Annotated in this window: 54 protein-coding genes, 1 tRNA gene and 1 riboswitch (1 of these 56 only partly in view); of the genes, 36 read left to right on the top strand and 19 right to left on the bottom strand. The window is 62.8% G+C overall.

Annotated elements, in window-relative coordinates; translation table 11 throughout:
- The 3 genes in view from NEZ08_RS05410 to NEZ08_RS05400 are tightly spaced (at most 2 nt apart) and all read left to right on the top strand, a layout consistent with a single transcriptional unit that may run on beyond the window.
- On the top strand, positions 1–629 hold the 3' portion of the coding sequence (locus NEZ08_RS05410; protein ID WP_298104607.1) for an AtzE family amidohydrolase. Its footprint begins 748 nt before the window's first position; 629 of the gene's 1,377 nt are visible here — the last part of the coding sequence; its start codon lies beyond the left edge, outside the window; it ends in the stop codon at positions 627–629.
- 2 nt (positions 630–631) lie between these two features.
- On the top strand, positions 632–1,030 hold the full coding sequence (gene hpxZ, locus NEZ08_RS05405; RefSeq protein WP_298104604.1) for an oxalurate catabolism protein HpxZ: 399 nt from the start codon (positions 632–634) through the stop codon (positions 1,028–1,030).
- Complete coding sequence (locus NEZ08_RS05400; RefSeq protein ID WP_298104601.1) at positions 1,027–1,761, top strand: GntR family transcriptional regulator; 735 nt, start codon at positions 1,027–1,029, stop codon at positions 1,759–1,761. The genes hpxZ and NEZ08_RS05400 overlap by 4 nt, the downstream gene beginning before the upstream one ends.
- Before the next feature lie 116 nt (positions 1,762–1,877).
- Here NEZ08_RS05400 and atzF read toward each other — a convergent pair whose 3' ends face one another.
- Both atzF and NEZ08_RS05390 read right to left on the bottom strand, forming a co-directional pair.
- Complete coding sequence (gene atzF / locus NEZ08_RS05395; protein WP_298104598.1) at positions 1,878–3,701, bottom strand: allophanate hydrolase; 1,824 nt, start codon at positions 3,699–3,701, stop codon at positions 1,878–1,880.
- Positions 3,702–3,942: 241 nt separating this feature from the next.
- Positions 3,943–5,226, bottom strand: a complete 1,284-nt coding sequence (locus NEZ08_RS05390) for an NAD(P)/FAD-dependent oxidoreductase (RefSeq protein ID WP_298104595.1) — start codon at positions 5,224–5,226, stop codon at positions 3,943–3,945.
- A 325-nt stretch (positions 5,227–5,551) separates the two neighbouring features.
- Here NEZ08_RS05390 and NEZ08_RS05385 point away from each other — a divergent pair, with 325 nt between their 5' ends.
- The 5 genes from NEZ08_RS05385 (at position 5,552) to NEZ08_RS05365 (ending at position 10,164) form a co-directional block, all read left to right on the top strand.
- Positions 5,552–6,724 carry an ABC transporter substrate-binding protein gene (locus NEZ08_RS05385; protein WP_298104592.1) on the top strand — a complete coding sequence of 391 codons (1,173 nt, stop codon included), beginning with the start codon at positions 5,552–5,554 and terminating at the stop codon, positions 6,722–6,724.
- A 103-nt stretch (positions 6,725–6,827) separates the two neighbouring features.
- On the top strand, positions 6,828–7,745 hold the full coding sequence (locus tag NEZ08_RS05380; protein ID WP_298104589.1) for a branched-chain amino acid ABC transporter permease: 918 nt from the start codon (positions 6,828–6,830) through the stop codon (positions 7,743–7,745).
- On the top strand, positions 7,742–8,692 hold the full coding sequence (locus tag NEZ08_RS05375) for a branched-chain amino acid ABC transporter permease (protein ID WP_298104586.1): 951 nt from the start codon (positions 7,742–7,744) through the stop codon (positions 8,690–8,692). Before NEZ08_RS05380 ends, NEZ08_RS05375 begins: the two co-directional genes overlap by 4 nt.
- Positions 8,685–9,452, top strand: a complete 768-nt coding sequence (locus NEZ08_RS05370; protein ID WP_298104583.1) for an ABC transporter ATP-binding protein — start codon at positions 8,685–8,687, stop codon at positions 9,450–9,452. Before NEZ08_RS05375 ends, NEZ08_RS05370 begins: the two co-directional genes overlap by 8 nt.
- Positions 9,445–10,164: an ABC transporter ATP-binding protein gene (locus tag NEZ08_RS05365; protein WP_298104580.1), complete on the top strand. Its 720-nt coding sequence runs from the start codon at positions 9,445–9,447 to the stop codon at positions 10,162–10,164. The genes NEZ08_RS05370 and NEZ08_RS05365 overlap by 8 nt, the downstream gene beginning before the upstream one ends.
- Positions 10,165–10,166: 2 nt before the next feature.
- On the opposite strand, the gene NEZ08_RS05360 is transcribed toward NEZ08_RS05365, so the two are convergent.
- Positions 10,167–11,603, bottom strand: a complete 1,437-nt coding sequence (locus NEZ08_RS05360) for a glutamine synthetase family protein (protein ID WP_298104577.1) — start codon at positions 11,601–11,603, stop codon at positions 10,167–10,169.
- 163 nt (positions 11,604–11,766) lie between these two features.
- Complete coding sequence (locus NEZ08_RS05355) at positions 11,767–13,122, bottom strand: aromatic ring-hydroxylating dioxygenase subunit alpha (protein WP_298104574.1); 1,356 nt, start codon at positions 13,120–13,122, stop codon at positions 11,767–11,769.
- A gap of 119 nt (positions 13,123–13,241) precedes the next feature.
- On the opposite strand from NEZ08_RS05355, the gene NEZ08_RS05350 reads away from it, so the two are divergent.
- Complete coding sequence (locus NEZ08_RS05350; protein ID WP_298104572.1) at positions 13,242–14,027, top strand: IclR family transcriptional regulator C-terminal domain-containing protein; 786 nt, start codon at positions 13,242–13,244, stop codon at positions 14,025–14,027.
- A gap of 107 nt (positions 14,028–14,134) precedes the next feature.
- Here the strand turns inward: NEZ08_RS05350 and NEZ08_RS05345 are convergent, their stop codons facing one another.
- Entirely contained in the window at positions 14,135–15,046 is a 912-nt protein-coding gene (locus NEZ08_RS05345; protein ID WP_298104570.1) for a helix-turn-helix transcriptional regulator, read from the bottom strand.
- A 241-nt stretch (positions 15,047–15,287) separates the two neighbouring features.
- Here NEZ08_RS05345 and NEZ08_RS05340 point away from each other — a divergent pair, with 241 nt between their 5' ends.
- The 5 genes from NEZ08_RS05340 (at position 15,288) to boxB (ending at position 21,617) form a co-directional block, all read left to right on the top strand.
- Positions 15,288–16,856, top strand: coding sequence for a benzoate-CoA ligase family protein (locus NEZ08_RS05340; protein ID WP_298104566.1), 1,569 nt, complete (start codon positions 15,288–15,290; stop codon positions 16,854–16,856).
- A 29-nt stretch (positions 16,857–16,885) separates the two neighbouring features.
- Complete coding sequence (locus NEZ08_RS05335) at positions 16,886–17,701, top strand: alpha/beta hydrolase (RefSeq protein WP_298104563.1); 816 nt, start codon at positions 16,886–16,888, stop codon at positions 17,699–17,701.
- A gap of 23 nt (positions 17,702–17,724) precedes the next feature.
- Entirely contained in the window at positions 17,725–18,237 is a 513-nt protein-coding gene (locus NEZ08_RS05330; protein ID WP_298104561.1) for a DUF309 domain-containing protein, read from the top strand.
- A 109-nt stretch (positions 18,238–18,346) separates the two neighbouring features.
- Complete coding sequence (boxC, locus tag NEZ08_RS05325; protein WP_298104558.1) at positions 18,347–20,035, top strand: 2,3-epoxybenzoyl-CoA dihydrolase; 1,689 nt, start codon at positions 18,347–18,349, stop codon at positions 20,033–20,035.
- Between the two features lie 130 nt (positions 20,036–20,165).
- Positions 20,166–21,617, top strand: coding sequence for a benzoyl-CoA 2,3-epoxidase subunit BoxB (gene boxB, locus NEZ08_RS05320; RefSeq protein ID WP_298104555.1), 1,452 nt, complete (start codon positions 20,166–20,168; stop codon positions 21,615–21,617).
- Between the two features lie 186 nt (positions 21,618–21,803).
- Here boxB and NEZ08_RS05315 read toward each other — a convergent pair whose 3' ends face one another.
- On the bottom strand, positions 21,804–22,613 hold the full coding sequence (locus NEZ08_RS05315) for an SDR family oxidoreductase (protein ID WP_298104552.1): 810 nt from the start codon (positions 22,611–22,613) through the stop codon (positions 21,804–21,806).
- 190 nt (positions 22,614–22,803) lie between these two features.
- On the bottom strand, positions 22,804–23,862 hold the full coding sequence (locus NEZ08_RS05310) for a polysaccharide deacetylase family protein (protein ID WP_298104549.1): 1,059 nt from the start codon (positions 23,860–23,862) through the stop codon (positions 22,804–22,806).
- A 375-nt stretch (positions 23,863–24,237) separates the two neighbouring features.
- Between NEZ08_RS05310 and NEZ08_RS05305 the strand changes: the two genes are divergently transcribed.
- The 10 genes from NEZ08_RS05305 to phoB all read left to right on the top strand — a co-directional run bounded on the left by NEZ08_RS05305 (position 24,238) and on the right by phoB (position 34,373).
- Complete coding sequence (locus NEZ08_RS05305; protein WP_298104546.1) at positions 24,238–25,641, top strand: OmpA family protein; 1,404 nt, start codon at positions 24,238–24,240, stop codon at positions 25,639–25,641.
- Positions 25,638–25,934, top strand: coding sequence for a hypothetical protein (locus tag NEZ08_RS05300; protein WP_298104544.1), 297 nt, complete (start codon positions 25,638–25,640; stop codon positions 25,932–25,934). Before NEZ08_RS05305 ends, NEZ08_RS05300 begins: the two co-directional genes overlap by 4 nt.
- Positions 25,935–26,397: 463 nt before the next feature.
- Positions 26,398–27,453, top strand: a complete 1,056-nt coding sequence (locus NEZ08_RS05295; RefSeq protein ID WP_298104541.1) for a lysylphosphatidylglycerol synthase domain-containing protein — start codon at positions 26,398–26,400, stop codon at positions 27,451–27,453.
- 35 nt (positions 27,454–27,488) lie between these two features.
- Entirely contained in the window at positions 27,489–28,787 is a 1,299-nt protein-coding gene (locus tag NEZ08_RS05290; protein ID WP_298104538.1) for an ATP-binding protein, read from the top strand.
- 122 nt (positions 28,788–28,909) lie between these two features.
- Positions 28,910–29,920, top strand: a complete 1,011-nt coding sequence (gene pstS, locus NEZ08_RS05285) for a phosphate ABC transporter substrate-binding protein PstS (protein ID WP_298104535.1) — start codon at positions 28,910–28,912, stop codon at positions 29,918–29,920.
- 200 nt (positions 29,921–30,120) lie between these two features.
- Positions 30,121–31,110, top strand: coding sequence for a phosphate ABC transporter permease subunit PstC (pstC, locus tag NEZ08_RS05280; RefSeq protein WP_298104707.1), 990 nt, complete (start codon positions 30,121–30,123; stop codon positions 31,108–31,110).
- 1 nt (position 31,111) lies between these two features.
- Positions 31,112–31,957 carry a phosphate ABC transporter permease PstA gene (gene pstA, locus NEZ08_RS05275; protein WP_298104512.1) on the top strand — a complete coding sequence of 282 codons (846 nt, stop codon included), beginning with the start codon at positions 31,112–31,114 and terminating at the stop codon, positions 31,955–31,957.
- Positions 31,954–32,790 (top strand): phosphate ABC transporter ATP-binding protein PstB, encoded by an 837-nt coding sequence (gene pstB, locus NEZ08_RS05270; protein ID WP_298104510.1) that lies wholly within the window; start codon positions 31,954–31,956, stop codon positions 32,788–32,790. Before pstA ends, pstB begins: the two co-directional genes overlap by 4 nt.
- A 104-nt stretch (positions 32,791–32,894) precedes the next feature.
- Positions 32,895–33,614 carry a phosphate signaling complex protein PhoU gene (phoU, locus tag NEZ08_RS05265; protein ID WP_298104509.1) on the top strand — a complete coding sequence of 240 codons (720 nt, stop codon included), beginning with the start codon at positions 32,895–32,897 and terminating at the stop codon, positions 33,612–33,614.
- Positions 33,615–33,671: 57 nt separating this feature from the next.
- A complete protein-coding gene (gene phoB / locus NEZ08_RS05260; protein ID WP_298104508.1) occupies positions 33,672–34,373 on the top strand; it encodes a phosphate regulon transcriptional regulator PhoB in 702 nt (233 codons plus the stop codon).
- A 169-nt stretch (positions 34,374–34,542) separates the two neighbouring features.
- On the opposite strand, the gene NEZ08_RS05255 is transcribed toward phoB, so the two are convergent.
- On the bottom strand, positions 34,543–35,052 hold the full coding sequence (locus tag NEZ08_RS05255) for a GcrA family cell cycle regulator (RefSeq protein WP_298104507.1): 510 nt from the start codon (positions 35,050–35,052) through the stop codon (positions 34,543–34,545).
- A 451-nt stretch (positions 35,053–35,503) separates the two neighbouring features.
- On the opposite strand from NEZ08_RS05255, the gene NEZ08_RS05250 reads away from it, so the two are divergent.
- From NEZ08_RS05250 to NEZ08_RS05240, 3 genes are all read left to right on the top strand, one after another.
- Entirely contained in the window at positions 35,504–36,712 is a 1,209-nt protein-coding gene (locus NEZ08_RS05250; protein WP_298104506.1) for an aspartate aminotransferase family protein, read from the top strand.
- On the top strand, positions 36,709–37,647 hold the full coding sequence (argF, locus tag NEZ08_RS05245) for an ornithine carbamoyltransferase (protein WP_298104505.1): 939 nt from the start codon (positions 36,709–36,711) through the stop codon (positions 37,645–37,647). Before NEZ08_RS05250 ends, argF begins: the two co-directional genes overlap by 4 nt.
- A gap of 174 nt (positions 37,648–37,821) precedes the next feature.
- Positions 37,822–38,835, top strand: coding sequence for an Hsp33 family molecular chaperone (locus tag NEZ08_RS05240; protein ID WP_298104504.1), 1,014 nt, complete (start codon positions 37,822–37,824; stop codon positions 38,833–38,835).
- Between the two features lie 85 nt (positions 38,836–38,920).
- Here NEZ08_RS05240 and apaG read toward each other — a convergent pair whose 3' ends face one another.
- Positions 38,921–39,313 carry a Co2+/Mg2+ efflux protein ApaG gene (gene apaG, locus NEZ08_RS05235; RefSeq protein WP_298104503.1) on the bottom strand — a complete coding sequence of 131 codons (393 nt, stop codon included), beginning with the start codon at positions 39,311–39,313 and terminating at the stop codon, positions 38,921–38,923.
- 324 nt (positions 39,314–39,637) lie between these two features.
- On the opposite strand from apaG, the gene NEZ08_RS05230 reads away from it, so the two are divergent.
- The 3 genes from NEZ08_RS05230 (at position 39,638) to NEZ08_RS05220 (ending at position 42,684) form a co-directional block, all read left to right on the top strand.
- A complete protein-coding gene (locus tag NEZ08_RS05230) occupies positions 39,638–40,873 on the top strand; it encodes an OpgC family protein (RefSeq protein ID WP_298104502.1) in 1,236 nt (411 codons plus the stop codon).
- Complete coding sequence (locus NEZ08_RS05225) at positions 40,870–41,655, top strand: SGNH/GDSL hydrolase family protein (RefSeq protein WP_298104500.1); 786 nt, start codon at positions 40,870–40,872, stop codon at positions 41,653–41,655. The genes NEZ08_RS05230 and NEZ08_RS05225 overlap by 4 nt, the downstream gene beginning before the upstream one ends.
- 69 nt (positions 41,656–41,724) lie before the next feature.
- The gene (locus NEZ08_RS05220; RefSeq protein WP_298104498.1) at positions 41,725–42,684 is read left to right on the top strand and encodes an SGNH/GDSL hydrolase family protein; all 960 of its coding nucleotides are present in this window, start codon (positions 41,725–41,727) and stop codon (positions 42,682–42,684) included.
- Between the two features lie 46 nt (positions 42,685–42,730).
- Here the strand turns inward: NEZ08_RS05220 and NEZ08_RS05215 are convergent, their stop codons facing one another.
- Positions 42,731–43,936 (bottom strand): O-succinylhomoserine sulfhydrylase, encoded by a 1,206-nt coding sequence (locus NEZ08_RS05215; RefSeq protein WP_298104496.1) that lies wholly within the window; start codon positions 43,934–43,936, stop codon positions 42,731–42,733.
- Positions 43,937–44,008: 72 nt separating this feature from the next.
- Positions 44,009–44,088, bottom strand: a riboswitch (SAM riboswitch).
- Between the two features lie 109 nt (positions 44,089–44,197).
- On the opposite strand from NEZ08_RS05215, the gene NEZ08_RS05210 reads away from it, so the two are divergent.
- The gene (locus NEZ08_RS05210; RefSeq protein WP_298104493.1) at positions 44,198–45,304 is read left to right on the top strand and encodes a 2'-deoxycytidine 5'-triphosphate deaminase; all 1,107 of its coding nucleotides are present in this window, start codon (positions 44,198–44,200) and stop codon (positions 45,302–45,304) included.
- Positions 45,305–45,489: 185 nt separating this feature from the next.
- The gene (locus tag NEZ08_RS05205; RefSeq protein ID WP_298104704.1) at positions 45,490–46,512 is read left to right on the top strand and encodes a hypothetical protein; all 1,023 of its coding nucleotides are present in this window, start codon (positions 45,490–45,492) and stop codon (positions 46,510–46,512) included.
- 5 nt (positions 46,513–46,517) lie between these two features.
- On the opposite strand, the gene NEZ08_RS05200 is transcribed toward NEZ08_RS05205, so the two are convergent.
- The 4 genes from NEZ08_RS05200 to NEZ08_RS05185 form a co-directional block, all read right to left on the bottom strand.
- A complete protein-coding gene (locus NEZ08_RS05200; protein ID WP_298104490.1) occupies positions 46,518–46,913 on the bottom strand; it encodes an SRPBCC family protein in 396 nt (131 codons plus the stop codon).
- Between the two features lie 92 nt (positions 46,914–47,005).
- On the bottom strand, positions 47,006–47,365 hold the full coding sequence (locus tag NEZ08_RS05195; protein ID WP_298104487.1) for a VOC family protein: 360 nt from the start codon (positions 47,363–47,365) through the stop codon (positions 47,006–47,008).
- Positions 47,366–47,490: 125 nt separating this feature from the next.
- Positions 47,491–48,330 (bottom strand): AraC family transcriptional regulator, encoded by an 840-nt coding sequence (locus NEZ08_RS05190; protein ID WP_298104484.1) that lies wholly within the window; start codon positions 48,328–48,330, stop codon positions 47,491–47,493.
- 9 nt (positions 48,331–48,339) lie between these two features.
- Positions 48,340–48,918 carry a methylated-DNA--[protein]-cysteine S-methyltransferase gene (locus tag NEZ08_RS05185; RefSeq protein ID WP_298104481.1) on the bottom strand — a complete coding sequence of 193 codons (579 nt, stop codon included), beginning with the start codon at positions 48,916–48,918 and terminating at the stop codon, positions 48,340–48,342.
- 428 nt (positions 48,919–49,346) lie between these two features.
- On the opposite strand from NEZ08_RS05185, the gene NEZ08_RS05180 reads away from it, so the two are divergent.
- Both NEZ08_RS05180 and NEZ08_RS05175 read left to right on the top strand, forming a co-directional pair.
- Positions 49,347–49,420, top strand: a tRNA-Gly gene (locus NEZ08_RS05180).
- A 175-nt stretch (positions 49,421–49,595) separates the two neighbouring features.
- Positions 49,596–49,757 (top strand): hypothetical protein, encoded by a 162-nt coding sequence (locus tag NEZ08_RS05175; RefSeq protein ID WP_298104478.1) that lies wholly within the window; start codon positions 49,596–49,598, stop codon positions 49,755–49,757.
- Positions 49,758–49,815: 58 nt separating this feature from the next.
- Here the strand turns inward: NEZ08_RS05175 and NEZ08_RS05170 are convergent, their stop codons facing one another.
- The 5 genes from NEZ08_RS05170 to NEZ08_RS05150 form a co-directional block, all read right to left on the bottom strand.
- The gene (locus tag NEZ08_RS05170; RefSeq protein ID WP_367278376.1) at positions 49,816–50,148 is read right to left on the bottom strand and encodes a cupredoxin family copper-binding protein; all 333 of its coding nucleotides are present in this window, start codon (positions 50,146–50,148) and stop codon (positions 49,816–49,818) included.
- On the bottom strand, positions 50,145–50,687 hold the full coding sequence (locus NEZ08_RS05165; RefSeq protein WP_298104475.1) for a DUF4142 domain-containing protein: 543 nt from the start codon (positions 50,685–50,687) through the stop codon (positions 50,145–50,147). Before NEZ08_RS05165 ends, NEZ08_RS05170 begins: the two co-directional genes overlap by 4 nt.
- Positions 50,688–50,779: 92 nt before the next feature.
- On the bottom strand, positions 50,780–51,463 hold the full coding sequence (locus NEZ08_RS05160) for an RNA polymerase sigma factor (RefSeq protein WP_298104472.1): 684 nt from the start codon (positions 51,461–51,463) through the stop codon (positions 50,780–50,782).
- A gap of 183 nt (positions 51,464–51,646) precedes the next feature.
- On the bottom strand, positions 51,647–51,997 hold the full coding sequence (locus tag NEZ08_RS05155; protein WP_298104468.1) for a RidA family protein: 351 nt from the start codon (positions 51,995–51,997) through the stop codon (positions 51,647–51,649).
- An 86-nt stretch (positions 51,998–52,083) separates the two neighbouring features.
- The gene (locus NEZ08_RS05150) at positions 52,084–53,742 is read right to left on the bottom strand and encodes an FAD-binding dehydrogenase (RefSeq protein WP_298104465.1); all 1,659 of its coding nucleotides are present in this window, start codon (positions 53,740–53,742) and stop codon (positions 52,084–52,086) included.
- 300 nt (positions 53,743–54,042) lie between these two features.
- On the opposite strand from NEZ08_RS05150, the gene NEZ08_RS05145 reads away from it, so the two are divergent.
- Together NEZ08_RS05145 and NEZ08_RS05140 are read left to right on the top strand one after the other, a co-directional pair.
- Positions 54,043–54,501: a hypothetical protein gene (locus tag NEZ08_RS05145; RefSeq protein ID WP_298104462.1), complete on the top strand. Its 459-nt coding sequence runs from the start codon at positions 54,043–54,045 to the stop codon at positions 54,499–54,501.
- 152 nt (positions 54,502–54,653) lie between these two features.
- A complete protein-coding gene (locus NEZ08_RS05140) occupies positions 54,654–55,247 on the top strand; it encodes an SCO family protein (RefSeq protein ID WP_298104459.1) in 594 nt (197 codons plus the stop codon).
- The last annotated feature ends 241 nt before the right edge of the window (positions 55,248–55,488 follow it).

Here is a 55,488-nt window from a genome sequence, read left to right as displayed (position 1 = left end):
AGGACATCGGCGATTTGCGCATCGCAGTGGCCGGCGACTACTTCCAGAAGAATGTTTTTCCGGAAGCGACCGAAGCTGTGGGCCGCGTCGCCAAGGCGCTTGGCGTCAGCCGTACGGTCGAAATCCCTGAAGCGGCGCGTGCCCGTGCCGCCGCTTACGTGATCTCGACCTGCGAGGGCGCCTCGCTCCACCTCGATCGGCTGCGCACGCGGCCTGAGGATTTTGACCCCGCGGTGCGCGACCGCCTGATCGCCGGCGCGATGATCCCGGCGCCTATGGTCGATCGCGCCCAAAAGTTCCGCCGCTGGTACCGCAGCCGGGTGGCGGAATTGTTCAAGTCGGTTGACATCATCCTGGCGCCGGCGACGCCGTGCGTGGCGCCCAGGCTTGGCCAGGTGAATTTCGTGCTCGACGGCGTCGAAATGCCGGTGCGCGCCAACATCGGCCTTCACACCCAGCCGATTTCCTTCATCGGGCTGCCGGTCGTTGCCGTCCCGGTGCCGCTCGAGCCGATGCCGATCGGCGTGCAGATCATCGCCCCGCCCTGGCGGGAAGATATCGCCTTGCGCGTGGCGGCCGCATTGGAGAGGGCAGGGGTCGTGGCGGCGCCACCGCCGAAGGGAATCTGAACATGCAGGTCGATCTGCCCGATGTGCTCGCGGAGGTGACGGCGCAATTTGACCGCTACGAAAAGGCGCTCGTGAGCAACGACGTCGCCGTACTTGATGAGCTGTTTCGCGACGATCCGCGCACCCTGCGCTATGGCGGCGCCGAAAACCTGTATGGTTATCGTGAGATCATGGCGTTTCGCGCCGCGCGCTCGCCGGCCGGTCTGATGCGCCGGCTGGACCGCACGGTGATCACCACGTATGGCCGCGACATGGCGGTGGCCTCGACGCTGTTCTTCCGCGATTCCGCGCCGGGTAAGGTCGGCCGGCAGATGCAGACATGGGTGCGGTTTGCCGAGGGATGGAAGATTGTGGCCGCGCATGTCAGTGTGATCGACGAGCCGCAGGACCGGAAAACATGAGTCTTGACGATCTCCCGAATGCCGCGGCGCAACTCAAGCCTTCGAAGCCTCAGCCGCTGACGCATCCCGCCAATCGGATCGTCCGCCCCGACAAACTCACTCGCGCGGAAGAATTGCACCTGCAACTGGCCGACGAGATCGTGCGCGGCATACTGGCGCCGGGATCGGCGCTGGACGAAACCGAAATCGCGCGGCGTTTCCGCGTGTCGCGCACGCCGGTGCGCGAAGCACTGCGGCAACTGGCGGCGTCGGGCCTGGTGGAGGCGCGCGCCCATCGCGGCGCGGTGGTGGCGCAGCCCTCGATCGAACGGTTGAGCGGAATGTTCGAGGCGATGGCCGAGCTTGAGGCGCTATGCGCCGGCCTGGCGGCGGAGCGGATGGCTCCGGCCGAGCGCTACCGGCTGGAGCAAATCCACGAGCAACTGCGGGTCCTAAGTCACGCCGGCGACCCCGATCGCTTCAACGCGCTCAACGAGCAGTTTCACGCTTTCATCTATTCCGGATCGCAGAACGGCCATATCGCCGAGATCACGCTGGCGACGCGCAAGCGCGTGCAGCCGTTTCGCCGAGCCCAGTTCCGCAACCTCGGCCGGCTCGCGCAATCGCATGCCGAGCACGATCGCGTGGTGGTGGCGATCATGCGCGGCGACCGCAACGGAGCGGCGAACGCGATGCGCGCGCACATCGCACGGGTGCACGGCGAATACGAGATTTACGCGGTATCGGTGTAGATCCTTGCCGTCATTCCGGGGCGCGAGTGAAACGAGCGCACTCTGATGTGCAATTGCACATCAGAGAATCCATTCATCCAGGCGTTTCAGCGGCGGGATTGATTCCGGGCTCGCCACTATCGTGGCGTCCCGGAATGACGAGGTGAAGTTGTTACGCTTCTCGCCGCATAAGCACGCCAGCCGCCGAAAGCCGAAATGTCTTTGGCGCTGCCGATGTCGGCGGCCTCCACGATAAATCCCTTGATCCCGCGCCCATCCTTCAGGCGCACGGTGCCGATCGAGAGCGGCGGCGGGATCGCGGCGACGAATTGGCCGAAGGTGGCCGCCGGCAACGCCCATACCTCCAGCGCAATCGATGTCCCGCTTCCCGCGTCGACGCGCAGCATGCCCGGTTTTGCCGGCGTGGTCGGCAGTGCGTAGAGCCGGTAATCCGGCGCGGTCGAGGTTGCTTCGAGGAGCCTGCCGCCGAGTGCTTGCAATTCACCGTTGAGCACCATCCCGGACAGATGCGCGCCGACCACCGCGACCGGAATTTCGTCGCCGGTCGGGCTCGCGTCGGTATCGGCAAGCGGCGGCATCGCCAGGCGGTTGGCGCCGAGCGGCAGCTTGGTTTTGCTGTGAAAGACGCGTCCGATGCTGGCGAGCAGCGCGTCCCGGTTCGCCGGCGCAAGCAGCGTGATGCCGAACGGAATGCCGTCCGCCCTGATCGCCGCCGGCAGCGCGAGACCGCACAGGTCGAGCAGGTTGACGAAGTTGGTGTAGGTGCCGAGCCTTGAATTGAGCTCGATCGGATTGGCCAGGACCTGCGCCGTCGTATAGGCGGTCGGTGCGGTCGGCAACACCAGCGCATCGAGACCGGCGAAGGCATGCTTGGTGGTATGCCGCAACTCCTGCAAGCGATAGAGCGCAGCGAAGGTGTCGGCGGCCGAAAGCCTTCCGCCTGCAATCGTGATCTCCCGCGTCACCGGGTGAATTGCGTCGGGCTGCGAGGCGAGCAGGTTGCGGATGACGAGATAGCGTTCGGCTACCCACGGCCCCTCGTAGAGGAGACGCGCGGTCTCATAAAACGGTTCGAGGTCGAAACTGACCAGTGTGGCGCCGAGTGCGCGCCACTGTTCCAGCGCGGCCGCATAGGCTGCCTCCTGCGCCTTGTCGCCAAAGAAGATGAGCTGGCCGTCGCGCGGCACTCCTAGACGCAGGCCTGTGGGAAACGAACCCAGTTTTGCGAGGGTCCGGTCGCGCGAGAACGGATCCGACTCGTCCGGACCGCCCATCACGGTCAGCGCCGCTACGGCATCATCAACGGTGAGCGAAAATATCGAGACGCAGTCGAGCGTCCGGCACGCCGGCACGACGCCGGCAGACGAAACCAGGCCGACGCTTGGTTTCAGCCCGACGATGTTGTTGAGCATGGCCGGAACGCGGCCGGAGCCCGCCGTGTCGGTTCCGAGCGCGAGCGGCACGAGGCCGCTGGCGACGGCGACCGCCGATCCCGAACTCGATCCGCCCGGAATAAGGTCGGCGCGCATCGGATTGGTGGGAATGCCGTAAGGCGAGCGCACGCCGACCAGGCCGGTCGCGAACTGATCGAGGTTGGTCTTGCCGATGACGATGGCGCCGGCCTGGCGCAGTCTCGCAACCACGCTGGCATCGCGCGCCGGCAGGTAGGAATAGGCCGGGCAGGCGGCGGTGGTCGGCAGTCCCGCCACATCGATGTTGTCTTTGACTGCGACCGGCACGCCATAGAGCGGCAATGCGCCCGGATCCTTTGACGCAAGCGCTTCGGCCTCCGCCACCAAATCATCTTCCTCGCGCAAGGAGATGAAGATCGCAGGATCGTCGTGCTCGCGGATGCGCCGAAAGCTCCGCGCGACGGTTTGTGCGGGCGACTGGGACCCGGCGCGGTGCGCGGCAACGATGGCGGCAACGGTCTCGGTCACGCGTTAATCCTTGTGGAAGCAGGCGAGGGGGACATGACGGACGTGCTCCAGAAGAGGTTTCGCGTCATTCAAAGCAATCGACGTGCCATTGTGTACAATGGCTACGCGTGGCCCTGCCCTAGAAATGATAAAGATTTATCAATTGTTTGACGGCATGCCGGCGCGGGCCCCAGTCAAGCTGCCATAAGATCTAATGCCCATTTTGTGAGCAGTTTGTCCTGTTTGTCTTCCACGCTTTTCTTCAGCGTCCGACCTTGCTCGACCCCTGCGTGATCAGCCGCGCCGCGCGCTGGTCGCGGGCATGAATCCAGAGCCAGCTGAGAGCAACACTGAGGCGATTGCGTAATCCAATCAGGAAGTAGATGTGGGCGATACCCCAGATCCACCAGGCGATCGTGCCGCGGAGCTTGATCCAACCGAAGTCGATCACCGCTTTGCGTTTGCCGATCTGCGCGAGGCTGCCGGCATGCCGATAGCGAAATGGCGCCAGCTTTTCGCCTGACAACCGCGCCCGAATCAATCTGGCGACGTAACGTCCCTGCTGCTTGGCAGCCGGCGCGATGCCCGGAACGGGATTTCCTTTGCTGTCGGCGATGCTGGCCGTGTCGCCGACGGCAAAGATATCGGGATGGTCCGGCACGGTGAGGTCTGGCCGAACTTGCACCCTTCCGGCGCGATCATGAGGTGCCTGCAGCCATTCGGCGGCGCGCGAGGCGCGAACGCCGGCGGCCCAGATCAGGGTTCTCGCATGCAAAGGCTTTCCGCCGAACACGACACCATCGGCGGAGCATTCGGTGACGGGCTGGCCGAGAATGACCTCGACGCCGATCTCCTCGAGTGAACGTTGCGCATAAGCCGAAAGATCGTCGGGAAAGCCTGCGAGCACGCGCGGGCCGGCTTCGATCAAAACGACCCGCGTCTTGTGCGTATCGATGTTGCGGAAGTCGGGCGGTAGCGTATCGCGGGCGAGTTCGGCGATGGTGCCGGCGAGTTCGACCCCGGTCGGACCGGCGCCAACGATCACGAAGGTCAACAGCGCCGCCCGTCTTTGCGGATCGCTTTCGCGCTCGGCGCGCTCGAAGGCAACGAGAATGCGGCGGCGAAGCGTGGTGGCGTCTTCAAGGGTTTTCAGGCCCGGCGCAAACGGCTCCCATTCGTCATGGCCGAAATAGGCATGGCGGACGCCGGTCGCAAGCACCAGCGTGTCGTAGGGGAGCATGTCGCCGTCTTCGAGCAGCACGCGCTTGTTGGCCGCGTCGACGCCGTTCACATTGGCGAACAGGGTCGTAACGTCAGGCCGGTCGCGCAACAGATAGCGGATCGGCCAGGCGATCTCGGATGTGGCCAGCGATGCGGTCGCCACCTGATAGAGCAGCGGCTGAAACAGATGATGGTTGCGGCGGTCGACCAGCGTGATCCTGACCGGCGCGCCTTTCAGTCCCAGCGCGCATTGGAGCCCGCCAAAGCCGGCGCCCACGATCACCACGCGATGGGCATCTTTCCGATCAGGCGCTGGAGAATTCATGGCGTCCCCCAATTCGAACGGCTCACCCTTTGTGTAAGCGTTCGGGCGCCGCGCTCAAGGCGGCATTTCCGATGAGGCGATAGCGAAAGCCGATATCAACCGGCACTATAATTCTTGCCATCGGCGGCGCCTGCGAATTATGGTGCATGCGGCCGGAACATGGTCCGAAGGTTGAAAGAGGCAGCCGACGGTTCGTGCTTGCTGCTCGCCCGCGATTTCGCGCACAAAACGAGGCATCAACAAGCGTGGAAAGCGCTGGATCAAACGGCGCCATCCGGCCGGCTCAGCCGGCGGCGAGAGAGAAAGAACAGAGGAGGGACACATTATGAGAAGGGCATTTTGGCTCGCGGGCGCAGCGGCTCTGGCGTTGGCCCAGCCTGCGGCGGCCGGGGACACGATCAAGATCGGCTTTGTCTCCACCTTCAGCGGGCCGACGGCGGTCATCGGCAAGGACATGCGCAACTCGTTCGAGCTCGCGCTCGACCATCTCGGCCGCAAGATGGCGGGCAAGCCGGTCGAGGTGATTTACGAGGACGACCAGCAGAAGCCGGACATCGGCAAGCAGAAAACGGAGAAGCTGGTGCAGTCCGACCATGTCGATTTCATCGTCGGCTATATCTGGTCGAACGTGCTGCTCGCTTCGCTCAAGACGGCGGTGGATTCCCAGACCTTCCTGATCTCGGCCAATGCCGGGCCGTCGCAGCTCGCCGGCGAATTGTGCTCCCCTTACGTGTTCTCGACCTCCTGGCAGAACGATCAGACGCCGGCGGCGATGGGCCTTTACATGAACCAGAAGGGCGTCAAGTCGGTATTTCTGATCGGCCCGAATTACGCGGCGGGCAAGGACATGCTCGCCGGCGTGAAGAGCACTTTCAAGGGCCAGGTCCTCGGCGAAGAATATACGGTATGGCCGAGCCAGCTCGATTTCTCGGCCGAACTCACCAAGGCGCGCAATTCAAAAGCCGAATCGATCTTCGTGTTCTATCCGGGCGCAGCCGGCGTGCAGTTCCTCAATCAATATGTTCAGGCCGGCATCAAGCAGCAGATCCCGCTTTATACCGCGTTCACGATCGACGAATTGTCGTTGCCGCTGCAAAAGGACAACGCGCTCGGCGTTCCCGGCGCGCAGGAGTGGGTGCACGACCTGCCGAACGAGCAGAACAAGAAGTTCGTCGAAGACTACCGCAAGAAATATGCGCCGGCGCGTCCCACTTACTACGGCGCACAGGCCTATGACGCCGCGCAGCTGATCAACAGCGCAGTGGTTGCGGTCAAGGGCGATACCTCGAAAAAGGATGCGATGAAGGCCGAAATGGAAAAGGCCGACTTCAAATCACTGCGCGGCTCGTTCAGATATGGCAACAATCACATCCCGATCCAGAACTTCTATTTGCAGGACGTGGTGAAGGACGCCGATGGCCAGCTCTCGCTGAAAACGGTCGCCACCATCGTCAAGGACAATCAGGACAACTTCCACGACAAGTGCCCGATGAAGTGAGCACGGTTTTTGCTAGGAGAGAGCGGCAGCGCCAAACGCTGCCGCTTTTCTTACCCGCTCTCCCCAGGGGATGGTGGGGATCAGGGGATCGTCTCGAACAAAGATGCTGCTTGTCGTCGAACAATTCTTGAACGGGCTGCAATTTGGCCTGCTGCTGTTCCTGCTGGCGGCGGGACTGACGCTCGTTTTCGGCATCATGGACCTCGTCAACCTGGCCCATGGCTCGCTTTACATGATGGGCGCTTATTTCGCCGCGACCTTTGTCGCCTGGAGCGGCAATTTCATCATCGGCATTCTGCTGGCGCTCGGCGCGACGCTGCTGCTCGGCATCGTGCTCGAGGTGGTGGCGCTGCGGCATCTCTACGGGCGCGATCATCTCGACCATGTGCTGGCGACGTTTGGCTTGATCCTGTTCTTCAACGACCTGGTGCGGCTGGTGTGGGGGCCGGCCGGCTTGGCGCTGCCGCTGCCTGGCTGGCTCACTGTGCCGGTGCAGATCATTCCCGGCGTGTTCTATCCCGCCTATCGGCTCGCCATCATTTCCGTCGCGCTGGCGGTTGCCCTGATGCTTTATATCGTGGTGATGCGCACCCGTCTCGGCATGCTGATCCGCGCCGGCGCCTCAAACCGCGAAATGATCGGCGCGCTCGGCATCAACATCAAGCTGCTCTACACGCTGGTGTTCGGGCTGGGCGCGGCACTCGCCGGGCTCGCCGGGCTGATGGAGGCGCCGATCCTCACCGTACAGATCGGCATGGGCGAGAACATCCTCATCCTCGCTTTCGTCATCATCGTCATTGGCGGCATCGGTTCGATCCGCGGCGCCTTCGTCGCCGCCATTTTGGTGGGAATGATCGATACGCTGGGCCGCGCTTTCCTGCCTGATCTGCTGCGGGGCGTCCTGAGTTCGGCGGCGGCATCGACCGCGGCGCCGGCGCTCTCGTCGATGCTGATCTACCTTTTGATGGCGATCGTGCTGGTGGCACGGCCGGAGGGGCTGTTTCCGGCCAGCCGCCGATGAAGCCGTCGTCCGTCGATTACCGCAATGTGGTCGCGGCGCTCGTTGTCGTCGGTCTTCTGGCGCTGCCGCTGTTTTCGCAACTGACCGGCAACTTCTTCGTGCTCACGCTGTTCACGCGCATCGTGATCTTCTCGCTCGCCGCCGTCAGCCTCAACCTCATCATGGGCTATGGCGGCATGATGAGCTTCGGCCACGCCGCCTATCTCGGCATCGGCGGCTATGCGGTCGGCATTCTCGCCGCCGAAGGCATTGGCTCCGGCTTCATCCAGTGGCCGGTGGCGCTCGCCGCTTCCGCGCTGTTTGCGCTGGTGATCGGCGCGCTGTCGCTGCGCACGCGCGGCGTCTATTTCATCATGATCACGCTCGCCTTCGCCCAGATGGCGTATTACGTCGCCTCGGGCCTGTCTCGCTATGGTGGCGACGACGGCCTGACCATCTACAAGCGCTCGGGCTTCGCCGGCCTGATCAACCTGTCGAACCGCGTCGAATTCTACTACCTCTGCCTGTTCTGTCTGTTCGGCGGAGTCTTTCTGGTCTGGCGCATTGTCAATTCGCGCTTCGGGCTGGTCGTGCAGGGCCTGCGCTCGAACGAGCAGCGCATGCAGGCCATCGGTTTTCCGGCAAAGCGATATCAGCTGGTCTGCTTCGTCATATCAGGCACGATGTGCGGCCTTGCCGGCGCGCTGCTCGCCAATAACACCGACTTCATCAGCCCGGCCGTGATGTACTGGACCCGCTCCGGTGATCTCATGGTGATGGTGATCCTGGGCGGCATGGGGTCGCTGTTCGGCCCCGTGGTCGGCGCGATCGTCTATCTGGTGCTCGAGGAATTTTTGTCGCAGGTCACCGAATACTGGGCGATGATCATGGGTCCGCTTTTGCTCCTGATCGTGTTGTTCGGGCGCGGCGGCATTCTCGGCCTGATCGGGAGTTTTTCCCGTGACTGAAGCCCTGCTCCGCATCGAAAACCTGATCAAGCGGTTTGGCGGCATCGTCGCCACCGACAATCTGTCGCTCGACGTCGCGCCGGACGAACTGCACGCCATCATCGGCCCGAACGGCGCCGGCAAGACCACGCTGATCAGCCAGCTGATCGGCCAGCTGCGCCCTTCAGCGGGTACCATCCGCTTTGCCGGTGAGGACATCACCTATCTGCCGGCCTGGAAGCGCAGCCATCTGGGGCTGGCGCGTTCGTTCCAGATCACCTCGCTGCTGCGGGATTTCACCGCGGCGGATAACGTCGCCATGGCGGCGCAGGCCCGCGACGGGCACTCCTTCCGCTTCTTCGGCAATGCCCGCAAGGAGATGGGGCTTCGCGAGGCTGCGCTCGCAGCGCTGGCGCGCGTCGGGCTGGCCGACCGTGCCAATGTCATGGTCTCGAGGTTGAGCCATGGCGAGCAGCGCGAACTCGAATTGGCGGTGGCACTGGCGACAAAGCCGCGATTGCTGCTGCTCGATGAGCCGATGGCCGGCCTGGGCGCGACGGAATCGGCGCGCATGGTCAGACTGCTCGCGGACCTTCGAAAGGAAGTCACGATCGTTCTGGTCGAGCACGACATGAACGCGGTGTTCGCGCTGGCCGACCGTATCACCGTGCTTGTGTATGGCCGCGTGATCGCCTCCGACGTGCCGGCGGCGATCCGGGTCAACGAGGAAGTCAGACGCGCCTATCTCGGCGATCAGCATGTGGTGACGCGCCATGGCTGAACTGGCACCTCTGCTCGAAGTCGAGGGCATCGAGACCTGCTATGGTCTGAGCCAGGTGCTGTTCGGCCTGTCGCTGTCGGTCAAGAGCGGTGAGATGGTTGCGCTGATGGGCCGCAACGGCATGGGAAAGACCACCACCATCCGCTCGATCATGGGACTGACGCCGCCGCGTCAAGGCAGCGTGCGCTTCGGCGGCCGCGAGGTTCGCGGGCTGGCCGCGTTCCGCATCGCGCAGCTCGGAATCGGTCTGGTTCCCGAAGGCCGGCAGATCTTTCCGAATCTGACTGTGCGTGAAAATCTGGTGGCGGCGTCCCGTAATCGTCTCGCCTCCCGCGATCCCTGGACGCTGGAGAAAATCCACGCGCTGTTCCCGCGGCTCGCCGAGCGCGGCAGCAACATGGGAAACCAGCTCTCCGGCGGCGAGCAGCAGATGCTGGCGATCGGGCGCGCACTGATGACCAACCCGCGACTGCTCATTCTCGACGAGGCGACGGAGGGGCTGGCGCCGCTGATCCGCGAAGAGATATGGAATTGCCTGTCGATGCTGAAAGCGGGGGGCCAGTCGGTGCTGGTGATCGACAAGAATGTGGAAAATCTCGCCCGCATCGCCGACCGCCACTACATTATCGAGCGTGGCCGCAGTGTCTGGAGCGGCACATCGGCGGAATTGATTGCGGAGCCCGATCTGCAACACCGCTATCTCGGGATTTGACCTCAAAACATCTCGAAATACTCGCGATGCTCCCAGTCCGAGACTTCGGCCTGAAAGCGCTCGATTTCCGCATTCTTGATGTGGAGATAATAATCGACAAAGCCCGCGCCGAACTTTTCGCGGAAAAATGTATCGGCCTGAAGCGCATCGAGCGCTTCGCGCAAGGTCTTGGGCAAAGCAATCGCCTTGGTTTCATAAGGCGTGTCCGCGGGCGGTGGCGGATCGAGCGCGCGGTCGATGCCGTCGAGACCGGCAAGGACCTGCGATGCCATGTAGAGATAGGGGTTGGCGGCCGGCTCGCCGATGCGGTTTTCCAGCCGGGTCGCCGGATCATTCGCGCCGCCGAGCATGCGTACCATGACGCCGCGGTTGTCGCGGCCCCAGATCGCGCGGTCCGGCGCCAGCGAATAGGAGCGGTAGCGCTTGTAGCCGTTGATCGTCGGCGTGGCGAACACGGCAGACGCGCGAGCATGGTGGAGAAGTCCAGCAAGGTATTGGCGGCCGATCGGGCTCAAGCCCGTATCGCTCTCTTTCGCCATGAAGGCGTTCTCGCCGCCAGCGCGCGAGATCAGCGATTGATGCAGGTGCCAGCCTGATGCGAAAACGTTCGGCAGTTTCGGCCGGCACATGAAGGTCGCGTGGTAGCCGTGCCGGAGCGCGATCTGCTTCGCCGCGCTGCGGAACAGCACCATGGTGTCGGCCGGCTCAAGGCCCTTGCTTGGCCTGAAGGTGAACTCGCACTGGCTCGGGCCGAATTCGACCTCGACCGAGCGCAGCGGCAGGCCCAGCGCAAGGATATCGCGCCGGATCAGGTCCAGCACGGGCGCCATCTGGTCGTAGCGCTGCTCGGTCAGATATTGGTAGCCGTGCGAGAGTAGGCTGACCTCCGGCGGGTGTCCGGGCTGGCCGGCATGTTCCGGCAACATCTTCGCGTCTTCGAGCTTGAAGACATGAAACTCGACTTCGAGCCCGGCGACGAAATCGAAGCCGCGCTGGCCGAGCTGATCGAGAACCTTCCGGAACAGCTGCCGCGTCGCAAATGGCACGGCGCGCCCGTCGGCAAAATATACGTCGCACAACAGCCACCCGGTCGACGGCGACCAGGGCAGCACGCGAAAGCTTGTGGGGTCGGCGACCATCAGCACATCGGCCGCGCCCTCCATCTCCGGCATGCCGAATCCGCCGCCGGAGGTGAACACCGGAAACACCGTGCGATGCGCGGTGTCCTTGGCGAACATCGTGGTCGTGATGCTGCAGCCGCTTTCGAGCGAGGCGAGCGCCTCGCTTGCCACCAGCGTCTTGCCGCGCAGGACGCCGTGCTGATCGGGAAACGAAAGCCGAATGGTTTCGAGCTCTTGTTCCTCGACGATCCGGCGAACGCGGCTCGCCGCCTCCTTCTGTTCGGCAGTCCAGAGGCTGTGACGTTCGACGAAAGTCACGGTGTCGTCCCGTTCGTCATTCCCGGGCAATACGCAGCATCGAGCCGGGAAGCGATGGTGCCGCAATCTGCGGAAAGATGGACTCCGCGCCTGCGCCTGTCGGCGCATCCACGATGTGCAATTGCACATCGGGGAATGGCGACGTAACAGTCAGAGGCCATCATCACACCACCCTCAACTGCGGTACCGTCTCCGCGATCTCTTGCACCGCTGGCGCCGTCCAAGGCGCACCGCGGCGGCGCTTGACGTCGACTTCCATCCAGAACGTCTCCCAGCCCCGCGTCGGCCCGATGCCGTCCATCGTCGCCGGGCCCTGGATGCTTTTTGCACGGCCAGCATCGAGGAACATGAACGGCTTCTCGCCCTTGTTCGCCTTCTCGATCTCCTGACGCAGCAAGCGGCGATATTGCACGATCGCCTTGTCGGCGGCGCCGAGATGCTCGCGGGTGCGGTCCTGGATCGGCCCCATCGATTCCACCGCCCACTGGTCGTGCACGTTGATGTCGTTGCCCATGCCGGTATAGGTCGCGGTCTGCTGCTCGTGCGGATCGAAGCCGTAATCGTTCGCCTTGTTCTTGCGCGATATGTAGTCCGGCAGCTCATAGAGTTCGAGGCGCTGCTCGCGCATCTTCTCCTTGTCGACCGGCGCCGCGTAAGACGTGAAGATCGCATACCAGTAGCAATTCTCGTCATCGACCGGGACGTGCCACTGCGTGATTGTCATCTCGGTGCTCATCGGGATAACGAACGCGTGCGGGAAGAGCTGGTTGGTGACGCGTACATGGGTGCGCTCCTCGTCGATCTCGCGCAGCGCGATCAGCCGCAGCCCGTATTCGGTCTGCTCGACATTGATGATCGGCCGGTCGTATTCGCGCAGGATCCTGGTCATCGGCAGGTCGCTACCGGCCGACGCGCCGCGGAATTGCCGGCCATAGGCCGCCGAAGTGTCTTCGTCCTCGAAGAAGCGGTGCAGGAACGAGGCGTGGGATGGATCGATGCCGACTTCGAGCGCCTGCAGCCAGTTGCAGGCGATGTGGCCCTTGAAGGCGAAGGTGTGGGTGGCGGGCGCGACAAAGCAGTCGATTTCGGGAAAGGCCGGCGGTTCGCCTTCGCCGAGCCAGGCCCAGAGGATGCCGCCTTTCTCGACGACCGGATAAGCGCGCTGCCGGATGCCCTGGCAGAGCTTTGAGCCCTTCGGTTCGGCCGGCGTTTCCAGGCATTGCCCGGATGAATCGAACAGCCAGCCGTGAAAGGCGCAACGCAACCCGCCATGCTCGAGCCGGCCGAACGCAAGATCGGCGCCGCGATGCGCGCAGTGGCGCTCGATCAGGCCGTAGCCGCCTCGCTCGTCACGAAACACCACGAGGTCTTCGCCGAGCAATTTGACGGGACGCACGGGCCGCGGGCCTTCAAGTTCATCCAGGAGCGCCGCCGGCTGCCAGTACATCCGCATCAGTTTGCCGCATGGCGCTTTCGGGCCCGTGCGCGTCATCAGATCGTTCTGTTCCTGGCTCATCATGGCGCGTCACCTCATTCTAAAAAGGCTTGCGATGGACGGTGGGTGGAGCTAGCTAGTTCGCGTATTGAACAAGTGTTCAAATATCGTAACACGAGCATCCGACTTCGCAAGCGACTTTCATGGTCAAGCCGAAGCGCTCCGAAAGCGAGCCCCGTACCACTGACTTTGTCGAAAGCCTCGACCGGGGCTTGCGGCTGCTACAGGTGTTCGGCGAACGTTCGTCGCCGATGAGGCTGAGTGAAATCGCCGCCCTTGCCGGCCTGCCGCGCGCCACGGCGCGGCGCATCCTTTTTACGCTGCAACACGGCGGCTATGTCTCCAGCGACGGAAAGCTGTTCGCGCCGACCCCGCGTGTGCTGACGCTTGCCGTCGCCTATCTTCGCTCGAATCAGATGGTTGCGGTGTTGCAACCGGTACTGGATAAAATCGCGAGCGCCGCGCACGAAATCAGTTCACTCGCCGTGCTCGATGGCGACGAAGTGGTGTTCATCGCGCGCGGCAGCCCGACGCGGATTTTCACGGGCGGCGTCGACATCGGCTATCGCCTGCCGGCGTTTTGCACGGCAGTCGGCCGCGTGCTGCTCGGCCGGCTCGGCGATGCCGAGTTGAAGGCGCGGCTCAGCGCGATCAAACGCGAGGCATTGACGCCGCAGACTGTGACCGATCCGAAGCGCTTGCTTTCCGCGATCACAGCCGATCGCGGGCGCGGCTATTCGCTGGTCGATCGCGAGGCCGAGCCGCATTTCCGTTCCATCGCCGTGCCGGTGAAACGCTACGACGGCATCATTGTGGCCGCGATCAACATCGGCACCCATGTCGACCGCATCTCGACGGACGAGATGCAAGAACGCTTCCTGCCGCTGTTGCGCGAGCAGGCGGGGAAGGTGATGGCGACGTTGCTGTAAACCGCCGATTGGCCTGCCCGTTCGGCGAACGGTCGCATTCCCCCGATACCGGGTCCATTACGCCGGATTTCTCAGGTCGCGGTTCTCCGTCGCGTCACCGGGCGGAATCAAACCGCCACACTCCGCAGACCGAACGCTTTCGCTTCGCTCTGCAATACCGGGCGTACGGTGTCGATCAGCCGCGCGGCAGCGACATCCACCGAAAGACCCGCCGTATCGACGACCGCAGACGCGCGCGCATAGAGCGGCTCGCGACTGGTCAGGATGTTGCGCAATTCCGCCATCGCCGAGCGATCATCGGCCATTGGGCGGAGATCGCCCTGCTTGCGGACCCGCGCCATGTGCTCTTCCGGCTCGGCCTTCAGCCAGACGGTGTAGAACGACGAGAGAATCAGGTCGAAGGTCACGGGCTCCGAGACGATGCCGCCGCCTGTAGCGAGCACGGTCGGCTCGTTGCGCGCCAGGAGTTGTGTCAGCGCGGCTTGTTCGAGCCGGCGAAAACCTTCCTGGCCGTAGAGCGCGATGATCTCGGCGACCGAAAGGCCGTTCTGGGCCTCGATCTCCTTGTTGAGCTCGACGAAATTCCAGCCGATTTTTTTGGCGAGCAGCTTGCCGAGCGTCGATTTGCCGGCGCCGCGCAGGCCGATCAGCGCAATGCCGGCAAACGACGCACCATGCGGTGACGACGCGCCATGCCCCGCGAGAACGTCCTTGGCCTGTGCGATCTGTGCAGGCGTCGCCTTGCGGAGCAGTTCGCGGATCACCGCCCAATCGAGTGACGGCCCCTGGTGCGGAATCAAATCTTCGAGATGCGCACCCATCGCATTCGAGACTCGTCGCAATAACACAATCGAGACGTTGCCGCGGCCGGCCTCAAGCTGGGCGATGTAGCGCTCGGAAATGCCGGAGACTTTTGCCAGCACTTTGCGCGACATGCCGCGCAACGCGCGCATGGTGCGCACCCGTTGGCCTAGCTGTTCAAGGAAGATCGTTTCGGGATCGCTGGTCGAAGCGTCCATGCCAGGAGTCATCCAAAATCTGCGCTCGTACCGCCGATCTGAAGTCCCTGCACCACAAGCGGCGAATTCGATCAGGGACTTGGACTTCTGAATCGCCGTGCCAGGAAACATAATGCCGAAGAGCATTGACAGCAAGCGATCGTAGTGCCTTTCTATGCATTATAATTCTTAAAAAATCGGGCAGGTCGGGCGCGATGAACGACGCCCTGATCCCAGGCGAGGGAGCTTTCGGGGAATCGGCATGATCGAGACATCGGGCGCTTACAATGCAGTGACCTATCTGCTCGACCGCAACATCGACGAGGGGCGCAGCCAGAAGCTTGCCTATACCGACACCGTTTCCGAACTGACCTACGGCCAATTGCAGCAGCAGACCTGCCGGGTTGCCAACCTCTTGCGCCGGCTTGGCGTCCGCCGCGAGGAGCGCGTGGCGATGATCATGCTGGATACGGTGGATTTTCCTTCCGTATTTCTTGGCGCGATGCGCGCCGGCATCGTGCCGGTGCCGCTCAATACGCTTCTGACCGCAGATCAATATGCCTATGTGCTCGCCGATTGCCGCGCGCGGGTCCTGTTCGTTTCCGAAGCGCTCTATCCGTCCGTGAAGGACATCGTCGGGCGAATGAGCGATCTCGAATGCGTCGTCGTTTCCGGGAAGAATGCATTCGGCCACAAACTGCTGTCTGAGGAACTGAAAGGCGAGAGCGACGTGTTCGCGACCGTCGCGACGCATGCCGATGAGCCGGCTTTCTGGCTCTATTCGTCCGGCTCGACCGGTATGCCCAAGGGCGTGCGGCATCTGCATTCCAATCTAGCCGCAACCGCAGAGACCTACGCCAAGCAGGTCCTCGGCATCCGCGAGGACGATGTCTGCCTCTCGGCGGCGAAACTCTTCTTTGCCTATGGCCTCGGCAACGCGCTGACCTTTCCCATGTCAGTCGGCGCGACCACCGTGCTCAACTCCGAACGCCCGACGCCGGCCGTGATGTTTGCCCTGATGAACAGGTATAACCCCAGCATCTTTTACGGCGTGCCGACGCTGTTCGCGGCGATGCTCCATGATGAGGCCTCGAAGGATGAGCGCGCCGGAAAGCGTCTGCGGATCTGCACCTCGGCAGGCGAAGCCTTGCCGGAATCCGTCGGCCACGCCTGGAAGGCCCGCTTCGGCGTCGACATTCTCGATGGCGTCGGCTCGACCGAGTTGTTGCACATCTTCCTGTCGAACGCGCCTGGCGACGTCAAATACGGCTCCTCGGGCCGGCCGGTGCCGGGCTACAAGGTGCGGCTCGTCAACGAAGCCGGCGCCGACGTTGCCGACGGCGAGGTAGGCGAACTGCTGGTGGATGCTCCTTCCGCTGGCGAGGGCTACTGGAATCAGCGCAGCAAGAGCCGCCGCACCTTCGAGGGGCATTGGACGCGCACCGGCGACAAGTATGTCCGCGACGCTGATGGGCGCTTCACTTTCTGCGGCCGCAGTGACGACATGTTCAAGGTGTCCGGCATCTGGGTGTCGCCGTTCGAGGTTGAAAGCGCGCTGATCACCCATCCGGCGGTGCTCGAGGCAGCCGTTGTGCCCGAAGCGGATGGCGAAGGCCTGCTCAAGCCCAAGGCATTTGTCGTGCTGCGTGCCGATGCAGAAAAGCGCGGCCTGGACGAGGCACTGAAGGAATACGTCAAGCAGAAGATCGGCGTCTGGAAATATCCGCGCTGGATCGAGACCGTCGACGCCTTGCCGAAAACCGCAACCGGCAAGATCCAGCGCTTCAAGCTGCGGGACGATGGCGCCGCCACCGGTCATGGCCAGGCTTGACGCGGGCATGATGAAGTCAAGAGCAGCACATGGCGCTTCAACCCTCAGGCTTCCTGCGCATCGGCGATAGCGATCTCGAGTATCGCATGATCGGACCGCTTCCTTCGGAAGCGCCCACCATCGTGATGCTGCATGAAGGTCTCGGCTCTGCGGCTCTGTGGGGCGACTTTCCACGCGCCTTGCAGGCGGCGACCGGCATGGGCGTCTTTGTCTATTCGCGCGCCGGCTATGGAGCGTCTTCGCCGGTCACGCTGCCGCGGCCGCTCGACTACATGAGCCGCGAGGGGCTCGATCTTTTGCCAGCGTTGCTTGATACGATCGGCTTTCAGCGTGGTGCGCTGCTCGGCCATTCCGATGGGGCTTCGATCGCCGCGATCTATGCCGGCGGCACGGGCGATCACCGCGTACGTGGCGTCGTGCTCATCGCGCCGCATTTCTTCGTCGAAGACGTGTCGGTCGCCTCGATTGCCGCGATCCGAAAGACCTATGAAACCACGGAGCTGCGGACGAAGCTCGCACGCTGGCACAGCAACGTCGATAACGCCTTCTACGGCTGGAACGACGCTTGGCTGGATCCCAACTTTCGTCGATGGGACATCAGCGGCTATCTTGCCTATATCAGGGTGCCGATCGCAATCCTGCAGGGCGCGAACGATCAGTATGGGACAATTCGCCAGATCGAGCTCGCGAAAGAGGAATGTTACTGTCCTGTCGATGTGACGCTAATTCCGCAAAGCGGACACTCGCCACATCGCGAGGCGCCTGAACGGACGCTGGCAGCGGTTTCGGAATTTGTGAGGCGTATTTTGATTGTGCATGAAGGTTCGGGAATCCGAGCTGTGTAGTTTTTGAGTCGTGGTTTTTATCGATGAATTTCACCTCTTCTGCCGCCGCGCATTTGCCGCTGCCGGGATGGACCTACGTACCCGGCGAAACGGCGGATGCCGAAGCCGATTACGAAACACTGGGGCACGCCAAGGCGCTGGTGCCGGCGCAGTTCGTCGGCTTCGTGCCGACACGGCACCCGGCCCTGCGCTACGGCATGGCGCTGAACGACGCCGGCTATTTCTGGGAATCCCAGCAGGTGCTGGAAGCCGTCTGGGCGGCGGCGCCACAAGGCGGGCGTGAACGCCTTCTGCTGCGCGCCTGCATCCAGATCGCGGGCGCCAATCTGAAGCTGCGGATGCGGAAGCCGAACGCGACCCTGCGGCTGTGGGGCGAGGCGCTCACCGGAATCAGCGAACTTCTGGCGCGTCGTTCGGCTGCCTCCGGCGGCTTTGCCGACCGCTTCCCGGCGGTCCAACTCGCCAAGGTGTTGCAAACGCGCTTGGCGCAGGAAGGCTTGGCCAAAGCCGACTGGATCGCCTTCGGTTCCCTTTAGTGAAATATGCAAGAAAATGCAGATTTGATGTAGTTTGACGCCTAGACCTGCGCCGTGACATGCATTATTGTGCATATCTTCGATGGAAGAGACGAGCAGGGAAGGGCCGATGGCCGGTGATGAACGCGTTCTCGCTGGGGGAGCGAGCTTTATCGATTTCCAGACCGATCCGTCGCGCTACCGGCATTGGAAGCTGGCTGTCGACGGGGAGGTCGCGACGCTGACGATGGACGTCGATGAGAACGGCGGCCTTTTCGAGGGCTATCAGCTCAAGCTCAATTCTTACGACCTCGGAGTCGACATCGAGCTTGCCGATGCCGTGCAGCGCCTGCGCTTTGAATACCCCGAGGTGAAAGTGGTGATCCTGCGCTCGGGCAAGAATCGCGTGTTCTGCGCCGGCGCCAATATCCGCATGCTGGCCGGCGCGACGCACGCGCACAAGGTCAACTTCTGCAAATTCACCAACGAAACGCGGAACGGCTTCGAGGATTCGTCGGAAAACTCCGGGCAGCGCTTCATCACCGTCGTCAACGGCACCGCGGCCGGCGGCGGCTACGAGCTCGCGCTCGCCACGGACCACATCATTCTCGCCGATGACGGCTCCGCCGCGGTCGCGCTGCCGGAAGTGCCGCTGCTGGCGGTATTGCCCGGCACCGGCGGCCTGACGCGGGTGGTCGACAAGCGCAAGGTGCGCCGCGATCACGCCGATTACTTCTGCACCATCGAGGAAGGCATCAAGGGCAAGCGCGCGGTGCAGTGGCGTCTCGTCGACGAGATCGTGCCCAACAGCAAGTTAGAAGGCAGGATCGCCGAGCGCGCGAGGGAGTTCGCCGCCGCCTCGAAACGCAATGCGAGCGGCCAAGGCATCACCCTGACCGCGCTGTCGCGCACCATGGGCGAGAACACGATCCGCTATGGCAGCGTCAGCGTCGAGATCGACCGCGCCGCGCGCCTCGCCACCATCTCGATTGCGGCGCCCGAGGGGCAGCCGCCTGCCGGGATCGACGGCATGATCGCGCAAGGTGCTTCGTTCTGGCCGCTCCAGGTCGCACGCGAGCTCGATGACGCCATCCTGCATCTGCGCATCAACGAGCTTCAGATCGCCATGCTCGTCTTCAAGTCGCATGGCGAGCCGGCGAACGTAGTCGCTTACGATGAATTTCTCGAGTCCAACAAGGCGCACTGGCTGGTCAACGAGGTCAGGCAATACTGGAAGCGGGTGCTCAAGCGCATCGACGTCACCTCGCGCACGCTGGTTGCGCTGGTCGAGCCCGGCTCCTGCTTTGCCGGCACGCTGGCCGAACTCGTGTTCGCCGCCGACCGCTCCTACATGCTGATCGGTTCTCGGCAAGGCGACAACCGGCCGCCGCCGTCGCTGCAGCTTTCGGCGCTGAATTTCGGCGCCTATCCGATGAGCCATGGACTGACGCGGCTGCAATGCCGTTTCCAGGCAAACCCTTCGGATCTGGAGCGCGCGCGCGCGCGCATCGGCGAAGCGCTCGACGCCGAGCAGGCCGAGGCGCTGGGGCTTGTCACCTTTGCGCTCGACGACATCGACTGGGATGACGAGGTGCGCGTGTTCCTGGAGGAGCGCGCGAGCTTCTCACCCGACGGGCTCACCGGAATGGAAGCGAACCTGCGCTTCGTCGGGCCCGAGACCATGGAATCGAAGATCTTCTCCCGCCTCACTGCCTGGCAGAACTGGATTTTCCAGCGCCCGAACGCGGTCGGCGAGGAGGGCGCGCTGCGCCGGTATGGCACCGGTGAGAGGCCGCAGTTCGACACGACGAGGGTTTGAGTTCGTGGTCCCGGGCGCGGCACAAGGTAATGCGCCGCAGAAGCGGGACTCAAATGGTATTTGAGAGCAGGTCCCGGCTCTGCGACGCCTCGCCATCGCGTCCGGGACACGAGCGAGCAGGGAGCACGCGATGAACGTCAACATCATGAACGTCGACTATTCGACCAAGATTCCCAACAACGTCAATCTGAGCGCAGATCGCCAGGTGCTCAAAGCGCTCGAAGGCTGGCACCCCGGCTATATGAACTGGTGGAGCGACATGGGGCCCGAGGGCTTCCAGCAGGCGCTGGTGTACCTGCGCACGGCGTACTCGGTCGATCCGCGCGGCTGGGCGAAATTCGATTATGTCAAGATGCCCGACTACCGTTGGGGCATTCTTCTGGCTCCGCAGGAAGAGAATCGCGTCGTTCCCTTCGGCGAGCATTACGGCGAGCCTGCCTGGCAGGAAGTGCCCGGCGAATACCGCGCGATGCTGCGGCGGCTGATCGTGATCCAGGGCGATACCGAGCCCGCATCCGTCGAGCAGCAGCGTCATCTCGGCAAGACCGCGCCGTCGCTTTACGATTTGCGCAACCTGTTCCAGGTCAATGTCGAGGAAGGCCGTCACCTCTGGGCGATGGTTTATCTCCTGCAGAAATATTTCGGCCGCGACGGCCGCGAGGAGGCCGACGAGTTGTTGCGCCGCCGCTCCGGTGATGCCGATGCCCCGCGCATGTTGGGGGCCTTCAACGAGGCGACGCCGGACTGGCTGTCATTCTTCATGTTCACCTATTTCACCGATCGCGACGGCAAGATGCAGCTGCACAGCCTCGCGCAGTCCGGGTTCGATCCCCTGTCGCGCACCTGCCGCTTCATGCTGACGGAAGAAGCGCATCACATGTTTGTCGGCGAGACCGGCATCACTCGCGTGGTGCAACGGACCTGCGATGCGATGAAAGAGGCCGGCATCACTGATCCGACCGACATCGCGAAAGTCCGCGCGCTCGGCGTGATCGACCTGCCGACCGTCCAGAAGAAACTGAACCTGCATTATTCGCTGTCGCTCGACCTGTTCGGTTCGGAAGTCTCGACCAATGCGGCGAACGCTTTCAATGCCGGCATCAAGGGCCGCTATCACGAGACCCAGATCAAGGACGATCATCGCCTGACCAACGACACCTATCCGGTGCTGAAGCTGGTGAACGGCGAGATCAAGCGCGTCGACGAGCCGGCGCTGACCGCGCTAAATATGCGCCTGCGCGACGACTATACCCAGGACTGCGTCAAGGGCCTTCTGCGCTGGAACAAGGTGATTTCGACGGCCGGTTACGATTTCAAGCTGGCGCTGCCGAGCGTCGCCTTCCACCGCGCCATCGGCGAGTTCAAGGACGTTCATGCCACGCCCGAGGGCGTGCTGATCGACGATGCCGCATGGAACGCCAGAAAGAGCGCCTGGCTGCCTTCCGCGGAGGATGGCGATTTCATCGCCTCCCTGATGAAGCCGGTGACGGGGGCCGGTGAATTCGCCTCCTGGATTTCCCCGCCCAAGGTCGGCATCGACAACAAGCCGGGCGATTTCGAGTATGTGAAAATCGAGAGCTGAAGGTTGGCAGCCATCACATAGCTCAGCCAGGTTGGCCATAATCCCGGCAGCGCATCAAACGTTGGATGTTACGGCGGCGGCAATTCCGGAACCAACATGGTAATCTGAACAGCGAACACGCCGTCGAGAAATACTCAATCGTTTAGGCGTCGCCTTTCGCAGCATGGTTTGAACCCGGCCGTGGGCTTAGCTGTCCCAGCCGCTGCCCTTGATGCCGGGATTGGCATAGACGATGCCGCCATCGACGGCGATGGTGGCGCCCACGACATAGTCGCCAGCGCGCGAGGCGAGATAGATCGCTGCCCCCGCCATGTCCTCGTCCGTGCCAATGCGGCCCGCCGGCACGCGCGTCGCCACTTCATCGGCGTTGTCGCGCGCGGCGCGGTTCATGTCGGACCTGAACGGCCCCGGCGCGATCGCCGAGACCACGATGTGATCGCCGATCAGCTTTGCGGCCATCCTTCGCGTCAGGTGAATGAGTCCGGATTTGCTCGCCGCATATGAATAGGTCTCCAGCGGGTTGACGAAAATGCCGTCGATCGAGGCAATGTTGATCACTTTTGCCGGCCGCCCCGCGCTGGCGGCGGCGCGCAGGGAGGCAGCCAGCGCCTTGGTCAGGAAGAACGGCGTCTTGAGATTGAGGTTGATCACCTTGTCCCAGCCGCTTTCCGGAAAGTCGTCGAAGTCAGCACCCCAGGCAGCTCCCGCATTGTTGACGAGGATATCGAGCCTGCCTTCGCGTTTATTGATCTCTGCTGCCAGCCTCTCGATTCCAGCCGTGGTCGAGATATCGATCGGCAGCGCGATGCATTCGCCGCGATAGGCCGCGGTCAGTTCGCTGGCGGTGGCTTCGCAGGGCCCGGCCTTTCGCGCTGTGATGTAGACCTTCGCTGCTCCCTGGCTGAGAAATCCCGCGGCGATCATCTTGCCGATGCCGCGCGATCCGCCGGTCACCAGCGCGACGCGGCCGTCAAGCGAGAACAGATCGGTAAACATGGGCATTCTCCGTGTTGCGAAACGGTTTTGAGCGCGGGGCGCAGGTGAGTCAAGGAAGCTGAGCCGCCCGGCGGCGACCCATAACAACAATCCTTGATGACAGCGAAAGTGGTTGTAACGACTATTCGAGGGATACTTTGCGGCATATGGGCCGCCGCGTCCGCGGGGACGACTGCGACCCGGCTGCCCCTCAAGCCGCGTCGATGCGGCGAAAGCCGTTCCGCACCGCGGTAACCGCGCCGGAGGTGAGGACGGGAAGAAACCGTTCGTCCTGAAAATTGCCATTGAGCGACACCCGCGGCAGCGCTGTCGGATATTCCGCGCTCTCTGGGAAGATCATGCCGGGCCGCGTCGTCACCGCGCTCTGAAAGCCGGCTGCCCTGGCGAGTGCGAACTCGCGCCTGCCCGCCGCAACCTTGTCCCCATAGGGATAGGCGAAGTGCACGACAGGACGCTGCAAGGCGTCCTCGATGCGCGCCCGGCTCGTCGCGATCTCGTCGCTTGCGATGTCATCCGTCTCGCGGGCGAGATTGCAATGGGTCACCGTATGCGCTCCGATGGAGACGAGCGCCTCGGCCGCAAACGGCTTCAGTTCGTCCCAGGACAGACAGAGCTCGCGGCAGATCGCTCCCTGATCGATTGCGTGGCGGACACACAGCGCATCGATCTCGCGGGCCACATCGTTGCGGCTCGGCAAGGCGCGCAGCCAGTCGTGCAGGCGCGCAAAGGCCGCGCGCTTGGCTGAAATATCCGAGCTGTCGATCCGCACGGGGGCGCCGTCGATGACAGCTTCGATGCCGGGAGCCTTCGCAACCAACTTCTCCAGCGCGATCCACCACAGCCTGCCGGTGCCTTCGGCAAAATCGCTCGTCACATAAACCGTAAACGGTGCATCAAATTCGCGCATGATGGGAAGCGCGAAATCCCTGTTGTCGCGATAGCCGTCATCGAACGTGAAGCAGGCGAATTGTCGGGAGAAGTCGCGCCCGGCCAGCCGACGCGACAATTCATCCATGCCGATGATGTCGATGTCGCGCGAGCGCAGATGGGCCAGCGTCGCGCGCAGGAAATCCGGCGTGACTTCGAGATGGCTGTTGGGCTGAAAGGCTGCATCGCGCGCAGGACGCACATGATGCAGCATGAAAATGCTGCCGACGCCGGCAAAGATCGGGCGAAACAGGCGGTGCGCGCCGGTGAAATAAATCGCTTCCAGGCCGGCGTGGATGATGTTGCTGCGTAACTGCTTCATCAAGCTGCGCTGTCGGTTTGGAAGGTCTGATCGAATTGGCCGCTCCTGGTGCAGGGACTTCGGATCGGCGGTACGAGGCTATCGGTACACCATTGAAAAAATGGTTAGCCGATGGCCGCCAATACGCTGGACCAGCCGCTGCTATTTCGGGTTTGACAGCTCCGCAAGGGTTTGTTTTCTCTCCAATTCCGTCGCTCCATTGTGGTCGGGCGCTGCCTTCGAAGAATGCGAGAAGGATCTGCGTCAGACCAAAAAGCGATAACGGATCAGAGTGTTGCCGGTCCCCCTGTTTACCGAAATTCGCCCGAGGGGGCAGTTTGCAGAATTTTTGCGAATTTCGGACAAGAGGCGGTGTCGTGCCTCGTGGGATATCCGATGCGTGGACTAGGCAAGTGGAGCAGCAAATGGTGGCCGGGCACGATACCGCTGGCTGTCCTTTGGGCTTTGGCAGCCTGGACCAGCACGTCGCCGTTTGAGACCGAACTCGCCGGTCGTTCGACCGCCGCACTTAAGACTGTTCTGCTCGACAAGAGCCGGGTTGCGGTGAGCGGCCGCGACGTCACGCTCGCCGCCGACGCCTTTTCCGAAGAGGGGCGGCATAGCGCCATTGCCGCGATCGAGGCTGTGCCCGGCGTGCGCCTCGTCAATGACGAAACCCGCCTCATTCCGGAAGCCAGCCCCTTCGTCTGGTCGGCGGAGCGCGACGTGGTCCGGGTCACCTTGACCGGCAGTTCTCCCATGCCGGCAACCAAGGCCAAATTGCTCGATGCGGCCCGCGCCGATCTCGGCGGCGTAGAGGTGGTCGATCAGACCCATCTTGCGCGCGGCGCGCCGCCTGGCTTCGATGAGGCCGCGCTGCTCCTGCTTGCACAGATACCGAAGCTGAAAGACGGCAAGATCACGATCACCGATACCAAGGTCGGTCTCTCCGGCATGGCGCGCGAGCTCGGCGGGCGGGAAACCATTGCCGCCGCCCTGAAGAATCTTCCCGCAGGTTTTTCGGTCGCGGCCAATGACATCAAGGCCCCGCCCTATATTTTCCAGGCCTACAAGGATCCGGTGGCGCTGAAGCTGACCCTGTCAGGCAACGTGCCTGACAATACTGCGCGCGGTGCGATTGTGGCCGCGGCCGGCCGCAAGTTCTTCAACGAAAAGGTCGTCGACAGTCTCAATATCAGCCTGGGGGCGCCTTCCGCCTTCACCAATGCCGTGACGCCGGCGCTGGGGGCACTGTCGCGGCTGTCCACCGGGACACTGGTCGTCACCGATCGCGAGGTCAAGCTCTCGGGCGATGCGCTTTACGACGCAGCACCCGCCCAGCTTCGCGCCAACCTTGTCAAGGATTTGCCGCAAGGCTGGCGGCTCAAGGCGGATGTTTCGGTCAAGCCGGCGGCGGCGCCGGTGGATGCGACCGTTTGCCAGCAGCTGTTCTCGGAACTGCTCGGCAAGGGAACGATCCGCTTCGAATCGGGACGCTCCAGCCTTGATCCGGATTCCGCCGGCCTGCTCGATCATCTGGTCGAGACGGCGCTGCGTTGCCCAACCGCCAACATCGAGGTGGCCGGGTACACCGACAGCGATGGCGACAGTGCTGCGAACCAGGCCTTGTCGGAAAAGCGGGCCCAGGCCGTGGTGGATTATCTGGTGAAGGCAGGTCTTCCGGCGAGCCGGTTCACCGCGGTCGGCTATGGCAGCACCCAGCCGATCGCGGCCAACGACAGCGAAGAAGGCAAGGCGCGCAATCGCCGCATCGAGTTCATTGTCAAGGAGAGGCCATGATCTTTCTGGCCACATTCCACTGGGGCTGGCTTCTGGCGACGCTCCTGCTGGGTTTTGCAATGGGCTGGATTGCGGTGGTTCACCGCGGCCATGGCGTCTCCAAGCCGCTCGCGCGCTGGCTCGCGCTGCTGGTGGCTGCACTCCTGGCGGCCGCACTGACGCGTGCGGTTCCGGGACGGCCGGGCTATTGGCTGGACCTTGGCCTCCTGATGTTTGGGCTTTACCTGATCGGCTGTCTGATCGGATCGTGCCTGCGCAACTGGGTGCTGCCGGGCCCGGCCGATGCAAGCTGAGATCGAGCCTCACATGATCGCCGCGTCGCATCGCCGCAGCAGTCAAGCGGCCCAACGCTGGCGCGCCGTTCATTCCCTGAATCGATCGCCGTTGAGAGGTCCCCGCATTGCGCGTGGTCTCGCAGGCAGAGCGGGGAGCCGGATTTGCCGTTTCCGGCGGCATCGGCCGCAAGGTTGGCGCTTTGCGCCCCTTTTCCCGGCTTGCCAAGCCCCCAATATGTTGAAGGAGCTGGGCTATTACCATTAGGCGAATTCCACTCCGGCGCAAAACAGGCTACCAGATGACGCCGGAGCTGGTGCCGCGCATCTTGAAGTCCCTGCACCGCAAGCGGCGAATTCGCTCAGGGACTTCAGATCGATAAGGCGGTACTAGAATCGATGAGTTTGGCAGTGCCCACGACTTTCCGGAGTTCGTGAGAGGAGGGCACTGAGGCGGAGTACCAACTTCGAAAGTAGGCACTAGATGCTGGAACCGATACGCAGGGCGATTTCGTTTCTGCGCCACCGACAGATCCTGCACAAAATGGGCGTCGCGGTCAGCGTCACCGTCATCGGCATTGCCTGCTACGTGCTCTTTCACGTGCTCCGCAACATCGACACGTTCGAGGTCATCGAAGCGATCAAGAGCACCGAGCCGCGGTCAATCGCGCTGGCAGCATTGTTCGTTGCAGCCGGCTATTTCACCCTGACATTCTATGATCTCTTTGCGGTGCGCGCGATCGGCCGCACCGACATTCCTTACCGTGTCAATGCGCTTGCGGCCTTCACCAGCTATTCGATCGGGCACAATGTCGGTGCCAGTGTCTTCACCGGCGGCGCGGTGCGCTATCGCATCTATTCGGCCTCCGGCCTGAACGCGATTGAGGTCGCCAAGATCTGCTTTATCGCCGGCCTGACATTCTGGCTTGGCAACGCCGCGGTGCTGGGCATCGGGATCGCATCCCACCCGGAGGCGGCCTCCTGGGTCGATCAACTGCCACCTTGGCTCAACCGTGCCATCGCAATCGCCGTCATCGTCGGACTCGTGGCCTATGTGTTCTGGGTCTGGGTGCAGCCGCGCAATGTCGGTCGCGGACCTTGGACAGTGGTGTTGCCGGGCGGGGCGCTGACGCTGTTGCAGATCGTCATCGGCATCTTTGACCTCGGTTTCTGCGCGTTGGCGATGTACACGCTGGTGCCCGACGAGCCCAATCTCGGCTTCGTCGTGGTTGCGGTCATCTTTGTCTCCGCGACGCTACTCGGCTTTGCCAGCCACTCCCCCGGCGGGCTCGGCGTCTTCGACGCCGCCATGCTGGTCGGCTTGTGGCAGATGGACAAAGAGGAGCTGCTCGCCGGAATGCTGCTGTTCCGGCTGCTGTATTATATTGTGCCTTTCCTCATATCTGTAATCATATTGACGTTTCGCGAGGTTATCATCGGCGCCCGGTCGAAGCGCCTGCAGCAGGCCGCCTCGCAGCTTGCTGTCGAGCCGCAGCGCAAAGCCGTCTATATCCGGGAGCGCGGCGAGCCCGGCTCCTGACACGGATCTCAGGGACGAGAGTGTGATTTAGCCAGATGGCGATGGATGATACTCGTTCCTTCTTTTACTCGTCGTGGTCCGACCGGCTGAGGCATTCGGCCATCATCCTTTTGGCTGCGGCGCTGTCGCTTTCGGTCGTGGTGGTGCTGGGCGAATTGGCTGCGGCCCGCGCCGCGGCAATTTTCGCCTGCATCGCCGCCGCCGCGCTGGTGCCGTGGCGCCTGCACAACACGGCCGCTTCGCGTGAGGAAGCCCGGGGCGCGAATCCGGTGGAATCGGCAGCGGTCGCGGCCGTCGTCGCCGGAATGCCCGACCCCGCCGTATTGCTCGACCGTGCCGGTCGGGTCATTCACCTCAATGCCGCCGCCGCACAGCTCGCACCAGCCTTGCGCAAGAACGAACTGGCCCAGTTTGCGCTCCGCTCGCCCGAAATCATCACGGCGCTCCGCGAAGCCATCGCCACCACCGAACCCCGCCGCGCAACCTATCTCGATCACGTTCCGGTCGATCGCTGGATGGAGCTCGAGATCATCCCGGTGCCGGTGCCGACCGCGTTCGGCGGCACCGACAAATGCATGCTGATGACCTTTCACGACCAGACGCCGATGCGCCGGGTCGAGGAAATGCGCGCCGATTTTGTCGCCAATGCCAGCCACGAATTGCGCACGCCGCTCGCAGCTCTGTCGGGCTTTATCGACACCTTGCAGGGGCCGGCGCGAGACGATGCCAGGGCGCGCGAGCGCTTTCTCGGCATCATGCATGCCCAGGCGACCCGCATGGCCAGGCTGATCGACGACCTGCTGTCGCTGTCGCGGGTCGAATTGTCGGCCCATGTCCGCCCGGATACGCTGGTCGACATCGTCCCGATCGTCCGCCAGGTCGTCGACGGGCTCGAGCCGCTGGCGCGCGAACGCCAGGTCGAGGTCGAAGTCGACTTGCCGGAGACGCCGGCCTGGATTGCCGGCGACCGCGAGGAACTGCTCAGGGTGTTCGAGAACCTGGTCGAGAACGCGCTGAAATATGGCGCCTCGGGCGGCAAGGTGATCGTCTCGCTCGCCGCGGCGACCTCAGGTGAAGGGCAGCCGGAGCTGCGGGTTCAGGTCCGCGATTTCGGACCTGGCATCGCCCCCGAACATCTGCCGCGGCTGACCGAGCGCTTTTACCGGGTCGATGTCGGCGATAGCCGCGCGCAGGGTGGAACCGGACTGGGACTCTCGCTGGTGAAACATATTGTCAACCGGCATCGCGGCCGGCTCTTGATTGAAAGTGTGCCCAGAAACGGCGCCGCCTTTACCGCCTGCTTTCCTCAGGCCAAACCGCCGGCGGCAAGCTGAAACAAAGCAATTTCAATAGCTTATTGCTGTCATCCAACTGTCATCAAACCTTCGTAAAAGCAGCATTGACGGCTCCTAAAGGACCCGCGTGAGCGCAATCGCTCACGAGATGGAGACCTGCAATGAATTTCATGAAGACGATCGTCGCTGCCGGCCTGGTCGCCGCATCGACGTCGGCCTTTGCCGCCGACATCACCGGAGCGGGTGCGACGTTTCCGTTCCCGATCTATTCGAAATGGGCTGACGCCTACAAGAAAGAGACCGGCAACGGGCTGAACTATCAGTCGATCGGCTCGGGCGCCGGCATCAAGCAGATTCAGGCCAAGACGGTGACCTTTGGCGCCAGCGACATGCCCCTCAAGGTCGAGCAGCTCAACAAGGACGGCCTCGTTCAGTGGCCCATGGTCATGGGCGCGATCGTGGCGGTCGTGAATATCGACGGCGTGAAGGCCGGCGACCTGACCTTCGACGGCGCCACGCTCGCGGATATCTATCTCGGCAAGATCACCAAGTGGGACGACCCGGCGATCAAAAAGCTCAATCCGAATATCAAGCTGCCGTCGGAAGCGATCGCGGTCGTGCACCGTGCCGATGGTTCCGGCACCACCTTCAACTTCACCAACTATCTCTCCAAGGTCAGCGCAGAATGGAAGAGCAAGGTTGGGGAAGGCACGGCGGTGGAGTGGCCGGCCGGCGTCGGCGCCAAGGGCAATGAAGGCGTGTCCGGCAACATCGGCCAGACCAAGAATTCGATCGGCTATGTCGAGTATGCCTATGCCAAGCAGAACAAGCTCACCTATACGGCGCTGATCAACAAGGCAGGCAAGAAGGTCGAGCCGACGGTCGAGTCCTTCCAGGCGGCCGCGTCCAACGCCGACTGGACCCATGCGCCCGGCTATTACGTCATCCTGACTGATCAGCCTGGCGACAAGTCCTGGCCGATCACGGCTTCGACTTTCATCCTGATGCACAAGGAGCCGACCGACAAGGCCGCCTCCGCCGAAGCGATCAAGTTCTTCAAGTGGGCGTTCGCGAAGGGCGGAAAGATGGCCGAGGAGCTCGACTACATCCCGATGCCGGACAACGTGGTCAAGCTGATCGAGAAGACCATGTCATCCGATATCAAGAGCTGAGGCGTTTCACGCAAGTTTGCCTTCCACCCGGTGCTTCGCCTCCGGGTGGAAGTAACTACCTGCCGCCGGCAGTCCTTCGAGCAGGTCGCTTGGGAACTCGAAACCCCGCTTCAGGACAAGGGCCGCTAACTGCAAGGCGGTCTGCAATGCCGGCGATGAGCGAAACGTTGAACCAGACAGAGGGACTCGGCGTGGCGGAGATGGCGGTTCGAAGCGATGCAATGGAAGTCGCAGGGCCATACGACCGCGCCAAGGCGTTAAGCGCGTTCAAGGCCGGTGACGTCACCTTCTACTGGGTCACACGGGCCTGCGCGATCTCGGTCCTGCTCATTCTCAGTGGTATTATTCTTTCGCTGATCGTCGGCGCCTGGCCGGCGATGAAGGAGTATGGCTTTGCCTTCCTGTGGACGCAGCGCTGGGCGCCATCGGCCGACCCGCCGGTGCTTGGCGCCATGGGTCCGATGTACGGCACCCTCGTTACATCCTTCATCGCGATGCTGATCGCGATTCCCGTCGGCCTTGGCATTGCGATCTTCCTGACCGAACTCTGTCCGCAATGGCTGCGCCGGCCGATCGGCATCGCCATCGAACTGCTCGCCGGCATCCCCTCCATCATCTACGGCATGTGGGGCTTCTTCGTTCTGGGACCGTTTCTGGCCTACACGTTCCAACCGTTGATGATCAGCCTGTTCGACGGCGTCCCGGTGCTGGGCTCGATCTTCGGCGGACCGCCGTCCTATCTCAGCATGTTCAACGCCGCGCTTATTCTCGCGATCATGGTGCTGCCATTCATCACCGCAATCTCCGTCGACGTGTTCAAGACGGTGCCGCCGGTGTTGAAGGAGGCTGCCTACGGCGTCGGCTGCACGACCTGGGAAGTCATTCGCAACGTGGTGATCCCCTACACCCGCGTCGGCGTCATCGGCGGCATCATGCTGGCGCTCGGCCGCGCGCTCGGCGAGACCATGGCGGTGACCTTCATCATCGGGAACTCCTTCCGCATCTCGTCCTCGATCTTTGCGCCCGGTACGACGATCTCAGCCGCGATCGCATCCGAATTTGCCGAAAGCGATGGCCTGCATCAGTCGGCGCTGATGCTGCTCGGTCTGCTCCTGTTCGTGCTGACTTTCCTGGTGTTGTCGGCGGCGCGGCTGATGCTGATGCGGCTTGAACAGAAGGCGGGCAAGTGACATGAACCCGATCTACGCAAGGCGCCGCCGCAAGGACATCGTCGTCCGCTGGCTATGTGTCGGCGCGGCCGGATTCGGTGTCACCTGGCTGGCGCTGATCCTGCTGACGCTGTTGATCAACGGCGTGAAGGGTCTCCACCTCGAGGTGTTCACGCAGAACACGCCGCCGCCGGGCGCGAACGAAGGCGGGCTGTTGAACGCGATCACCGGCTCGATCATCATGACGGCGATCGGGGTCGGCATTGGCGCGCCGCTCGGCCTGTTTGCCGGTACCTATCTCGCCGAGTACGGCAGGAACGACCGCCTGACGTCCGTCATCCGTTTCATCAACGACATTCTTCTGAGCGCGCCATCGATCATCATCGGCTTGTTCATCTACGGCATCGTCGTGGTGCCGATGCGCGGCTTCTCGGCGCTGGCAGGTTCGCTGGCGCTCGCCGTGATCGTGATTCCGGTCGTGCTGCGCACCACCGAAGATATGTTGTTGCTGGTGCCCAATCCGCTGCGCGAGGCCGCGTCCGCACTCGGACTGCCGCGCTCGCTGGTGATCCGGCGCATCGCCTATCGCGCGGCGCGCTCGGGCCTCATCACCGGCGTGCTGCTCGCCACAGCCCGGGTCGCCGGCGAGACCGCACCGCTGCTGTTCACTGCACTGTCCGATCAGTTCTTCAGTTTGAGCCTGACCAAGACGATGGCGAACCTGCCGGTGACCATCAATAATTTCGTGCAGAGCCCGTACGCTTACTGGAAGCAGCTTGCCTGGACCGGCGCGCTCATCATCACCTTCGCCGTGCTCGCTCTCAACATTGGCGCCCGCATTCTCGGCGCCGAGAGGTCCGCAAAATGAACGATGTAACCGCTGCCCCCAGTGTTCCGCCGACGTCGCCACCGTCGACGGCGAGTCATGCCTCCAGCCATGCGGAGCCGCCGGCCAAGGTGACCGTGCGCGGCCTGAACTTCTACTACGGCGAACACCACGCGCTGAAGAACATCAACCTGACGCTCGGCACCAACCGCGTGACCGCCTTCATCGGCCCGTCGGGCTGCGGCAAGTCCACTTTGCTGCGGACGTTCAACCGGATGTACGACCTCTACCCGGGGCAGCGCTGCACCGGCCAATTGATGCTCGATCAGACCAACATCCTCGATCCAAAGCTCGATCTCAACCTGCTGCGAGCGCGCGTCGGAATGGTATTTCAGAAGCCGACGCCGTTCCCGATGACGATCTACGAGAATATCGCGTTCGGCATCCGCCTCTATGAGAAGATCTCCCGCTCGGAGATGGACGACCGCGTCGAAGCGGCGTTGCGCGGCGGTGCGCTCTGGAACGAGGTCAAGGACAAGCTCAATGCTTCGGGACTCAGCCTGTCGGGCGGCCAGCAGCAGCGGCTCTGCATCGCGCGCACCGTCGCGGTACGGCCCGAGGTGATCCTGTTCGACGAGCCGTGTTCGGCGCTCGATCCGATCTCGACCGCCAAGGTCGAGGAATTGATCCAGGAACTGGCTGAGAACTACACGATCGCCATCGTCACCCATAATATGCAGCAGGCCGCGCGCGTCTCCGACAAGACGGCGTTCATGTATCTCGGCGAGTTGATCGAATTCGACGACACAAACAAGATCTTTACCTCGCCAAACGACCGGCGCACCCAGGACTACATTACCGGCCGCTTCGGCTAGTAAAAAGACAGCAATCCGGTTCGAAGTGACGATGGCGCCTAGATCAGAGAATGAGATTGCCTTCCGGCGCATGTCTGGCGGGACGGCGATCTAAGGAGAAGCAGATGGGCTCGGAACATACAGCCAAGGCGTTCGACAGCGACCTTCAGGAATTGACGCGGCTGGTGGCCGAAATGGGCGGTCTTGCCGAGCGCATGATCGTGGATGCCGTTGACGCGCTGGTCCGCCGTGACGTCGCGCTCGGCCACCGGGTGGTCGAAACCGATGCCGAAATCGACAATTTGCAGCGCATCATCGAGGAGCGGGCGGTGCTGACCATTGCGCGGCGTCAACCGATGGCGATCGACCTGCGCGAGATCGTCGGCGCGATGCGCGTCGCGACCGATCTCGAGCGGATCGGTGACCTTGCCAAGAACATCGGCAAGCGGGTCTCGGCGCTGGAGAGCGACTTTCAGCCGCTGAAGCTGATCCGCGGGCTCGAGCACATGACCGATCTCGTGCAGTCGCAGGTCAAGTCCGTGCTCGATGCCTATGCGGCCCACGATCTGCCGGCTGCGATGACCGTGTGGAAGGGCGACGAGGAGGTCGACGCCATCTGCACGTCGCTGTTCCGCGAGCTTCTCACCTACATGATGGAAGATCCGCGCAACATCAGCTTCTGCATCCACCTGATGTTCTGCGCCAAGAACATCGAGCGGATCGGCGACCATGCGACCAACATCGCCGAGACGGTGTTCTACATGATCGAAGGCCAGCAGATTCCCGAGAAACGGCCGAAAGGCGACATGACCACTTTTGCAACGACCGTGCCCGGCAACAGCTGATCGGCGTTTCCGGGCAAACGCATCAGGCAACATCAAGGACGAAAGAAGGCTACGCATATGAGCGCGCGCATTCTGGTGGTGGAAGACGAGGAAGCGCTGACGACGCTGCTGCGCTACAACCTCGACGCCGAGGGGTATGAGGTCGAAACGGTCGGGCGCGGGGACGACGCCGACACGCGCCTGAAAGAGCGGGTTCCAGATCTGATCGTGCTGGACTGGATGCTCCCGGGGCTGTCGGGCATCGAATTGTGCCGCCGCCTGCGCGCCAGGCCGGAGACGAGGCAGCTTCCGATCATCATGCTGACCGCGCGCGGCGAGGAGAGCGAGCGGGTGAGGGGGCTTGCGACCGGCGCCGACGACTACATCGTCAAGCCGTTCTCGGTTCCGGAACTGCTGGCGCGGGTCCGCGGCCTGCTGAGGCGCGCGAGCCCCGAGCGGCTCGCCACCGTGCTCACCTACGGCGATATCGAACTCGACCGCGAGAAGCGCCGCGTCGCCCGTTCCGGGCGTCCGATCGATCTCGGGCCGACCGAGTATCGCCTGCTCGAATTCTTCCTGGAACATCCGGGCCGCGTTTTCTCGCGCGAGCAGCTGCTCGACAGCGTCTGGGGCCGCGACATCTATATCGATGAGCGAACGGTCGACGTGCATATCGGCCGGTTGCGCAAACTGCTCAATCCCGGCCGCGAGCAGGATCCGATCCGCACCGTGCGCGGCGCCGGCTATGCACTCGACGACCGCTTTGCGAAGGTGGAGTAGCGGCTCCAAGCGCCAGCAGAAACCCGCATTCTCGATATCGTCCGGCGAGTCCCGGGGACACATACAGCGGAATCGGTCGCTAATGTCTGCTGCCGAGGGCTTTCGTCAGCGATGAAGGTCCGCGATTATGCGTCCCCGCGTTCGCGGGGACGACAAGCATCAGTCATTATTACCGCGTCGTCTTCGGCTGGTGACGGCGGCGATCGCCGGTCGGCTGATAGGCGATCCGCGAGTGATGCGCGCAGTAAGGCAGACCGGTGAGCGCCTTGCCGCCGCAGAAGAAGAATTCCGTGCTCGCGGGATCGCCGACCGGCCAGTGACAGGTGGCCTCACTCAATTCCAGGAGCGACAGCCGCTGGCTCATCGGCACCACGTTGTCATAGGCAATCGGATCGGGCTCCAACTCGACCTCGAAAGCGTGCGCGAGTGCCGTGTTGCCGCGCGAAACCGGACGCGATACCCGCATCATGTGTTGCGCCGGGCGGGCCTTGCGGGGACGGGGCGCGGCAGAAGACGGGCTCTTGGCGCGGCCGGAAAGGCCGAGCCGGTGGACTTTGCCGATCACTGCGTTGCGCGTCACATTGCCGAGCTCGGCGGCGATCTGGCTCGCCGAAAGGCCTCCCTCCCAGAGCTTCTTCAATTGTTCGACGCGATCGTCAGACCAGGTCAATACCGTCATCGCACTCTTTCCTTCGCGTCGCGCCGGCCTGTTCTCGGGGCGGCGCTGCGATGCCAATCGTCTCAAAAATCCCTTCCGGCAGAATCCCTTAGCCCTCGCCGGGCGCACTAAAACGCCCGAACGTTTACGCAAGACACCAAGGACTTAAAGGAGTAAAAACTACCGCACGAGATGTCGTATCCGACGCCTGAGAAACTACAATATGGCGTGACTCTCGCGCAAGAGTCGACGCACATGCGTCCACATGTTCCGCTATTATTAACCCTTGTGTTGCGCTGGAGCGACCGCAGATTTACGGGCAATCCGTTGACACCGATCGCTACACGCCTAGAATAATGACTGTTACGTGCCGCCCCGCAAAGGCGGCACGTTCCGTTTCGACCTCTGGTCGTGACTTGCGACCGCGCCAATGCGCGCAACGAACGGCTGGCCTTAACGCATAGTGATCACGATGACCGAGAGCGCGACGTCGCATCTGCTTCCCGTATTTGCCAGGGTCGATCTTGGCTTTACGCACGGCGAGGGCTGCTGGCTGTTTGCCACCAATGGCGAGCGCTATCTGGATTTTACGTCCGGTGTCGCGGTGAACGCGCTCGGCCATGCGCATCCCCATCTCGTCAAGGCCTTGCAGGAGCAGGCGACCAAGCTCTGGCACATGTCGAACCTGTTCAGGAGCCCCGATGGCGAGTGTCTCGCCGCGCGGCTCTGCGAGCAGAGCTTTGCCGACTTCGTCTTCTTCTGCAATTCCGGCGCCGAAGCGCTGGAAGGCGTGATCAAGCTCGTGCGCCACCATCACTTCTCCAAGGGCCATGGCGAGCGCTACCGCATCATCACTTTCGAAGGTGCCTTCCACGGCCGCACGCTGGCGACGCTCGCGGCGACGGGCTCGGCAAAATATCTCGAAGGCTACGGGCCGCCGATGGACGGCTTCGACCAAGTGCCGCATGGCGATCTCGAGGCGGTGAAGAAAGCGATCGGGCCACACACTGCCGGTATCCTGATCGAGCCGATACAGGGCGAAGGCGGCGTGCGCGCCACGCTGCCCGCGTTTGCGAAGGCGCTGCGCGCGCTCTGCGATGAACACGGCCTGTTGCTCGCCTTTGACGAGGTGCAGACCGGCATGGGTCGCACCGGCGATCTCTTTGCCTACAAGCGCCTCGGCGTCACGCCGGACGTCATGTCGCTGGCGAAAGCGCTCGGCGGCGGCTTTCCGATCGGCGCGGTGCTAGCGACCGCCGAGGCCGCTGCCGGCATGGGACCTGGCTCGCACGGCTCGACCTTCGGCGGCAACCCGCTGGCGGTCGCCGCGGCTAACGCCGTGCTCGACGTCATGCTCGCACCAGGCTTCTTCGATCACGTGCAGAAGATGTCGCTGCTGCTCAAACAGAAGCTTGCGTCGGTCGTCGACCGCTATCCGGCGATCCTTGCCGAGGTGCGCGGCGAGGGGCTTCTGATCGGCGTCAAGGCGGTGGTGCCGTCGGGCGATCTCGTTACGGCGCTGCGCGAGCAAAAGCTGCTCACGGTCGGCGCCGGCGACAATGTCGTGCGCTTTCTCGCTCCCTTGATCGTCTCGGAGGCAGAGATCGAGCAATCCGTGCAGAGCCTGGAGCGCGCTTGCGCGGCGCTTTCGGCCAAACAACAGAAGGCAGCCGCGCAATGAGCAAGGCGCTCCGTCACTTTCTCGATCTCAACCTCTTGCCGCTGGCGGAGCTGCGCGAGGTGCTGTCCGCCAGCGTCGCCATGAAGGCCAGGCTGAAGGCGCAGAAGAGCGGCGGCCCGCCGGCCGACAAGCCGCTCGACGGCAAGACACTGGCGATGATCTTTGAAAAGCCATCGACGCGGACGCGGGTGTCGTTCGACGTCGGCATGCGTCAGCTCGGCGGCGAGCCGATCATGCTGACGGGCGCGGAAATGCAGCTCGGCCGCGGCGAGACCATCGCCGATACCGCGCGCGTGCTGTCGCGCTATGTCGATGCCATCATGATCCGCATTCTCAACCACGATGCGCTTCTGGAACTCGCCGCGCACGCCACCGTGCCTGTCATCAACGGGTTGACGCGCCGTTCCCATCCCTGCCAGGTGATGGCGGACGTCATGACATTCGAGGAGCATTGCGGATCGATCCAGGGCCGCACCGTGGCCTGGAGCGGCGACGACAATAACGTGCTGGCGTCCTGGGCCCATGCGGCGGAGCGCTTCAAGTTCAAATTGAATGTGGCGACGCCTCCGGAACTCGCACCCGGCAAGCCGATGCGCGACTGGATCAAGGCGACCCAGGCGCCAATCATGCTCGGCAGCGATCCGGAAGTGGCCGTGCGCGACGCCGATTGTGTGGTCACCGATACCTGGTTCTCGATGGGCGACAAGGACGGCGAGCATCGCCACAACCTGCTCCGGCCCTATCAGGTCAACGCGCGGCTGATGGCGCTGGCGAAACCCGACGCAATATTCATGCATTGCTTGCCGGCCCACCGCGGCGACGAGGTCACCGATGAGGTCATCGATGGCCCGCGATCCGTGGTGTTCGACGAGGCGGAAAATCGCCTGCACGTGCAAAAGGGCATTCTGGCCTGGTGCCTTCAGGCGGTGGGATAGGGCTTAGATTTCGTCGCGGGCAGGCGAAGCGCGATTCCATACCGGAATAATTTTCCCGTGCCGGGGAAGTGATAAACGACCGATGGTTCGCGCCGGTGGTTATGGGAGACCGGCTTTCGCAGGGACGGCAGTTGCCCCTTTCGCTTTGCAACATCAGACCCCAGATAGAGCGCCATGACCTCCAATTCCCCCGACATCAAAATCCAGGAAACGCCGGTCCGTGCGCCCTCGCACGTGCCGCTTGATGATGCGGTGCTGCCTTTCGAGGTCGCTTCGCTCGATCTGCGCGGCCGGCTCACGCGCCTTGGCCCCGGTCTCGACGATCTTCTTGCGAAGCACGATTATCCTGCGCCGGTCGCCAAGCTTTTGGGCGAGGCCATTGTGCTGACGACGCTGCTCGGCACGTCGCTGAAATTCAATGGACGTTTCATCCTGCAAACCCAGACCGACGGTCCGGTGTCGTTTCTGATCGTGGATTTTCAGGCGCCCGACCGGTTGCGCGCCTATGCTCGGTTCGATGCCAGCCGGATCGCGGAGGGCCAGAATTCCGGCAGCCTGCTTGGCAAGGGCCACCTGGCGATGACCATCGACCAGGGGCCGGAGATGAGCCGCTATCAGGGCCTGGTGGCGCTGCATGGCGGCAACCTGGAGGACGCCGCACACGAATATTTTCTGCGCTCCGAACAAATTCCGACCCGGGTGCGGCTCGCGGTCGGCGAGGAGTGGCGGGGCGGCGAGGGTGGCGCGCGGCGGCGCTGGCGCGGCGGCGGCATGCTGCTGCAGTTCCTGCCGAAGGCGCCGGAGCGCGCGCGCCAGGCCGATCTCGATCCCGGCGATGCGCCGGAAGGCACGGTGGCGCATACCGTCGCTGAGGATGACGCCTGGGTCGAAGGCCAGTCACTGATCGCAACCGTCGAGGATGTGGAACTGATCGATCCCGACCTGTCGGGCGAGCGGCTGTTGTACCGGCTGTTTCATGAGCGCGGCGTGCGCGTCTTCTCGCCGCTTGTTCTGCAGGCGAAATGCTCCTGCTCGCGCGACGCGGTTTCCGCCATGTTGAAGAGCTTCGAACCGGAAGACCGCGCCCAGATGGTCCAGGACGGCAAGGTCGTCGTGACCTGCGAATTCTGCTCCTCGGTCTATCAGTTCACGCCGCACGAAGCGGGTGTGGAGGAAGAGGCAGGTTAGGGCGGCCCGGATCTTATCTCGCAGCTTCCGATTCAGCCGCTAGTATCAAGGCTTGGGCCGAAAGGCGCAGAGTATGCGCCTTCGGTCAATTCAAAACCCGTTTCGCCTCGGGACTGTCGAGCGAGAAGGTCGGTACGTCGATCTCGAACTTCTCGCCGCTTTCGTTCACCATCTGATAGCGTCCGGTCATGAAGCCGGATGTGGTCGGCAGTGGAACCCCGCTGGTATATTCGAAGCGCTCGCCGGGCGCGAGCACCGGTTGTTCGCCAACCACACCCTCGCCGCGGACTTCCTGCCGCCGGCCGGTCGCGTCGGTGATGATCCAATGCCGCGTGCGCAACTGCACGGTTTCATGACCCGAATTGGTGATCACGATCGTATAGGACCAGAAATACTGCTGTTTCTCCGCGGAGGAACGCTCCGGGAGAAAATTCGGCTCCACGGTCACTTCGATGTCGCGGGTTACGGCGCGGTACATGCAGATCAATTTGACTTTGGAAGTTGTGTTGCATCGTGGCGAGTGGTTCAGAAGTCCGCATCCTTTCTGCCGCGGCCTCGTTATGCGGACTTCTGAACCAGAGCCACACCAGATCAATAATACGAACTTCGGAATCGGGACACTAGCCGATCGTTTCAGCAGAACCAATTGCGGCCACCTGCCCCGGGGAGCTTTATCAGATTAATTCCACCGCTGTTTCACCACAGTTGCCGCTTAAGCGCCGGCTTTGCTTGTTGCCCGGCGGCCTGTAGAATTGACAGAACGCATCGGCGAAGCAGCCTAACCCGTCCGAGACAGTGTGAGATGACCTCGGTTGCCGATCAGATTTCCGCGCCGCTATCGGCTGGTGCGGGCGTTGTTCCACTCGCGAAAGCACCTGCGATCGCGCGTCCGACGGAGCGCGAGCTGCGGCTCGACCTGTTCCGGGGGCTGGCGCTGTGGCTGATCTTCATCGATCACCTGCCGCAAAATCTTCTGACCTGGCTGACCATCCGCAACTACGGATTTTCCGACGCCACCGAAATCTTCATCTTCATTTCCGGTTACACCGCCTCCTTCGTCTACGGCCGCGCGATGCGCGAGGCGGGCTTTGTAGTCGCGACGGCGCGGATCCTGCGACGGGTCTGGCAGATCTATGTCGCCCACGTGTTCCTGTTCACGATCTTCCTGGCCGAGATCTCCTACGTCGCCACCAGCTTCGAGAATCCGCTCTACACCGAAGAAATGGGGATCATGGATTTTCTGAAGGAGCCCGACGTCACCATCGTTCAGGCGCTGCTGCTGCGATTTCGTCCCGTCAACATGGACGTGCTGCCGCTCTATATCGTGCTGATGCTATGGCTGCCGTTCATCCTGTGGCTGATGCGGCGCAGTGCGGACCTGACGCTGGGGCTATCGGTGCTGCTTTACGCGGCGACCTGGCAATTCGATCTGCATTTCTCGGCCTATCCGAACGGCTCCTGGTTTTTCAACCCGTTCGCCTGGCAATTGCTGTTCGTGTTCGGTGCCTGGTGCGCGCAAGGCGGCGCGCAGCGGATGTCGCGTATTATCGCCTCGCCGATCACGCTGTGGATCTGTGGCGCCTACCTGCTGTTCGCCTTCCTGGTGACGCTGACCTGGTATGTGCCGCAGCTCGGCCATCTGATGCCCAAGCGGCTCGAGCAGTGGATGTATCCGATCAGCAAGACCGACCTGGACGTGCTGCGTTTTGCGCACTTCCTCGCGCTGGCCGCTCTGACCGTGCGCTTCCTGCCCAGAGACTGGCCGGGCCTGAAATCGCCGTGGCTGCGACCTTTGATCCTCTGTGGCCAGCATTCCCTTGAGATATTCTGCCTAGGCGTGTTTTTGGCTTTCGCCGGCCATTTCATCCTGGCGGAGTTGTCGGGTGGAACCGGGCTGCATTTTGTTATCAGTATTTCAGGGATACTGATCATGTCCGGCGCGGCCTGGATGTTTTCGTGGTACAAACATTCCGCCGACAAGAGTGGCCGCGCCAAGGCCGCCGCCGGCAACGCCGATCTGGCGGGAGGGGGCGCATGAAGTTGGTCTCAGGGGCATTCCTGAGTGTGAGCCTGCTGGCCGGTTTTCTGGCGGCCGCTTCCGCGCATGCCGATGATGCTGCATCCAACGCGCCCGCCGCGGCGCCCGCCTGCGAAGTTCCCGACTATCTCCTGTCGGGCGATGTGGCGCTGCCGAAGGTTGCGGAGGCCGTCAAGGCCGGCGGCCCGCTGAATATCCTTGTCGTCGGCAGTCGGTCATCGGCGATCAACGCGGGGGCTCCGGAGGCTGCCGCCTATCCCGGCCAGATGCTCACCGCCTTGAAAGAGAAGCTGCCGGCGATCGAGGTCAATCTATCCGTAGAAATACAGGCCAAGAAGACGGCCGAAGAGGTCGCGCCCGGGCTGGCGAAGCTGGTTGAAAGCAAAAAGCCGACCTTGGTGATATGGCAAACCGGAACCGTCGACGCGGTGCGCGCGGTGGATCCGGACGATTTTCGCAATGCGGTGGACGCTGGCGTCGTGGCCTTGCGGGAGGCCGGCGTTGATGCGGTCTTGGTCAATCCGCAATATAGTCCGCGCACGGAATCGATGATTTCGCCTTCGGCCTACCTGGATAACATGCGGGTGGTGGCGCAGGAGCAGGAAGTTCCGCTGTTCGATCGCTTCGCGCTGATGCAGAAATGGTCCGAGGACGGAGCGTTCGATCTATTTGCACCGGTTCATGGTGCGGAGCTCGCAAAGCAGGTTCATGGCTGCCTCGGGCGCGCATTGTCGCAGTTCATTATCGCTTCGGCCCATCCGAAGCCGGCGCAGGAGAATTGAGAAAGTCTGCCTTTGATGATGGTTCGGAGTTATTGCCGCCGTTTTTGCTTCATTGTTTTGGTGCTGCTGATGCCGGCAGTATCCGCCCGCGCGGAGGACCCACAGCAGGCGGCGGTTTCCGATAAGGCCAAGGCAGAGGCGCCGAAGCCGGCCGCGGCGGAAAAATCCACTGAAGTTGGTGATGCAGCGGCCGTCGACCCGGGTGCCGCGCCATCGACGGGCGCGCCGCAGCCGAACGGCCAGTCGGCACCGAAGAGCCTCGCCGAGAAGGCGATCGAAAAGGTCACGCGGGCGGCGAAAGCGGCGGGCGACATTTTCGGCCGCGTGCCGTGCCTGCCGCCGAAGGGCGTCAGGAGGTCGTTCGCGCTGCCGCATCTCGTGCACAAGCTCGCCGCGGGCGAACCGGTGGTGATCGTGGCTTTCGGCTCGTCGTCGACGCAAGGCTATGGCACGTCCGCGCCGGAATTCACCTATCCCAACCGTCTGGCGGCGCAGCTTCACCGGAAATATCCCACCGCCGACATCACGGTGGTCAACCGCGGCCGTGGTGGCGAGACCGCGGCCGAGATGATGAAGCGGCTGCAAGCCGAGGTGACCGACATGAAGCCAGATCTCGTGATCTGGCAGGTCGGCACCAACGCGGTGTTGCGAAATCTCGATCCCGATGCGGTCGCGCAGATGGTCCAGGACGGCGTGACCCGCATCCAGACGGCGGGCGCCGACGTCGTTCTGGTCGATCTGCAATATTCGCCGCGGGTGACCGAGCACCAGGAAGGCGCCAGCAAGATGGTGAGGCTGCTCAGCAGAGTTGCCCAGCTTCGCCATGTCGGCGTGTTCCCTCGCTTCGAGGTGATGCGTCAGTGGCACGAGAACCAGGCGTTGCCGATCGACAGCTTCGTGATTGCCGACGGCCTGCACATGAACGATTGGGGCTATGCCTGCTTCGCCCAGATCCTCGGCGATGACATCATTCGCTCGGTCGGCCGGATCAAGCTCGGCGTCGTTGCTCCGGCCAATCGCGCGATGTAATGGAGTCCCGGACGCGGTGCAGCACACTCGTGCATCCGGATTACCTTCACGCCTTTTCCAGCGCCGCGTGCAAATCCTCGATCAGGTCGTCGGCATGTTCGAGGCCGGCGGAGAAGCGGATGAAGCCGTCGGTGATGCCGAGTTCGGCGCGCGCTTCCGGCGACAATCGCTGATGGGTGGTGGTCGCCGGATGGGTGACAATGCTTTTGGCGTCGCCGAGATTGTTGGAGATGCAGGCGAGCTTCAGCGCATTGAGCGTGCGGAACGCGGCCGGCTTGCCGCCCTTGACCTCGAAGCCGACCAGCGTCGATCCTCCCCGCATCTGCTTCTTCACCAGCGCCGCCTGCGGATGATCCTCGCGGCCGGGATAGATCAGTCGCGAGATTTTCGGGTGCTGCGCCAGCGCATCGGCCACCTTCGCCGCGTTGTCGGTCTGGGCGCGAACGCGCAGCGCCAGCGTCTCCAGTCCCTTGAGCAGCACCCAGGCGTTGAACGGCGATAGCGACGGGCCGGTCTGGCGCATGAAGGTGTGCAGGTGTTCGGCAATGAAGGCCTCAGACGACAGGATCATGCCGCCAAGACAGCGGCCCTGGCCGTCGATGTGTTTGGTCGCGGAATAGACCACGACATCGGCGCCAAGCGCGAGCGGGCTTTGCCAGATCGGCGTCGCGAATACGTTGTCGACGATCAGCCGCGCTCCGCCGGCATGGGCGATCTCGGCTATCGCGGAGATGTCGAGCACGTCGAGCGTTGGATTGGTCGGGCTTTCGAGGAAGAAACTCCTGGTGTTCGGCCGCATCGCGCGCTTCCACTCGTCGAGATCAAGGCCATCGACCAGCGTCGATGCGATGCCGTAGCGCGGCAGCAGGTCTTCCACCACATAGCGGCAGGAGCCGAACATCGCCTTTGCCGCCACCACGTGATCGCCGGCTCTCAATGGCGCGAGAACGGCGGTCGTCACCGCCGCCATCCCGGTTGCGGTGGAGCGGCCAGCCTCGGCGCCCTCGAGTTCGATCATGCGGCGCTCGAACATCGCGATCGTCGGATTGGAGTAGCGCGAATAGATGTAGCCGGGGTCTTCGCCCTTGAAGCGTGCCTCGCATTGCTCGGCCGAGTCGTAGACATAGCCCTGGGTGAGAAACAGCGCTTCGGACGTCTCGCCGAATTCCGAGCGAATGGTTCCGGAATGAACCAGCCGGGTTTCGGGACGGTAGCGGGAAGGGGCGGGTGTAGCAGGCGCAGACTTAGACATGTGACCTCCGTCATGGCCGTTCTCGAAAACGGCCACAAAAAAACCGGCCTGGAGAAACTCCATAAGGCCGGGATCACATTGTCCCCGGCCTGTTTAGCGACTTATTTAACGTGGCTGCAAGCCGGCCGGCTCAAATCACCACGGGATAAGTCATGCTGTATTCCCTCGCACTCTTTCCGTCAAGGCGGCCATCGGATAACCGGTAAAAGCCCTTGTTTTTCGCCATTTGGCGGTTTGGCCGCCGTATAGGGATCGTATTCCGTGAGCTTCACGCTTCCGCCCGGCGCCAATGGAATCCTGCCCGATCGCATGATCGCGGCGATGGCGGATGATGGCCTGATCCAGCCCGCCTACCCCTTTGTCGAGAGCCAGATTCAGCCCGCGAGCCTCGATCTGCGTCTCGGCGACATCGCCTACCGGGTTCGCGCGAGTTTTCTGCCGGGCCCCAGCGCAACGGTTGCCGAGCGCATCGACGAGTTGAAGCTGCACGAGATCAGCCTTTCCGACGGGGCGGTGCTGGAAACCAACTGCGTTTACATCGTGCCGCTCCTGGAGTCTTTGGCGCTGCCGCGTGAGATCGTTGCCGCCGCCAACCCGAAGAGTTCGACCGGCCGGCTCGACGTCTTCACGCGCGTGATCGCCGACGGCACCCGCCGCTTCGACATGATCGGCGCGGGCTATCACGGCCCGCTCTATGCCGAGATCAGCCCCAAAACCTTTCCGGTGCTGCTCCGCGAGGGATCGCGTCTCTCCCAGGTACGCTTTCGAGTTGGCGAAGCGGTCCTCAGCCCCCGCGAGCTCGATGCGCTGCACGATGCGGAAAAGCTGGTCGATGCAGATGATGCCGATCTCACGGGCGGCGTCGCCTTGAGCGTCGATCTCTCCGGCGAAAAGGCCGGCGGCTTCGTCGGCTATCGCGCCAAGCGCCACACCGGCGTGGTCGATGTCGATCGGCGCGGCGGCTATGCGGTCGATGAGTTCTGGGAGCCGATCGCAGCGCGGTCCGACCGCAGCCTCATTCTCGATCCCGGCGAGTTCTACATACTGGCTTCGAAAGAAGCGGTGCAGGTGCCGCCGGATTACGCCGCCGAGATGGTGCCGTTTGATCCCCTGGTCGGCGAGTTTCGCGTGCACTATGCCGGATTCTTTGATCCCGGCTTCGGCTATGCGGGCGCCGGCGGCAAGGGAGCGCGCGCCGTGCTGGAAGTGCGCTCGCGCGAAGTGCCGTTCATTCTCGAGCACGGCCAGATCGTCGGGCGTCTGGTGTATGAGAAGATGCTGTCACGGCCCGACGCGATGTACGGTCAGCGCATCGGCTCCAACTATCAGGCGCAGGGCCTGAAACTCTCCAAGCATTTCAGGGTGTGATGGATATCGCCGCGCAACAGGCGCAGTGGGCTGGTGGTCCGATTCTAACATTCGAATTGCTTCTCAGTGGGCACCTTTTGCGAATGTTAGAATCAAAGGACCACCAGCAAGGACATGTTTGCAGTGGAGTTTAGGATTTGACATTCGCTGAACGAAATCGCGGCCGGACGGGTGGCGAATATCAAATCGACTCCAGTGGATGGCGCAGCATCGCCGATCTCTACCACGCCTGCTTCACGGGGTTGATTCTCACGCTCGTGACGCGCCGCGGCACAGCCGACGCCGCCGAGTTCGTCTTCCGCGTGTTTCGCCGCCAGCAGCAGGAAGGCTTCCTGCCGGGTCTCGACAAACTTGGCCTCAGAGGTCTGCCGCCCGCAGTCGCCGCCGCACAGTATCATTATCTCTCCAACTGGATCGGCGGCGTGCATGTCGAATACATGTTTGAGAGCGATCGCAAGGCCTGGATCCGCTATCCGGTGCCGCGCTGGATCTGGAAGGGTACCGCGATCTGCGGCGTGCCGGGTGAAGTCTCGCGCGCCATGCTGCGCGGCTGGCACGCCAACAACGGTGTCGCGCTGGGAAATCTCAAGCTCGGCTTCGTCTGCACCAAGCAGAGCGTGGACGGTCAGGATGGCCTCGAAGGCTATTATTACGAATATGACCATCCGCTCGAAACAGATCAGCGCCTGGTGTTCGCGCGCCATCTCGAGGCGCCGCCGTTCGATCCCGCGACCGCACCGTCGCTGTCGGTCGGGGATTGGCCAAAGCTGCGGCTGGAAAAGGCCTATCGCAACTACGCCATGGAATATGTGCGCACCGCCGCACCGGTGATGGTGCAATTGTTTGGTCCCGAGGACGCCGGCTATCTGCTGCGCCTCACCGGCAAGCTGATCGGCATGCAGTATTTCGATGACGTTGCACAGGCGCTGGCCGGCCAACATGGCGGAGCGAGAGAATGTTCGGCGTTGCTCATGTCCTTGCTGACGGCACAGGACGATGCCGCCGAGATTGATCAAACGTCAGGCCGCATCGAAATCAGCCAGGAGAGCTGGAAGCTGATGGACGATGTCAGCGACTATCATCCCGCCTGTGCCAATATTTTGTACGGCCTGTTCGAGGGGCTTGCAGCGGGCTGCGGCCGCCATATTGCGATCAATCTCGCGACCTCGTCGGGTGGGCGGCCGCCTTTCCTGTGGTCGATCGCGTAGCGAGACTATCGTCCGAGCGTTTTCTGCATGGCGGCGATCGCGATGTCCATCTGGCTGGCGATATAGGATGCGATCTCGTTCGGCAGCACATCGACGATCCACGTCATCCGGGTCTGGCCGCCGCCATTCTCGAGCACCTGTACAGCGCCATTATAATGTCGCACGCGCTCGCCGCCGATGATGGCATAGACCAGCCGTCGCCGCGTGTCGTCGCAATTCACCAATTCCTCGCGCGCCACCACGCCGTTGTGAAACGTCAGGATGCGAACGGTGCCCTCAAGGCGACAGTCGACGACAAAACCGGGGTTCAGCCGCTGATGCACTGCGCCGAAGTCGCGCACCGCATCCCAGACCACGTCGGGATGCGCGTCGATCGCAAAGTTCTTGTGAATAGATGCCATGGGCGTGGGTTTCCTCATAACGCATCCAACCCTCATCCTTCGAGACCCTCGCTGGCGCAAGTGCCCAAAGAATGAGGGCTGATAGCTGTGTCTCAGGTATGGACGGCCTCGACGTTGTTGCCGTCGGGGTCGATCAGGAACGCGGCGTAATAGGTCGGACCATAGTCCTTGCGCGGACCGGGGGCGCCGTTGTCGCGTCCTCCGGCCTTCAATCCCTCACTGTGGAATTTCTCGATTGCCGCATGATCGGGAGCGCGGAAGGCGATATGTGCGCCGCTCGCCCCCGGCCCCTTGTGCAAATGCAGCCAAAGCGCCGGCTCGCCCTTCCGTCCAAATCCCGCGCCGCTTGCGTCCTTGGAACACAGGACGTAGCCGAGCGGCGCCAGCGCTGCGACATAGAATTTGACGCTGGCCCCGAGGTCGCCGACCCGGATTCCGATGTGATCGTACATGGTCTCTCCATTTCATTGCCGGCGCGTCATGGTGCCACTTTTCCGAAGTTCGCGTGACACCCGCCACTTTCACGAACCTCGGAAAAGTCGGGCACCAGCCCGCCGAAGATGGAGATGAGGTTTACTCAGTGCAGCGCGGCGCTCGCTTGGAGAATCTTGCGCTTACCGCGTGCCGCGTCGCGGAACGCGCCCGGCGAGAGGCCGGCCGCGCGGTGGAAGGTGCGGACGAAATTGGAGAGGTCGCCAAAGCCGACATCGTAGGCGATATCGGTGATGGCGATATCTTCGTCAGACAGCAGGCGCGCCGCATGACGCAGCCGCGAGCGCACCAGATATTGGTGCGGGGTGACGCCGAGCACCTTGGAAAACAGGCGCAGGAAATGGAACGGGCTGATGCCGGCCTGCTTTGCTGCGGCCTCGAGGTCGATCGCTTGATCTGAATTCGCCTCGATCCATTGCGCCGTTTCCACCGCACGGCGGCGGTCGCGGGCCTTGATCGCGACTGGCTTGCGCGTCCGCTCCGACACCGCATCGACAAAGCGGCTGGCGAAGAGATGGCCAATCTCGTCAAGGGCGATATCGCTGCGGCCATCGGCGGCGGCCTGCGCGAGTTCGCCGAGCACCATCAGTTCGGGCAAGGGCGGGGCCGCACCGACCCGCCAGGCCTCGCGCCGGCCGCCGATCGTCTCGACCAGTTCCGGCTCCAGAAAGAACGACAGGCACTCGTCGCCGCAAACGTGGTCATGGGTGCAGACATATTCGTCGCCGGGGAAACCGACCAGCACGGACCCTGTCACCAGCTCGAACGACCGCCCGCGGGATTGGCAGCCGAAGCTGCCCTTGCGCACATAGGAAACCGAGTGGCAGTCAAACTGCTCTGCAAACGGCTTGTCGCCGGGGACGGCGGTGCAGCGGAACTCCGACACCGAGATCGCGCGGTGCGTCAACAGGGTCGTCCTGATCATGAGGTGAGGCTAACGGGATAGCCGCGGCGGGGCAACCGGAAGCAGGACGTCCAGCAATGTCCTGCTCGCTGGGCTCGTGGTGCCCTCGATCGAGAGCAGCCGCCGTTTGGAGATCAAACCAGCGTAAGGGGACATCGTGTCGGCGTAACCCCCGGCTTCGAGGACACGATGGCAGGGAACGATGATGACAAAGGGGTTCCGGCGGAGGGCCTGGGTAACCGAGCGCACCGCGCCGGAGGCGCCGAGCCCGACGGCGATCTCGTCATAGGTCATGGTCTCGCCGCGCGGAATTCGTCGCGTGATCTGATAGACCCGCTGGTCGAAAGGGTGAATGCCGCCGACATCGAGGGCGACGCGGGAGAAGTCGCAGCTTTCGCCGCGGAGCAGCGCCGCAATCGCCTCGATCGCCGCTTCGACATCGGCTGTAGGGCGGATTTCGCGGGCTTCGGGATAAAGCTGGAAAAGCCGCCGGCGGGTATCGATTTCGCGGGCTTCAGGGAGCTGCACGCCGACAATGCCGGATTGCCCCCACGCAATGCCGCATCGGCCAATCGCCGTATCGAAAATACTGTACGCCCGCCCCGACATACGCTTCGTCCCCGCAAGCATCATAGCACCGGTACCGGCAGCCGCATCCGAAAAATGACAATTCGGCTAAGGCCAGAGTCGCACCAGACCTTGACGAAGGGAGCCTTCCGTTGCGAAGCGAAAGATATCTTGCCGATAGGGGAGGACATCGCCTTATGGAGAAGGCGTTTCGACCAAGCCCGCCCGCGTGAGTGGCGGACACGCGCCTATCAACTATTTTTCAGTTCATGCATCGGGACTGCCTTGCTAGAGGTCTCGCCCCGGACCTCCCCCGTCCGGAACAACGCGGCAAGGCCGTCCGGCGAGATACTCCGCCCGGCGGCCTTGCTGTTGGCATCAGCGCGATGCGAAGACTGGCGGCGCTGGCTTTGTTTGGCGATTTCCCTACCTTGATCCCGCCGCGTCATTCGCTATGGTAGCCGCCGATTGCGGGCGTAGTTCAATGGTAGAACGGCAGCTTCCCAAGCTGCATACGAGGGTTCGATTCCCTTCGCCCGCTCCAAGACCTCGTCGGGCCTGACCTCACTCGCGCTTCGCGTTCATTCCGCTTTCGCCGCCAATGTCGTGCGAAGGCGCGGGGCACCCACCCGGAAATTTGCGCAAATGTGAAGGTGGCCGCTTGTAACACGGCACGTCTCCTTGCGAAGTGAACATTGGTTACGCCAGCGAGGATCACCATGTTCTCGCGCCTCGTCTTGTCGCTCGGATTGTTCGTCGGCCTGTCGCCGGTCACGGCCCATGCCGCCGAACGGCCCATCGTCGTCGAACGCTTCACTTCGCAGGGCTGCCGGCTAATGCCAAGCGCAATGAGATTGGGTTCAATCGTCATCGCGCTTTAGCTCTTTGATTGAGCATGATCTCTTCGGAAAACCGCTCCCCAATCTTCCGGATCATGCTTTACGGCGCGACGGTCAGTGCCGCCTTCATGTTGGGATGAAAGCGGCAGTAATACGCAAAGGTGCCGGCTTTCTTCAGAACCAGGCTGCCGCTTTTTTTGGGCGGCAGCATCACGTCCCAGTCGCCGTCTTTCGCGGTCGCGGTGTGCGCGAGCGGGTCCTTGTTGACCCATTCGATGGTGTCGCCGACCTTTGCCGAGACTTCTGTCGGCGAGAATTCCAGGTTCGTGACCAGGATTTGAATCGTGGCCGCATGGGCCGACACGGATATCCCCGCCATGAGCGCGCTCAAGGCGAACGCTCCAAAGGCCGGGCAAGTCGATCCTGGTTTCATTTGTGGTGGCCTACCGATTGGTTCAGCGTGGCCAGGACATGCTCGGCGTGCTGCTCGTGGCCCTGGAAAATCTTCAATCCGGTCTGCAGCAGGCTCTTCAGCTCCGCATTGCTGGCGGAAGGAATCAACTGGGTCTCCAGCGCGCTGTCGACCGCCTTGTGATAGGCGACCTCGTTTTCGACATAGGCCTTGTCGAAGGCGGCGCCGTTGAGCTTGCTCAGCTTGGTGCGCTCATCGGCCGCGTTCTTCGAAAGCGTCTTGCTGGTGTCGTTATCTTCGGGAGTGACCTTGAGTTTCTTGACGAGGTCGAGCGCCTGCTTGTTCACGGCCTCATGGTCGCGCACCATGTCTTCCGCAAAGGCCTTGACCTCCTTGTTGTGGGTTTTCGCGAGCGCCTGCTTTGCGGCCGCGATGTCGATGACCCCGGCGGTGTAGGCAATATGGGCGATCTGGGGATCGGTGAGCTTGGCGCCTTGAGCCAGCGCGGGGCTGCTCAGAAGCGTTATGGCGGCGATCGCTGCGCTCAATCGGATGAACATGCTTGACACTCCTGTAAGCCGGGGCCTGAGCCGCCGGGGGTTGTGACCTCACAGGAGTTGGATGGAGCGATCTGAAAAAGGTTCCTGCAAAATTATGCGGAGATGCCGAGGCGCTGCAGCACGGCGTCGGTCAGCCTCTCGCAACGCCGGCCAGCGAACGGAAATGCTTCCATCACCACCGGACCGATTTTGCGTTCGACAGTCTCGCGCAGCATGGCACGGGCGCGATGCAGTCTGGTCTTCACGGTCTCCGGCTTCAGACCGAGAATTTCCGCCGTCTCCTCAATGTTCATGCCTTCGACGACGCGGGTGATGAAGACCAGGCGGAAGGGTTCGGGAAGCTCGTCGATCGCCTGCTCGACGACGTTCTGGATTTCGCGTTGCGCCATGGTCTTTTCCGGATCGGGCGTGGCCGAAAGGGGAAATTGGATGATCTGGGCCTCGATCGCGCCCGGCGGCAGTGAGGTCCATTCGGCCGTGGGCCGCTGGCTGCGCAACCGGCCCAAAGCCTCATTGATGGCGATGCGTGCCAGCCAGGTGGCGAAACTCGAATCTCCGCGAAAACTGTCGAGATGGGTGAAGGCCCGGACATAGGTCTCCTGGACGACGTCCTCGGCCTCGCCGTCGTTGCGCAGGATGCCGCGGGCGAGGCGGTACAGGCGGCGATTGTTGGCCTTGATGATGGCGCGGATTGCCGCCTCGTCCCGGTCGCGGGCCCGGGCGACCAGGTCGTCGACTGCTGCTTCCGTCACTTTCGGTGTCTGTGCCTGGCCCATGGTGCTATCCTGGATGATGACCTTGTAAGGATTGGATGCAGGATTTCCCGGAAGGTTCCCGACGTATTCCGCGAGTCATGTCGAAAGGCGGCCGATAGCGCCAAGGGCTAACGTATCAGAAAAAGAAAACGGCCGGCGACGGCCGGCCGTTAGATCGGGATGTCGCGTCCTCTGGTTCGCCGGTTACTTTGCCGCCGTCACCATGATCTCGACGTTGTATTTCGGCGCGGCGAGCTTCACCTCGACCGTGGCGCGGGCCGGCGTGTTGCCCGGCGATACCCAGGCATCCCACACGGCGTTCATCTCTCCGAAGGTCTTCATGTCGGTGAGATAGATCGTGGTGGTCAGCAGCTTCGACTTGTCGGTGCCCGCCTTCTTGAGGTGGCCGTCGATGATCGAAAGGATCTCCTGGGTCTGCTTGGTGACGCTTTCGCCGGCGGTAGTATTGGCGACGATGCCGGCAAGATAGACGGTGTCGCCGTGGACGACGGCCTGGCTCATGCGCGCCCCGGCTTCGATACGTTGAATGGTCATTTTTCTCTCCCGTGGATGACGCTGCCACTTAGCCTGAAGGCTCTGTGGCCGCTACTATCTTGTCGCGAAGATCAGGGTTCTGCTTTTCACAATACCGCCTTGGCGGTCGCGCGCCCCGCTATGCGGCCCGAGAACAGGCAGCCGCCGAGGAAGGTCCCTTCCAGCGCGCGATAGCCGTGCATGCCGCCGCCGCCGAAACCCGCCGCTTCGCCGGCGGCATAGAGCCCTTGCATGATTTGGCCGTCCTTGCCGAACACGCGGCCATCGAGATCGGTCTCGAAGCCGCCGAGCGTCTTGCGGGTCAGGATGTTCAGCTTCACTGCGATCAGGGGGCCATGCGCGGGATCGAGAATCCGGTGCGGCCTCGCGGTGCGGATCAGGCGATCGCCGATATAGCGGCGCGCATTGTGGATGTTCAGGATCTGCGCGTCCTTGGCGTAGGGATTTTCGATCTCGCGGTCGCGCGCCTCGATCTGGGCCTTGATTGCGTCGAGCTTCAACAGATCGTTGCCGGCAAGGGCATTCATGGCACGGACGAGATCGGCGAGGTTGTCACGCACGATGAAATCCGCGCCCTGCTTCTTGAACGCCTCGACCGGCGCGGGTGCTCCCTTGTTGGTGGCGCGGCGCGCGGTCATCAGCCAGCTCCTGCCGGTGAGGTCGGGATTCTGCTCGGAGCCCGAGAGCGCGAATTCCTTCTTGATGATGCTCTGGGTCAGCACGAACCACGAGTAATCGTAGCCGGTCGCGAGGATGTATTCGAGCTGGCCGAGCGTGTCGGAGCCGGGGAACAGCGGCGAGGGCAGGCGTCTGCCCGCGGCGTCGAACCACATCGATGACGGCCCGGGCAGAATGCGGATGCCGTGGCGCGGCCAGATCGGCGACCAGTTTCTGATGCCCTCGACATAGTGCCACATGCGGTCGCGGTTGATCAGCCGCGCACCGGCCTGTTCGGTGATGCCGATCATGCGGCCGTCGACATATTCGGGCACGCCGGAGATCATCTCGGCAGGCGGGGCTCCAAGGCGCGCGGGCCAGTTCTGCCGCACCAGCTCGTGGTTGCCCCCGATGCCGCCGGAAGCCACGACGACCGCTTGTGCACGCAGCGTGAATTCGGCGATGACTTTGCGCGAGCTGCTCACGCCGCGCGCCACCGGATCCGATTCGAGGATCGTGCCTCGTACGCCTTCCACGGTGCCGTTGGCGATGGTCAGGCCATCGACACGATGGCGGAATTTGAAGGTGAGCCGTCCGGATTTTTCCGCCTCGCGGGCACGTCGGACGAGCGGCTCGACGATGCCGGGGCCGGTGCCCCAGGTCACGTGGAACCGCGGCACGGAATTGCCGTGGCCCATCGCGTCGTAGCCGCCGCGTTCGGCCCAGCCGATCACCGGAAAAATACGGTGGCCCATGGCGCGCAGCCAGCTTCTCTTCTCGCCTGCGGCGAACGCCAGATAGGCTTCCGCCCAGCGCCGCGGCCAGATATCCTCCTCGCGGTCGAAACCGGCCGTGCCCATCCAGTCCTGATGGGCCAGTTCGTAGCTGTCCTTGATTCCAAGGCGACGCTGCTCGGGCGAATCGATCAGGAACAGTCCGCCAAACGACCAGAACGCTTGTCCGCCAAGGCTTTGCGCGCCTTCCTGGTCGACCACGGTGACGCGCTTTCCGGCGGATGCGATCTCGGTCGCCGCAACCAGACCGGCCAATCCCGCGCCTACCACGATGACGTCAGCTTCGTCTGCCATCGCGTTTCCCCAATTTGCTGAAATGAGTGAAGCCCGCACTCACCCGGATGGTCAACAGCAACCGGGAGAGTCAAAATGGGCCGTTGGCCGAGGCAGCCTTCGCCAGCAGCTCGGCCAAAGGTCGTGTTCCTGCCCGGGACCCGATCGGTGCAGCACCCCGGCAACACTCGGTCTGAATTTAATATGAACTCCGCGGACCATCTGGACAAAATAGCCAACTCGAAACACGCTCTCGCAACGCATCACACACCGTCGTCGGATCGTGAAAGTCCGACAAGGTTCGAACTGGGGCCGGACAAAATGAAATTCTTGATGGGGCTGCTCGCTGTGATTGTTTTGCTGGCGAGCGTGGGGACGAGTCATGCGGTGGTGCGGATCGGCGAGGACCGCGGCGGGCGGATCGGCACCTACGTCGACAAGTATCAGGAGGTGCGTTCCTCCGGCCAGATGGTGATCATCGACGGCCTTTGCGCTTCGGCCTGCACCATCGTGCTGGGGGCCATCCCTCACGACAAGATTTGCGTGACCTCGCATGCGGCGCTCGGCTTCCACGCGGCCTGGGACCTTGACGAGGACGGTCACGCCATCACCAATCCTGAAGCCACCCACATGCTCTATTCGATGTATCCCGCTCCGGTGAAAAGGTGGATCAACCAACGCGGCGGGCTCACCCCGCACATGATCTATCTGCGGGGCAAGGAGCTGACGAGCATGTATCACCCATGCTTCCTCGACGCGCGGGCATCGGCAGCGCATTAACGGTCCGAATCCGGGTTCAAGATCAGCATCACGTGAATTGTGCCAGCGGTCCCGGCGCTTGCCGGGGGCGCTGGTACGCTCTATTTGAACCGCGGAGCGCCTGATGGCCGCGTGCCGGTCCCTCGCCGCCCGTTGCTAGAACAGAGGTTTGGATGAAGGATCAGACCGCCCGGCCGCTGGTCGTCATTGGAGCGTTCGCTGCAAGCCTCGTCGTCGGGGCGGTCCTGATGCTCTGGGTGATGGGCGGCCTTCGCCACGTCACAGCCCCGGCTGCGATCGGCGGCCCATTCCAGCTCACCGACCAGACCGGTCAGACCATCACCGAAAAATCCATGCTGGGCCGCCCAACCCTGGTTTTCTTCGGCTTTACCCACTGTCCGGATGTCTGCCCGACGACCCTCTTCCAGATGTCCGAAGTGCTGAAGGCGATGGGCAAGGACGCCGACCGGGTGAACGCCTATTACATCTCGGTCGACCCGGAACGCGACACCCAGGCGGTGATGAAGGAGTACCTGTCGAGTTTCGATCCGCGCCTGAAGGGCCTTACCGGCTCGCCGCAGCAGGTCGCCAAGGTGATGTCCGAATACCGCGTCTATTCCAAGAAAGTTCCGTTGAAGGACGGCGACTACACCATGGACCACACGGCACTGATCTATTTGATGGATCGCGACGGCAAGTTCGTCGCTCCGTTCAATATCAATCAGAAGCCCGAGCAAGCCGCCGCCGACCTCAAGCGCTATCTTTGACCTGCGGAATCGCGCCGCCGATCTGAAGTGCCTGCACCACAAGCGGCTGATTGGGTCTGGGACTTCGGATCGATGAGGCGGTACTAGAATCAGTAAATTAGCTCCCCATGACTTTCCGAAGTTCGTGAAAGTGGGTGCTGAGGCGTAACACGAACTTCGGAACCGACACACTAGGAGCCGGCGCAGCGCCGTTCGCTTTCGTGATCATATCGGTCTATAACGCCTCCGATTTCGGCGAAAA

It is taken from the genome of Bradyrhizobium sp. (assembly GCF_027451485.1).
In the GTDB taxonomy this organism is placed as follows: domain Bacteria; phylum Pseudomonadota; class Alphaproteobacteria; order Rhizobiales; family Xanthobacteraceae; genus Bradyrhizobium.
This window is presented reverse-complemented; position numbering and strand designations above follow the sequence as displayed.

Excerpts from the sequence above, each read along its gene's own strand:
- NEZ08_RS05160 (WP_298104472.1), bottom strand. The coding sequence starts at position 51,463 with ATGGGCCAGGCACAGACACCGAAAGTGACGGAAGCAGCAGTCGACGAC.
- NEZ08_RS05305 (WP_298104546.1), top strand. The coding sequence starts at position 24,238 with ATGCGTGGACTAGGCAAGTGGAGCAGCAAATGGTGGCCGGGCACGATA.
- NEZ08_RS05350 (WP_298104572.1), top strand. The coding sequence starts at position 13,242 with ATGGTCAAGCCGAAGCGCTCCGAAAGCGAGCCCCGTACCACTGACTTT.
- NEZ08_RS05335 (WP_298104563.1), top strand. The coding sequence starts at position 16,886 with ATGGCGCTTCAACCCTCAGGCTTCCTGCGCATCGGCGATAGCGATCTC.
- pstS (WP_298104535.1), top strand. The coding sequence starts at position 28,910 with ATGAATTTCATGAAGACGATCGTCGCTGCCGGCCTGGTCGCCGCATCG.
- phoB (WP_298104508.1), top strand. The coding sequence starts at position 33,672 with ATGAGCGCGCGCATTCTGGTGGTGGAAGACGAGGAAGCGCTGACGACG.
- NEZ08_RS05140 (WP_298104459.1), top strand. The coding sequence starts at position 54,654 with ATGAAGGATCAGACCGCCCGGCCGCTGGTCGTCATTGGAGCGTTCGCT.
- NEZ08_RS05185 (WP_298104481.1), bottom strand. The coding sequence starts at position 48,918 with ATGTCGGGGCGGGCGTACAGTATTTTCGATACGGCGATTGGCCGATGC.
- NEZ08_RS05390 (WP_298104595.1), bottom strand. The coding sequence starts at position 5,226 with ATGAATTCTCCAGCGCCTGATCGGAAAGATGCCCATCGCGTGGTGATC.
- NEZ08_RS05340 (WP_298104566.1), top strand. The coding sequence starts at position 15,288 with ATGATCGAGACATCGGGCGCTTACAATGCAGTGACCTATCTGCTCGAC.
- NEZ08_RS05225 (WP_298104500.1), top strand. The coding sequence starts at position 40,870 with ATGAAGTTGGTCTCAGGGGCATTCCTGAGTGTGAGCCTGCTGGCCGGT.
- boxB (WP_298104555.1), top strand. The coding sequence starts at position 20,166 with ATGAACGTCAACATCATGAACGTCGACTATTCGACCAAGATTCCCAAC.
- NEZ08_RS05145 (WP_298104462.1), top strand. The coding sequence starts at position 54,043 with ATGAAATTCTTGATGGGGCTGCTCGCTGTGATTGTTTTGCTGGCGAGC.
- NEZ08_RS05230 (WP_298104502.1), top strand. The coding sequence starts at position 39,638 with ATGACCTCGGTTGCCGATCAGATTTCCGCGCCGCTATCGGCTGGTGCG.
- NEZ08_RS05195 (WP_298104487.1), bottom strand. The coding sequence starts at position 47,365 with ATGTACGATCACATCGGAATCCGGGTCGGCGACCTCGGGGCCAGCGTC.
- NEZ08_RS05385 (WP_298104592.1), top strand. The coding sequence starts at position 5,552 with ATGAGAAGGGCATTTTGGCTCGCGGGCGCAGCGGCTCTGGCGTTGGCC.
- NEZ08_RS05250 (WP_298104506.1), top strand. The coding sequence starts at position 35,504 with ATGACCGAGAGCGCGACGTCGCATCTGCTTCCCGTATTTGCCAGGGTC.
- NEZ08_RS05255 (WP_298104507.1), bottom strand. The coding sequence starts at position 35,052 with ATGACGGTATTGACCTGGTCTGACGATCGCGTCGAACAATTGAAGAAG.
- NEZ08_RS05365 (WP_298104580.1), top strand. The coding sequence starts at position 9,445 with ATGGCTGAACTGGCACCTCTGCTCGAAGTCGAGGGCATCGAGACCTGC.
- NEZ08_RS05170 (WP_367278376.1), bottom strand. The coding sequence starts at position 50,148 with ATGAAACCAGGATCGACTTGCCCGGCCTTTGGAGCGTTCGCCTTGAGC.
- boxC (WP_298104558.1), top strand. The coding sequence starts at position 18,347 with ATGGCCGGTGATGAACGCGTTCTCGCTGGGGGAGCGAGCTTTATCGAT.
- NEZ08_RS05240 (WP_298104504.1), top strand. The coding sequence starts at position 37,822 with ATGACCTCCAATTCCCCCGACATCAAAATCCAGGAAACGCCGGTCCGT.
- pstB (WP_298104510.1), top strand. The coding sequence starts at position 31,954 with ATGAACGATGTAACCGCTGCCCCCAGTGTTCCGCCGACGTCGCCACCG.
- pstC (WP_298104707.1), top strand. The coding sequence starts at position 30,121 with ATGGCGGTTCGAAGCGATGCAATGGAAGTCGCAGGGCCATACGACCGC.
- NEZ08_RS05220 (WP_298104498.1), top strand. The coding sequence starts at position 41,725 with ATGCCGGCAGTATCCGCCCGCGCGGAGGACCCACAGCAGGCGGCGGTT.
- NEZ08_RS05150 (WP_298104465.1), bottom strand. The coding sequence starts at position 53,742 with ATGGCAGACGAAGCTGACGTCATCGTGGTAGGCGCGGGATTGGCCGGT.
- apaG (WP_298104503.1), bottom strand. The coding sequence starts at position 39,313 with ATGTACCGCGCCGTAACCCGCGACATCGAAGTGACCGTGGAGCCGAAT.
- NEZ08_RS05315 (WP_298104552.1), bottom strand. The coding sequence starts at position 22,613 with ATGTTTACCGATCTGTTCTCGCTTGACGGCCGCGTCGCGCTGGTGACC.
- NEZ08_RS05375 (WP_298104586.1), top strand. The coding sequence starts at position 7,742 with ATGAAGCCGTCGTCCGTCGATTACCGCAATGTGGTCGCGGCGCTCGTT.
- NEZ08_RS05295 (WP_298104541.1), top strand. The coding sequence starts at position 26,398 with ATGCTGGAACCGATACGCAGGGCGATTTCGTTTCTGCGCCACCGACAG.
- NEZ08_RS05330 (WP_298104561.1), top strand. The coding sequence starts at position 17,725 with ATGAATTTCACCTCTTCTGCCGCCGCGCATTTGCCGCTGCCGGGATGG.
- NEZ08_RS05290 (WP_298104538.1), top strand. The coding sequence starts at position 27,489 with ATGGCGATGGATGATACTCGTTCCTTCTTTTACTCGTCGTGGTCCGAC.
- NEZ08_RS05400 (WP_298104601.1), top strand. The coding sequence starts at position 1,027 with ATGAGTCTTGACGATCTCCCGAATGCCGCGGCGCAACTCAAGCCTTCG.
- NEZ08_RS05165 (WP_298104475.1), bottom strand. The coding sequence starts at position 50,687 with ATGTTCATCCGATTGAGCGCAGCGATCGCCGCCATAACGCTTCTGAGC.
- NEZ08_RS05355 (WP_298104574.1), bottom strand. The coding sequence starts at position 13,122 with ATGATGAGCCAGGAACAGAACGATCTGATGACGCGCACGGGCCCGAAA.
- NEZ08_RS05155 (WP_298104468.1), bottom strand. The coding sequence starts at position 51,997 with ATGACCATTCAACGTATCGAAGCCGGGGCGCGCATGAGCCAGGCCGTC.
- hpxZ (WP_298104604.1), top strand. The coding sequence starts at position 632 with ATGCAGGTCGATCTGCCCGATGTGCTCGCGGAGGTGACGGCGCAATTT.
- NEZ08_RS05380 (WP_298104589.1), top strand. The coding sequence starts at position 6,828 with ATGCTGCTTGTCGTCGAACAATTCTTGAACGGGCTGCAATTTGGCCTG.
- argF (WP_298104505.1), top strand. The coding sequence starts at position 36,709 with ATGAGCAAGGCGCTCCGTCACTTTCTCGATCTCAACCTCTTGCCGCTG.
- NEZ08_RS05345 (WP_298104570.1), bottom strand. The coding sequence starts at position 15,046 with ATGGACGCTTCGACCAGCGATCCCGAAACGATCTTCCTTGAACAGCTA.
- pstA (WP_298104512.1), top strand. The coding sequence starts at position 31,112 with ATGAACCCGATCTACGCAAGGCGCCGCCGCAAGGACATCGTCGTCCGC.
- NEZ08_RS05310 (WP_298104549.1), bottom strand. The coding sequence starts at position 23,862 with ATGAAGCAGTTACGCAGCAACATCATCCACGCCGGCCTGGAAGCGATT.
- NEZ08_RS05190 (WP_298104484.1), bottom strand. The coding sequence starts at position 48,330 with ATGATCAGGACGACCCTGTTGACGCACCGCGCGATCTCGGTGTCGGAG.
- NEZ08_RS05300 (WP_298104544.1), top strand. The coding sequence starts at position 25,638 with ATGATCTTTCTGGCCACATTCCACTGGGGCTGGCTTCTGGCGACGCTC.
- NEZ08_RS05215 (WP_298104496.1), bottom strand. The coding sequence starts at position 43,936 with ATGTCTAAGTCTGCGCCTGCTACACCCGCCCCTTCCCGCTACCGTCCC.
- NEZ08_RS05175 (WP_298104478.1), top strand. The coding sequence starts at position 49,596 with ATGTTCTCGCGCCTCGTCTTGTCGCTCGGATTGTTCGTCGGCCTGTCG.
- phoU (WP_298104509.1), top strand. The coding sequence starts at position 32,895 with ATGGGCTCGGAACATACAGCCAAGGCGTTCGACAGCGACCTTCAGGAA.
- NEZ08_RS05200 (WP_298104490.1), bottom strand. The coding sequence starts at position 46,913 with ATGGCATCTATTCACAAGAACTTTGCGATCGACGCGCATCCCGACGTG.